General features: G+C 52.3%; 47 protein-coding genes and 4 pseudogenes. 21 read left to right on the top strand and 30 right to left on the bottom strand.

The features are described 5' to 3' along the window. The 6 genes from LH51_RS22385 to LH51_RS22380 all read right to left on the bottom strand — a co-directional run. The coding region (locus tag LH51_RS22385; protein ID WP_235263594.1) for a Sua5/YciO/YrdC/YwlC family protein at positions 1 to 167 on the bottom strand (167 nt) is incomplete at its 3' end. A 147-nt stretch (positions 168 to 314) separates the two neighbouring features. Continuing rightward, positions 315 to 1,445: a 5-(carboxyamino)imidazole ribonucleotide synthase gene (locus LH51_RS07260; RefSeq protein ID WP_036521051.1), complete on the bottom strand. Its 1,131-nt coding sequence runs from the start codon at positions 1,443 to 1,445 to the stop codon at positions 315 to 317. An 18-nt stretch (positions 1,446 to 1,463) separates the two neighbouring features. Beyond that, the gene (gene purE / locus LH51_RS07255) at positions 1,464 to 1,952 is read right to left on the bottom strand and encodes a 5-(carboxyamino)imidazole ribonucleotide mutase (protein WP_036521049.1); all 489 of its coding nucleotides are present in this window, start codon (positions 1,950 to 1,952) and stop codon (positions 1,464 to 1,466) included. Between the two features lie 112 nt (positions 1,953 to 2,064). Next, positions 2,065 to 3,171: a DNA-processing protein DprA gene (gene dprA / locus LH51_RS07250; RefSeq protein WP_036521047.1), complete on the bottom strand. Its 1,107-nt coding sequence runs from the start codon at positions 3,169 to 3,171 to the stop codon at positions 2,065 to 2,067. 12 nt (positions 3,172 to 3,183) lie between these two features. Beyond that, complete coding sequence (locus LH51_RS07245; RefSeq protein ID WP_235263592.1) at positions 3,184 to 3,894, bottom strand: hypothetical protein; 711 nt, start codon at positions 3,892 to 3,894, stop codon at positions 3,184 to 3,186. Next, entirely contained in the window at positions 3,849 to 4,217 is a 369-nt protein-coding gene (locus LH51_RS22380) for a LysM peptidoglycan-binding domain-containing protein (protein ID WP_235263591.1), read from the bottom strand. Before LH51_RS22380 ends, LH51_RS07245 begins: the two co-directional genes overlap by 46 nt. A gap of 175 nt (positions 4,218 to 4,392) precedes the next feature. Here LH51_RS22380 and def point away from each other — a divergent pair, with 175 nt between their 5' ends. The 5 genes and pseudogenes from def to LH51_RS07220 all read left to right on the top strand — a co-directional run bounded on the left by def (position 4,393) and on the right by LH51_RS07220 (position 10,044). Continuing rightward, positions 4,393 to 4,911, top strand: a complete 519-nt coding sequence (gene def / locus LH51_RS07240; protein WP_036521044.1) for a peptide deformylase — start codon at positions 4,393 to 4,395, stop codon at positions 4,909 to 4,911. Positions 4,912 to 4,935: 24 nt separating this feature from the next. After that, the gene (fmt, locus tag LH51_RS07235; RefSeq protein ID WP_036521041.1) at positions 4,936 to 5,883 is read left to right on the top strand and encodes a methionyl-tRNA formyltransferase; all 948 of its coding nucleotides are present in this window, start codon (positions 4,936 to 4,938) and stop codon (positions 5,881 to 5,883) included. Further along, positions 5,883 to 7,214, top strand: coding sequence for a 16S rRNA (cytosine(967)-C(5))-methyltransferase RsmB (gene rsmB, locus LH51_RS07230; RefSeq protein ID WP_036521038.1), 1,332 nt, complete (start codon positions 5,883 to 5,885; stop codon positions 7,212 to 7,214). The genes fmt and rsmB overlap by 1 nt, the downstream gene beginning before the upstream one ends. Then, positions 7,211 to 8,586 (top strand): annotated as a pseudogene (gene trkA / locus LH51_RS07225) (Trk system potassium transporter TrkA). Before rsmB ends, trkA begins: the two are co-directional and overlap by 4 nt. A gap of 10 nt (positions 8,587 to 8,596) precedes the next feature. Then, positions 8,597 to 10,044 (top strand): annotated as a pseudogene (locus tag LH51_RS07220) (TrkH family potassium uptake protein). Here the strand turns inward: LH51_RS07220 and LH51_RS07215 are convergent. After that, positions 10,045 to 10,938, bottom strand: a complete 894-nt coding sequence (locus LH51_RS07215) for a lysophospholipid acyltransferase family protein (protein WP_036521035.1) — start codon at positions 10,936 to 10,938, stop codon at positions 10,045 to 10,047. Between the two features lie 142 nt (positions 10,939 to 11,080). Between LH51_RS07215 and glyQ the strand changes: the two genes are divergently transcribed. Continuing rightward, positions 11,081 to 12,034 carry a glycine--tRNA ligase subunit alpha gene (glyQ, locus tag LH51_RS07210; RefSeq protein WP_052063550.1) on the top strand — a complete coding sequence of 318 codons (954 nt, stop codon included), beginning with the start codon at positions 11,081 to 11,083 and terminating at the stop codon, positions 12,032 to 12,034. Beyond that, entirely contained in the window at positions 12,034 to 14,082 is a 2,049-nt protein-coding gene (gene glyS, locus LH51_RS07205; RefSeq protein WP_036521029.1) for a glycine--tRNA ligase subunit beta, read from the top strand. Before glyQ ends, glyS begins: the two co-directional genes overlap by 1 nt. Positions 14,083 to 14,516: 434 nt before the next feature. Here the strand turns inward: glyS and gyrB are convergent, their stop codons facing one another. The 4 genes from gyrB to dnaA are packed head-to-tail and all read right to left on the bottom strand — an operon-like array spanning position 14,517 to position 20,762. Further along, positions 14,517 to 16,940: a DNA topoisomerase (ATP-hydrolyzing) subunit B gene (gene gyrB / locus LH51_RS07195; protein ID WP_036521024.1), complete on the bottom strand. Its 2,424-nt coding sequence runs from the start codon at positions 16,938 to 16,940 to the stop codon at positions 14,517 to 14,519. Between the two features lie 15 nt (positions 16,941 to 16,955). Next, entirely contained in the window at positions 16,956 to 18,044 is a 1,089-nt protein-coding gene (recF, locus tag LH51_RS07190; RefSeq protein WP_036521022.1) for a DNA replication/repair protein RecF, read from the bottom strand. 40 nt (positions 18,045 to 18,084) lie between these two features. Further along, positions 18,085 to 19,188 (bottom strand): DNA polymerase III subunit beta, encoded by a 1,104-nt coding sequence (gene dnaN / locus LH51_RS07185; protein WP_036521020.1) that lies wholly within the window; start codon positions 19,186 to 19,188, stop codon positions 18,085 to 18,087. A 29-nt stretch (positions 19,189 to 19,217) separates the two neighbouring features. Further along, entirely contained in the window at positions 19,218 to 20,762 is a 1,545-nt protein-coding gene (gene dnaA, locus LH51_RS07180) for a chromosomal replication initiator protein DnaA (RefSeq protein ID WP_036521018.1), read from the bottom strand. 236 nt (positions 20,763 to 20,998) lie between these two features. On the opposite strand from dnaA, the gene rpmH reads away from it, so the two are divergent. The 4 genes and pseudogenes from rpmH (at position 20,999) to mnmE (ending at position 24,702) form a co-directional block, all read left to right on the top strand. Further along, positions 20,999 to 21,133 (top strand): 50S ribosomal protein L34, encoded by a 135-nt coding sequence (rpmH, locus tag LH51_RS07175; protein WP_036521017.1) that lies wholly within the window; start codon positions 20,999 to 21,001, stop codon positions 21,131 to 21,133. Between the two features lie 24 nt (positions 21,134 to 21,157). Next, positions 21,158 to 21,532, top strand: a complete 375-nt coding sequence (rnpA, locus tag LH51_RS19945; RefSeq protein WP_081960718.1) for a ribonuclease P protein component — start codon at positions 21,158 to 21,160, stop codon at positions 21,530 to 21,532. 12 nt (positions 21,533 to 21,544) lie between these two features. Then, a pseudogene (gene yidC, locus LH51_RS07170) lies at positions 21,545 to 23,250 on the top strand (membrane protein insertase YidC). 91 nt (positions 23,251 to 23,341) lie between these two features. Then, positions 23,342 to 24,702 (top strand): annotated as a pseudogene (mnmE, locus tag LH51_RS07165) (tRNA uridine-5-carboxymethylaminomethyl(34) synthesis GTPase MnmE). Here the strand turns inward: mnmE and LH51_RS07160 are convergent. The 3 genes from LH51_RS07160 to LH51_RS07150 all read right to left on the bottom strand — a co-directional run bounded on the left by LH51_RS07160 (position 24,703) and on the right by LH51_RS07150 (position 27,223). Beyond that, a complete protein-coding gene (locus tag LH51_RS07160; RefSeq protein WP_036521014.1) occupies positions 24,703 to 25,680 on the bottom strand; it encodes a zinc-binding dehydrogenase in 978 nt (325 codons plus the stop codon). Positions 25,681 to 25,718: 38 nt separating this feature from the next. Beyond that, entirely contained in the window at positions 25,719 to 26,396 is a 678-nt protein-coding gene (locus LH51_RS07155; protein WP_036521012.1) for a type 1 glutamine amidotransferase domain-containing protein, read from the bottom strand. Between the two features lie 239 nt (positions 26,397 to 26,635). Further along, positions 26,636 to 27,223 carry a TetR/AcrR family transcriptional regulator gene (locus LH51_RS07150; protein ID WP_235263590.1) on the bottom strand — a complete coding sequence of 196 codons (588 nt, stop codon included), beginning with the start codon at positions 27,221 to 27,223 and terminating at the stop codon, positions 26,636 to 26,638. A gap of 155 nt (positions 27,224 to 27,378) precedes the next feature. Between LH51_RS07150 and LH51_RS07145 the strand changes: the two genes are divergently transcribed. After that, positions 27,379 to 28,104 (top strand): haloacid dehalogenase type II, encoded by a 726-nt coding sequence (locus LH51_RS07145; RefSeq protein ID WP_036521011.1) that lies wholly within the window; start codon positions 27,379 to 27,381, stop codon positions 28,102 to 28,104. 2 nt (positions 28,105 to 28,106) lie between these two features. On the opposite strand, the gene LH51_RS23520 is transcribed toward LH51_RS07145, so the two are convergent. The 16 genes from LH51_RS23520 to LH51_RS07090 form a co-directional block, all read right to left on the bottom strand. Then, positions 28,107 to 29,153 carry a helix-turn-helix domain-containing protein gene (locus tag LH51_RS23520; RefSeq protein ID WP_200881905.1) on the bottom strand — a complete coding sequence of 349 codons (1,047 nt, stop codon included), beginning with the start codon at positions 29,151 to 29,153 and terminating at the stop codon, positions 28,107 to 28,109. Further along, the gene (locus tag LH51_RS23515; protein WP_200881904.1) at positions 29,102 to 29,344 is read right to left on the bottom strand and encodes a PucR family transcriptional regulator ligand-binding domain-containing protein; all 243 of its coding nucleotides are present in this window, start codon (positions 29,342 to 29,344) and stop codon (positions 29,102 to 29,104) included. Before LH51_RS23515 ends, LH51_RS23520 begins: the two co-directional genes overlap by 52 nt. 11 nt (positions 29,345 to 29,355) lie before the next feature. Beyond that, positions 29,356 to 30,273, bottom strand: coding sequence for an ABC transporter permease (locus LH51_RS07135; protein ID WP_036521009.1), 918 nt, complete (start codon positions 30,271 to 30,273; stop codon positions 29,356 to 29,358). Next, positions 30,270 to 31,337 carry an ABC transporter permease gene (locus LH51_RS07130; protein WP_052063549.1) on the bottom strand — a complete coding sequence of 356 codons (1,068 nt, stop codon included), beginning with the start codon at positions 31,335 to 31,337 and terminating at the stop codon, positions 30,270 to 30,272. Before LH51_RS07130 ends, LH51_RS07135 begins: the two co-directional genes overlap by 4 nt. After that, positions 31,338 to 31,610 (bottom strand): hypothetical protein, encoded by a 273-nt coding sequence (locus LH51_RS18985; RefSeq protein ID WP_160173694.1) that lies wholly within the window; start codon positions 31,608 to 31,610, stop codon positions 31,338 to 31,340. It abuts the gene before it with no gap. Positions 31,611 to 31,645: 35 nt separating this feature from the next. Continuing rightward, positions 31,646 to 31,912: a hypothetical protein gene (locus LH51_RS18980; protein ID WP_144244205.1), complete on the bottom strand. Its 267-nt coding sequence runs from the start codon at positions 31,910 to 31,912 to the stop codon at positions 31,646 to 31,648. Positions 31,913 to 31,926: 14 nt separating this feature from the next. Further along, positions 31,927 to 32,415, bottom strand: coding sequence for a hypothetical protein (locus tag LH51_RS18975; protein WP_144244204.1), 489 nt, complete (start codon positions 32,413 to 32,415; stop codon positions 31,927 to 31,929). Continuing rightward, positions 32,355 to 32,849 carry an ATP-binding cassette domain-containing protein gene (locus LH51_RS18970; protein WP_052063545.1) on the bottom strand — a complete coding sequence of 165 codons (495 nt, stop codon included), beginning with the start codon at positions 32,847 to 32,849 and terminating at the stop codon, positions 32,355 to 32,357. The genes LH51_RS18975 and LH51_RS18970 overlap by 61 nt, the downstream gene beginning before the upstream one ends. Next, complete coding sequence (locus LH51_RS07120) at positions 32,849 to 33,949, bottom strand: BMP family ABC transporter substrate-binding protein (protein ID WP_036521007.1); 1,101 nt, start codon at positions 33,947 to 33,949, stop codon at positions 32,849 to 32,851. The genes LH51_RS18970 and LH51_RS07120 overlap by 1 nt, the downstream gene beginning before the upstream one ends. A gap of 17 nt (positions 33,950 to 33,966) precedes the next feature. After that, positions 33,967 to 34,368 carry a 2OG-Fe(II) oxygenase family protein gene (locus tag LH51_RS21295; RefSeq protein WP_200881903.1) on the bottom strand — a complete coding sequence of 134 codons (402 nt, stop codon included), beginning with the start codon at positions 34,366 to 34,368 and terminating at the stop codon, positions 33,967 to 33,969. Continuing rightward, positions 34,361 to 35,002 (bottom strand): isopenicillin N synthase family oxygenase, encoded by a 642-nt coding sequence (locus LH51_RS21290; RefSeq protein WP_200881902.1) that lies wholly within the window; start codon positions 35,000 to 35,002, stop codon positions 34,361 to 34,363. The genes LH51_RS21295 and LH51_RS21290 overlap by 8 nt, the downstream gene beginning before the upstream one ends. Positions 35,003 to 35,223: 221 nt before the next feature. Further along, positions 35,224 to 36,135 carry a bifunctional methylenetetrahydrofolate dehydrogenase/methenyltetrahydrofolate cyclohydrolase FolD gene (gene folD, locus LH51_RS07110; RefSeq protein WP_052063544.1) on the bottom strand — a complete coding sequence of 304 codons (912 nt, stop codon included), beginning with the start codon at positions 36,133 to 36,135 and terminating at the stop codon, positions 35,224 to 35,226. Further along, positions 36,132 to 36,998, bottom strand: coding sequence for a formyltetrahydrofolate deformylase (gene purU, locus LH51_RS07105; protein WP_036521006.1), 867 nt, complete (start codon positions 36,996 to 36,998; stop codon positions 36,132 to 36,134). Before purU ends, folD begins: the two co-directional genes overlap by 4 nt. A 34-nt stretch (positions 36,999 to 37,032) precedes the next feature. Further along, positions 37,033 to 37,833 (bottom strand): PAS domain-containing protein, encoded by an 801-nt coding sequence (locus tag LH51_RS07100; protein WP_052063543.1) that lies wholly within the window; start codon positions 37,831 to 37,833, stop codon positions 37,033 to 37,035. 2 nt (positions 37,834 to 37,835) lie between these two features. Further along, complete coding sequence (locus LH51_RS07095; protein WP_235263589.1) at positions 37,836 to 38,501, bottom strand: response regulator; 666 nt, start codon at positions 38,499 to 38,501, stop codon at positions 37,836 to 37,838. Next, positions 38,498 to 39,628, bottom strand: a complete 1,131-nt coding sequence (locus tag LH51_RS07090; protein WP_052063542.1) for a histidine kinase — start codon at positions 39,626 to 39,628, stop codon at positions 38,498 to 38,500. Before LH51_RS07090 ends, LH51_RS07095 begins: the two co-directional genes overlap by 4 nt. A 355-nt stretch (positions 39,629 to 39,983) precedes the next feature. Between LH51_RS07090 and LH51_RS07085 the strand changes: the two genes are divergently transcribed. From LH51_RS07085 to LH51_RS07055, 9 genes are all read left to right on the top strand, one after another. Further along, entirely contained in the window at positions 39,984 to 41,411 is a 1,428-nt protein-coding gene (locus tag LH51_RS07085) for a flavin-containing monooxygenase (protein ID WP_235263588.1), read from the top strand. Continuing rightward, the gene (locus tag LH51_RS21285; RefSeq protein ID WP_200881901.1) at positions 41,383 to 41,631 is read left to right on the top strand and encodes a hypothetical protein; all 249 of its coding nucleotides are present in this window, start codon (positions 41,383 to 41,385) and stop codon (positions 41,629 to 41,631) included. The genes LH51_RS07085 and LH51_RS21285 overlap by 29 nt, the downstream gene beginning before the upstream one ends. A 95-nt stretch (positions 41,632 to 41,726) precedes the next feature. Then, positions 41,727 to 43,664, top strand: a complete 1,938-nt coding sequence (locus LH51_RS07080; protein WP_200881900.1) for a DUF1989 domain-containing protein — start codon at positions 41,727 to 41,729, stop codon at positions 43,662 to 43,664. A 30-nt stretch (positions 43,665 to 43,694) separates the two neighbouring features. Continuing rightward, positions 43,695 to 44,192, top strand: a complete 498-nt coding sequence (locus tag LH51_RS07075) for a dimethylamine monooxygenase subunit DmmA family protein (protein ID WP_052063541.1) — start codon at positions 43,695 to 43,697, stop codon at positions 44,190 to 44,192. Position 44,193: 1 nt separating this feature from the next. Beyond that, complete coding sequence (locus LH51_RS07070; RefSeq protein WP_036521004.1) at positions 44,194 to 45,141, top strand: PDR/VanB family oxidoreductase; 948 nt, start codon at positions 44,194 to 44,196, stop codon at positions 45,139 to 45,141. Positions 45,142 to 45,150: 9 nt separating this feature from the next. Continuing rightward, complete coding sequence (locus LH51_RS24150; RefSeq protein ID WP_327124509.1) at positions 45,151 to 45,402, top strand: hypothetical protein; 252 nt, start codon at positions 45,151 to 45,153, stop codon at positions 45,400 to 45,402. Continuing rightward, positions 45,369 to 46,181 carry a heme-dependent oxidative N-demethylase family protein gene (locus LH51_RS07065; RefSeq protein WP_327124507.1) on the top strand — a complete coding sequence of 271 codons (813 nt, stop codon included), beginning with the start codon at positions 45,369 to 45,371 and terminating at the stop codon, positions 46,179 to 46,181. Before LH51_RS24150 ends, LH51_RS07065 begins: the two co-directional genes overlap by 34 nt. Before the next feature lie 68 nt (positions 46,182 to 46,249). Next, on the top strand, positions 46,250 to 47,368 hold the full coding sequence (locus LH51_RS07060; RefSeq protein ID WP_235263587.1) for an aminomethyltransferase family protein: 1,119 nt from the start codon (positions 46,250 to 46,252) through the stop codon (positions 47,366 to 47,368). Positions 47,369 to 47,835: 467 nt separating this feature from the next. Continuing rightward, positions 47,836 to 48,360: a hypothetical protein gene (locus tag LH51_RS07055; protein WP_052063540.1), complete on the top strand. Its 525-nt coding sequence runs from the start codon at positions 47,836 to 47,838 to the stop codon at positions 48,358 to 48,360. Positions 48,361 to 48,497 lie beyond the last annotated feature (137 nt).

Here is a 48,497-nt window from a genome sequence, read left to right as displayed (position 1 = left end):
GTGGGGTCGGGCAACAGCCAGGTATTCGGGCCAGGCCAGGTCTGATCCAGCCAGGTCTGCTGCTCAGCTGCTAAGCCCTTCAACAAAGGCGCAATCTGCGCCTGTGAAGCGGCGACGAGAATCAAACCCTTGTGTACAGGACGCCGCTTAAGTCTAAGCAGCCGCATCACGGCGGATTGGTCATAAGGATCGCAACCCAGCCCCCAAACAGCTTCAGTAGGTAGGCGATCACCCCTCCGGATTGCATTACACGCACAGTCTGTTGTAACTGCCAGGAATTCATAGATACACGCTACTATTTATTTGTCAGCTTATTAGTCAGCTACAAAGCTAAATACAGCTGGCGGTGAATCAGGTAATAATGCCGCAACCTGATTGACCCTTTGTAGCAGGGTTTCCATATCAGCCGCAACCAGATTAACATGGCCCAACTTTCGCCCGGCACGCTCTGATTTACCATAGAGGTGCAAATGCGCCCCTTCCACGGCCAAAATAGCAGCAGCATCACCCATACAACCGATAATATTGATCATACAGGTAGGCGCTATCGCCTGGGTCGAACCTAGCGGCAGCCCCTGGACAGCTCTCAGATGATTTTCAAACTGGCTGGTAATCGCACCATTTTGTGTCCAATGCCCCGAGTTATGCACACGGGGAGCCATCTCATTAGCCAGCAGCGTACCATCCGCTTGCTGAAACAGCTCCAGCGTCAGTACACCGACATAATCCAATGCATCTAATAGCTTGTGAATATAGTCTTCAGCCTGACGCTGCACGGCGTCACTCAGGTCAGGCAAAGGAGCGACTGAATAGCGCAGTATGCCATCTGCGTGGTTATTTTCCGCCAGCGGGTAGAACACCACCTCACCTTGCTGACCACGTACAGCAATGATCGATACTTCGCGAACAAAGGTGACGAAAGCCTCAACAATCAGACGTGCATGACCTATTTGCGCCCAGGCTTCATTCGCTTGAGCCGGGTCACGCAACACGGCCTGACCCTTACCGTCATAGCCTTCCGTAATCGACTTGGCCACGACGGCAGGCGCTCCTGCCTGCATCAACTCAGCACAGGCTTGCGCCAATTGTTCCGCTGAGCTGACCAGACGATAGTCAGCAACAGGGATAGATAACTGATCAAACAGCGCCTTCTCCGCCTCACGGTTCTGACACACTCGTAGCGCTTCGACGCCCGGATAAAGCGGCTTTTGCTGGGCCACTTGCTGTACCAGCGCCAAGGGCAGATGCTCAAATTCATAGGTGACCAGGTCAACCTGCGAAAGAAATTCGTCCAGTTTTTCGCCCGAACTGTCACTCAGCGTTGTACCTATATCGGCACTCGGACTACCGGTGGTATCAAAAAAAGCAAAACGATTGCCGAGCGGATAACCGGATAACGCCAACATCTGACCTAACTGTCCGGCACCAAGGACACCTATTCGCATGGATTTATTCACCTTTGTTCAACCTCTGGGATCAGGATTATCCATAACAGTCCGGGTCTGTTCATCCCGGAAGTTTTGCAAAGCACTCCTGACAGACACATCCTGCAATGCCACTATCTGAGCGGCGAGAATACCCGCATTGGTTGCCCCGGCTTTACCTATTGCCAGGGTACCTACAGGCACACCACCGGGCATCTGTACTATAGATAACAATGAGTCCATGCCACTGAGCGCCTTTGACTCAACCGGCACGCCCAACACTGGCAGAGCCGTCTGGGATGCCACCATACCAGGCAGATGGGCGGCCCCACCAGCGCCGGCTATGATGACCTGCAAACCTCTGTCGGCGGCACTCTTGGCATAGTCAAACAGCAGGTCAGGTGTACGGTGCGCCGAAACCACCCGTGTCTCATAGGCAACACCGAGCTTTTCCAGCATATTCACGGCATGCTCCATGGTCGGCCAGTCTGACCGGGAACCCATAATTACCCCAACTTTTGGCTGCATTGTCTAAATCCTGTAGCGCAACAAGGCACCGGAAAGGCACTTGTAAAAAATGAAAGCCCAGCAGGATACCCTTAAACGCTGGACGGGAAAAGTGAAACAGATTCATTTATTGTCAGGCAAAAGCACTATAGCGGTTGCCTACTAGCGCTATTTTACCGGCAAGTTCCAACTTTATCAGCTGTTGTTGTAATTCGCTCACAGTTAACCCGGTTTCAGAACGCAATGCATCTAATGTCCAGGACTCTTGTCGTAACAATGCCAACAGCGACTGTAGTTCCGGTGCAACAGGGTCAGGCAGCGGATTTACGACCATATCTACCGATGTACCATCCAAAAATCCCAGCAGGGGGGCCAGGGGTTCGCAAATATGCGCAGCCGTTTCCACCAGCACAGCCCCTTCACGTATCAATGCATGACAGCCCCTGGCCAAAGGATTGCTCAGTGCACCAGGCAAGGCAAATACTTCACGCCCTTGCTCCATGGCTAAACGGGCTGTAATCAAAGAGCCGCTTCGCAAAGCCGCTTCGACCACCAGCGTACCGACGCTCAAGCCACTAATAATGCGGTTTCGTCTTGGAAAATGTTCTGGACGAGGCCTGGTTCCCGGTGGAAACTCCGAAACTAACGCGCCGCCCTGTGCCAGAATAGCGTCAGCCAAACGGGTATTGCCGCGCGGATAGATAAGCTCCGGGCTGCTACCCAGAACCGCCAACGTCGGTCTTGCTGCATTGAGCGCCCCCTGATGAGCGGCAGCATCCACACCCTGCGCAAGACCGCTGGTAATAATGAAACCAGCACTAGCCAAAGAGCACGCAAGCTGCAGTGCCGACTGTAAACCACCAGGTGAAGGCTTGCGACTACCAACAACGGCAAGTTGCGGACAGACTAATAGCTTCACATCACCCCGTAGCCAGAGAACTGCTGGCGGATCATGGATCTGACGTAGTAAAGGAGGGTAGCCAGGGCAGTCGTAGCTGATGACCTGTAGATCAAGAGACTCAGCCATTCTGAGCAACTGATCAGCATGTTGAAAAAGCTTTACGGAGGAATTACGTGTGAAAAAATGCCGGGTATCTGCACGCAGTCGTACAGTATCCGGCAATTGCTGAGATAGAATATCAGCCGGTGTATAGCCTGCCGCTGTCAGTTGAGCCAAAGTGGCCGGACCCAGCCCGGGCACCTGACTGACAGCGATCCAGTCCCTTGGATCGCAGCGCATAAAAAACTCCTGTCAGTTGGGGTTGCGAATCTCATCCCCAACAGAAATGACATTGGTTGCTCGCATGATCAAAGCATAACTCACCTTATCGAATGACTTGAATACCATCAATATACCCGCATGTTCCGAGGGCAATTGCACTGTATCGTTAGCCACAGGGTCGCGTATCACTTCACCGGTGCGGTAGATTGAAAACACATGTCCTGGCTCGATCTGCTCCCGCTGACCGACATTCAACACCACCGCATCATACTGCCCGGCACTGGAAACACCTTTGAGCAATCCGATAATAAAACCTTCCTGGCCGTTTGGCGCTGGCTTTGGATAGAAGACAGACTGAATGCGAGTTTCTTCAGTTGGTAACACCCGGTAAGTTGCACGCACTTCTTCATTGGAGCTCTTCAAATCCAATGTAATAATATCTTCTTGCACCGCTGAAATAGCAGCGTCTGCGACCTTAAACAGCTCGTATCCCAGAAACTCGCCTGTGACTGGATCGATATACTCACGAGCGGGACGGTACACCGCCTGATTACGATCATTACGCAGCAACTCCCCACGTGCATAGGCTCTGTCGCCTGCGCCAGTGATCAGCCGACGATTATCACCGCCAACCACGTAAGGCGCCTGCTGCAGCAGATCGTCCTGAACCACCAGATTATCACTAATGAAGCTGTTTATATCACGGAGCGGAATGGCTGGTATGGCCTGTTCCAGCGGCATGTCGCGAACCTGAGGCTCAAGCGACCATCGCCAGGGCGCAAGCCAAGCCTTGGCTGCCCATCTACCCAGGTCAGGTATATAACATCGCCAGGGTAAATCAGATGGGGGTTATCAATCTGCGGATTCACCCCCCAGATTTCCGGCCAGCGCCAAGGCCGGTTGAGAAAATGCCCGGAAATATCCCAGAGGGTATCACCCTTGATAACGACATACTCTGTTGGATGATTCTGTTTCAGCTGTAACTGATCTTGGCTGGCCTGAGCTGCAGCCACGCTGGTGAAAAGCAGGCCTGCTGTCAGCAGCCCACATAGCAGTTTTTTCATATCCGCTTCCCTTTGATCAGATACCATCACCACTTCCAACCTCCGATTTTTCGGGAATTAAAAGCACTTCCAGGCATCATAACAATGCATTCAGTTTAGTATTCAGTATAATAGGCCTAATAGATTAAAACGTCACCTATCTTGCTATTCTAGCCTCTTAATATGATGCAGACCTATGTCCAAGCTCAATATTCTTGAATTTCCTGATCCACGTTTACGCACAATTGCGGAACCAGTCACCATCGTCGACGACGAGATTATTCAACTTATCGATGATATGTTTGAAACCATGTACGCTGCCAACGGCATAGGCCTGGCAGCAACACAAGTCAATGTTCACAAGCAGGTGGTGGTTATGGACTTATCTGAAGATGAGTCTGAGCCGTTAGTGTTAATTAATCCAAGCTTCAGCGTTATCCAGAAAGAGCTGGATGAGATGCAAGAAGGTTGTCTATCTGTGCCCGGGTTTTATGAAACCGTGACCCGGCCAAAGCACATCAAAGTGGAATTTTTGGGTCGCGATGGCAAGCCACAGAGTTTTGAAGCGGAAGGCCTGTTGGCTGTCTGCATTCAACACGAACTGGATCATCTTAATGGCAAGCTGTTTGTTGACTACCTATCCAAACTGAAGCGCAGCCGTATCCGTAGCAAACTGGAAAAACAACACAAACTCGATCAGCAGCCTCAACACTGATCATAGGTAACCGGAGCCCTGTGCATGAAGTCGCCGCTACGTATTGTTTTTGCCGGCACGCCGGAGTTTGCAGCCAGTAGCCTGGCCGCATTACTGCAGCACTCACATCATATTGTTGGTGTTTACACCCAACCAGACAGACCCGCTGGACGCGGTCGCAAGCTGATGCAAAGTCCGGTCAAGCAATTGGCACTACAGCACCACCTGCCGGTTTATCAGCCACAAAACTTTAAATCTGAACAGGACATTGCTGAACTTGCGGCCCTTCAACCTGACCTGATGATCGTTGCCGCGTATGGCTTGCTGCTGCCACAAAGCGTACTGAGTCTGCCCCCTCTGGGGTGTATTAATGTCCATGCGTCACTCTTGCCACGCTGGCGCGGTGCGGCGCCGATTCACCGAGCACTATTGGCTGGCGATCAACAAACCGGCATCACTATCATGCAAATGGACGCAGGGTTGGATACAGGTGCAATGCTATATAAACGCACGACTGAGATTCAGCCAGATGACACGGCTGGTAGTCTTCATGATCGCCTGGCGATGCTCGGAGCCGATACACTGATAGACAGCCTGGTTGCACTTACCCAAGGTCAACTCAGCGCTGCAAAGCAAGATGACGGCCTGGCCTGCTATGCCGCCAAGCTACTCAAGGAAGAGGGGCGTATTGACTGGTCTGCATCAGCCACACAATTGGCATTGCAGGTTCGTGGACTCAACCCCTGGCCCGTTGCTTTCTGTCAACTTGAAGACGAAACCTTACGTATATGGCAGGCTGAAGCAGATACAACTGTGGTAACGGCTAACCCACCAGGTACTCTGATTGCCATTCATCGGGACAGCCTTGAGGTTGCCACCGGTCAGGGCGTATTAAAGCTTACTAACATTCAATTACCCGGCAAACGGGCTCAGCCAGTCAGTGCCTTACTGAATGGCCAGCACCCGTTTACTATCGGCATGAGGTTTTCCTAGTGGCTGTTGATGTACGTCTGGTCGCCACTCGACTGCTCGAAGGATTACTGAGCCAACAGGGCTCCTTAGCTTCATTACTACCCAATGCTCAAGCACAGGTCAGCGAGCGCGATACAGCCCTGCTGCAACAACTGTGTTATGGCTGTACCCGCGAGTTCTTCCGTCTCGACGCCCTGGCACAACACCTGCTTAAAAAACCCTTTCAGTCCAAAGATTATGATCTATATGCTGTACTGCTACTGGGCTTATATCAGTTGCGTGAAATGCGTATACCTGAACACGCGGTTGTGCATGAAACCGTTGAGTTAACACGGCTACTGAATAAAGACTGGGCCAAAGGATTGATCAATGCCGTGCTGCGACGCTACCAACGTGAAGCTATCACCCTTGACCAGACCCTCTCACAGCACTCTGATGCCTACCACTGGAATCACCCACAGTGGATGCTGGACAAACTACAGCACAACTGGCCAGATCAGTGGCAATCTATTCTGGTTCAAAATGATATAAAAGGGCCCTTGTCACTCAGAGTTAATAAGCACTTACTATCCAGGGATGACTATCTAGACAAGCTACAACAGGAAGGTATTAGTGCTAAAGCCGGGAGTATGTGCGAACAAGCTATTATTCTGGATGAAGCCATGGATGTTCACCATCTTCCAGGCTTTGACCAAGGCTGGTGCAGCGTTCAGGACGAAGCGGCACAACTCAGTGGCTACCTGCTCGATGCCAAAGCTGATGAGCATATACTTGATGCGTGTGCGGCACCCGGAGGTAAACTGGGGCAGTTGCTGGAACTCCTGCCGGACAGCGCATGCGTTACCGCATTGGAACTCAGCGAGGCGCGCTCTCAACGCATTCGCGATAATCTGCAACGCCTGAACTTCAGTCACCGCTGTCAACTCATTAACGGCGATGCCGCTTCAAATAGCTGGTGGGATGGCAGTTTATATGACCGCATTCTCCTAGACGCACCTTGTAGCGGCAGTGGTGTTATCCGCCGCAATCCGGATATCAAGTTATTGCGCCAGAATGAAGACCTGCTAAAGCTGGCCAGCCTGCAAATGAGCATTCTGACTAACCTTTGGAGTCTGCTCAAACCGGGTGGCACACTACTCTATGCCACCTGCTCAGTATTTCCGCAGGAAAATGAGCGTATTATTGAACGCTTCTGTAAACAACAAGCGGACGCACTATTTCAGCCTCTGGCGTTGCCCTGGGGTATAGCATGCCCGATGGGGCTGCAGTTTTTCCCGAAACTACACAGCCATGATGGCTTTTTCTATGCCAAACTGATCAAGTCGACCGACAGCGGACAGAGTGGATTATGAACATAATCATCTTAGGGGCAGGGCAAGTAGGCGGCACACTGGCAGAAAACCTCGCCAGCGAAGCCAATGACATCACCATCATTGATACTGATGCCGCCAGATTACGTGAACTGGCCGATCGGCTGGATATACGCACATTGGATGGGCCAGCCTCCAATCCTTCGATGCTTGCCTTAGCCGGTGCACGTGATGCCGATATGCTGATTGCCGTGACTAATTCTGATGAGGTCAATATGATTGCCTGTCAGGTCGCACATACGATATTCAATATTCCCACCAAAATTGCCCGCATTCGTGAACATGACTACCTCTATAATAACAGAGCATTGTTTGGCTCAAAGGCCATGCCGGTTGATGTATTAATCAGCCCGGAAGAGTCCGTTACCCGCCACATCAAAAAAATGATTCAGCATCCTGGCGCATTACAGGTGCTGGATTTCGCAGAAGGTAAAGCGCAATTAGTTGCGGTACGTGCCTATTATGGCGGTCCGCTCGTTGGCCGGGAAATTTCTACCTGCGTGCACACATGCCTAATGTTGATACGCGAGTTGCCGCTATTTTTCGTCAGGACCGCCCTATAATTCCAAAGGGCGACACCATTATCGAGGCGGATGATGAGGTGTTTTTTATAGCGGCACAACGCGATATCCGTTCAGTCATGAGTGAGCTCAGGCGCCTGGATAAGCCCTATCGCCGCATTATTATTGCTGGAGGAGGGAATATTGGCGCCAGGCTGGCTGAAACCCTCGAGCAGAGCTTTCAAGTCAAAATCATTGAACGCTCCTTGCCACGCTGCCAACTATTGGCCAAAAAGCTTAATAACACCATCGTGCTACATGGCAGCGCTTCTGACCGTGATCTATTGATTGAAGAGAACATTGCAGACACCGATGTATTCTGTGCGCTGACCAATGATGACGAGGCCAACATCATGGCGTCGATGCTGGCAAAACGCCAGGGTGCACGTACGGTTATGACGCTGATCAACAATCCGGCTTACATAGACCTGGTACAGGGTGGGGTGATCGATATTGCCATTTCGCCACAACAAACCACCATTGGCTCCTTGTTAACTCATATCCGTCGCGGTGATGTGGTTGCAGTACACTCCTTACGACGTGGTGCAGCTGAGGCTATGGAGGCGATAGCACATGGTGATCGCAACTCATCCAAAGTTGTTGGACGCGCTATTGAAGACATCAATTTACCTCAAGGCACCACTATCGGCGCCATCATCCGTAACGACAAAGTATTAATCGCCCATGACGATATCGTGGTAGAAAATAATGACCACGTGATACTTTTTCTGGTTGATAAACGCCGGATTCCTGAAGTTGAGCGCCTGTTTCAGGTTGGCCTGACTTTCTTCTGAGGTTGCCATTATGCATTATCAGCTGACACTACGCGTACTGGGAATTCTTCTGATGCTGTTCAGTCTGGCTCAGCTTCCCCCGTCGCTGTGTCAATTTACTTTGTCGATGGCGCACACCAGGCTTTTATCTCAGCATTTTTTTATTCTGTTGGCCTGTGGCTTCTTATTATGGGTGCCTTTCTATCGCGTAAAAGGTGAGCTGCGTATCCGTGATGGCTTCCTGATCACGGTATTATTCTGGACAGTATTAGGCATATTCGGTGCCATACCGCTTTACCTGTCCCCAGAGCCTGATATGACGCTGGTGGATGCTGTATTTGAGTCAATTTCAGGGCTATCAACAACCGGGGCCACAGTGATTACCGGCCTGGATTACCTGCCTAAATCTATTCTCTATTACCGACAACAACTTCAATGGCTTGGTGGCATGGGTATCATCGTTCTTGCGGTGGCTATTCTGCCGATGCTGGGTATCGGGGGAATGCAGTTATTTCGTGCTGAAATCCCGGGACCAGTTAAAGACACTAAACTTACACCACGTATTACTGAAACAGCCAAAGCCCTATGGATCATCTACGCCATATTAACCATCTTCTGTGCCCTGGCATATTGGCTTGCTGGCATGACTCCCTTTGATGCGATATGCCATAGTTTTTCAACCGTTGCGCTGGGTGGGTTTTCAACCTATGACGCCAGCTTTGGGGCCTTTAACAGCCCAACAATTGAGCTTATTGGTATTTTCTTCATGGTTCTGTGCGGCATGAACTTTGCGCTGCATTTCTTTGCCTGGCGGCAACGCAGCCTGCTTCACTATTTTGGCGATTCTGAAGTACGCTTCTTTCTCAGCATACTCCTCTTGACCTTCATTATTACCTTTGCCGTGCTTCTTATTCACGAAACCTACCAACCCATCTATTCATTACGCAATGCGGCGTTTATGTCTGTGTCCATAGCAACGACGGCCGGCTTTTCTACAGGCAACTTTGCTTACTGGCCTGTTATGCTGCCGTTTATGTTATTTGTTACTGCCTTCGTAGGTGGCTGTGTCGGGTCAACTGGCGGCGGCATGAAAGTGATCCGTATCCTGCTAATCCTGAAACAGGGCTATAGGGAGTTACAACGCTTGGTTCATCCCAATGCTATATTTCCGGTTAAATTGGGACGACGCACGATTCCTGACAAGGTGCTTCAAGCTGTCTGGGGATTTTTCTCGGTTTACCTACTGATTTTATCATCATGATGATAGCGCTGATGGGTACAGGTCTGGATCAGGTCACGGCCTGGTCAGCCATAGGTGCAACCATAACCAACCTGGGTCCAGGTCTGGGTGATGTAGCCAACCATTATGGCGATATAAACAGTACCGCCAAGTGGATACTGTGCTTTTCAATGCTACTGGGGCGGCTCGAAGTCTTCACCCTGCTGGTTCTCTTTACCCCGGTATTCTGGCGCCGCTGATCAGTATACTCGTGCACCGCCTTCTGGGCGCGAATTAAAGCGTTTGTATTCCCACTGATACTGCGCTGGTAATTCACGCACGCAACGCTCTACAGAGCGGTTCATGGCCTCTGTGGCCAACTGGGCATCCTTGAGTGAAACATCGGCTTCGGCTTCACTGAAGTAAATTTCAAACCCGGCTGCGTTATCCAACCGCTTGGCATAGCCACAAATTACTTTAGCACCTGTCTGTGCAGCCAACTGCGGCAGCAGCGTCATAGTCAGGGCAGGGGTGCCAAAAAAGTCTGCAAACACACCGCTTCCCACATCGGGTTCCTGGTCCGGAAGTATGCCCACCATCTCGCTGCGTTTGAGCGCTTTCATCACTTTACGCACGCCCTGTACATTGGCTGGGGCCATATCCGTGCCTAGCCGTGCACGCATACGCTTGATCAGGTTGTCCAGCTGCTTCTGACGCGGGGGTTTGTACATAGCCGTAAAGGTATAACGGTTAGACAGATAGAGATTTAGCACCTCCCAGTTACCCAAATGTGGTGCCATCAAAATCACCCCCTTGCCAGCAGCAATGCCGTCGGTAATCAACGCTTCATTATGTACAGCATGGATGGTTTTCAATGTGCGTTTAACTGGCCATAACCAGGACATTCCCATTTCTGCAATGGACTGCCCGGTCTGTTCAAGGCTTTGCTGAATAATGATTTCACGCTGATCTTCTGACAGTTCCGGATAGCAGCTAGTTAGATTCGCACGGGTAGTGCGGTATATACGGCTGGTATCGCCCTGACGAAAAAAGTAGCGTCCCATGCGCTTTCCCAATCCTTGTGCCCACCGCAGTGGCAGCAAAGCAGTAAGACCCAAAGCCACAATGGCTAATATGCCTTTAATCTTTTTCATTCCAACCCCAGCATAATTTTCACTTATTATACCCATGAAGGCTCAAGACCTAGCAAGTTTCTCTGATGGAGTCACGCCCTATCGGCCTTGTTCATGTATAATTACGGGTTTATTTCGATCCCATTAACATAAGGTGATTCACGTGACTGACAAGGCTACTACAGACGTTAGCACATTTCAGGGTCTGATCCTCGCCCTGCAGCAGTATTGGGGCGACCAGGGTTGCGTTATCGTTCAGCCCCTTGATCTTGAGGTCGGGGCAGGGACCTTTCACCCTGCAACATTTTTACGCTCTATTGGCCCAGAGTCCTGGCGTTCGGCCTATGTACAGCCAAGTCGCCGCCCCACAGATGGCCGCTATGGAGAGAACCCCAACCGCCTGCAGCATTATTATCAATTTCAGGTAGTACTCAAACCATCACCGCCAAATCTGCAAGAGCTTTTTCTTGGCTCATTCAAGCATGTTGGTATTGATCCGTTGGTACATGATATCCGCTTTGTCGAAGATAACTGGGAGTCGCCCACACTGGGTGCCTGGGGGCTTGGCTGGGAGATATGGCTCAATGGTATGGAGGTGACTCAGTTCACCTATTTCCAACAGGCCGGTGGACTTGAGTGTTACCCGGTTACTGGTGAACTTACCTACGGGCTTGAGCGCATAGCCATGTACCTCCAGGGTGTCGACAGTGTCTACGACCTGGTCTGGGCCAAGCAACCTGACGGCAGCGTGGTGACCTACGGCGATGTGTTCCATCAGAATGAAGTCGAGATGTCGACCTATAATTTTGAACATGCCGACGTACCTACACTGTTTAGTAATTTTGATCATTATGAGCGCGAATGTAATAAGCTACTTGAAGCTTCACTGCCGCTACCCGCTTATGAAATGGTTCTGAAAGCTTCGCATACATTCAATCTGCTTGACTCACGCCATGCCATCTCAGTTACTGAACGTCAGCGCTTTATTCTTAGAGTAAGAACACTGGCTCGCCTGGTTGCTCATGCCTATTTCGACAAGCGCAAAGCCCTGGGCTTTCCACTTGCCCCGGAAGGCATTCGCCAGGAAGTTTTAGCCGCCAGCGAGGAGAAACACTAATGTCTGCACAGGATTTTCTGGTAGAGATCGGCACCGAAGAACTACCACCAACCTCCTTAAAAGCACTTGCCAGCGCATTTCTGAGTGGCATAGAGTCTGGGCTGCAACAGGCCGGTTTAACCTATACAAACGCCTGCTATTTTGCAGCTCCACGGCGTCTGGCTGTACAGATAACAGCTTTAGCTGAACGCCAGCCGGATCGTGAATTTGAAAAACGCGGACCTGCTACTCAAGCCCCGGCCAAGGCCGTTGAAGGCTTTGCCCGCTCGTGCGGCGTCACGGTTGATGAGCTGATTCAAACTGAAGTAGGTAAGGGGAGCTACTTTGTTCACCGCGGTATAGAGACAGGCAAATCATCTGAGGAACTCCTCCCCGCTATAGTGTCTGAATCGCTTAATCAGTTACCTATTCCAAAACGCATGCGCTGGGGTAGTAGCCGTACTGAGTTTGTCCGTCCCGTGCACTGGCTGGTAATGCTGTTGGGCGAAAGCGTCATCCCCTGTGAAATTCTAGGCCTCACGTCCGGTCGGAAAACCCGTGGTCACCGCTTCCATTATCCGCATGACATTGAGCTTTTATCTCCAGGTGATTACCAGCCTAAGCTACTATCACCCGGCAAGGTGATTGTTGATTTCGCTCAGCGCATGGAAAAAATTCGACAACAAGTATTGGCAGAAGCACAGAAAGTAAATGCAGAAGTCGTGATCGATGAAGACCTTCTTGAAGAAGTTTGTGCCCTTAATGAGTGGCCAGTAGCACTAACTGGTCGCTTTGAAGAGCGTTTTCTGGAGGTACCCTCTGAGGCATTGATCTCATCAATGAAGAGCAATCAGAAATACTTTCATCTAATTGATCAGCAGGGCAAGCTGCTACCTTACTTTATCACTGTGGCCAATATAGAATCGCTGGACCCTGCACAGATCATTTCAGGTAACGAGAAGGTAATTCGTCCACGTCTTGCTGATGCCGCCTTTTTCTTTGAGCAGGACCGCCAATCCCCCCTGGCTTCGCGTATTGATAAACTTAAAAGCATCGTTTTCCAACATGATCTGGGCACGCTGCATGACAAAACAGTGCGGGTCAGCAAGTTAGCAGGCAGCATTGCCCGCCTGATTGGTGGTAACACGGATTATGCCGAGCGTGCAGCAGCGCTGTCCAAATGCGACCTGATGACCGATATGGTTTTTGAGTTCACCGAGCTGCAAGGCTTAATGGGCTACTACTATGCGCGTCATGACGGCGAGGTTGACGAGGTTGCACTGGCGCTCAATGAACAGTACATGCCTCGTTTTTCTGGTGATGAACTCCCCACCACCAAAACCGGCATGGCCTTAGCGCTTGCGGATCGCATAGATACCATCACCGGTCTTTTTGCGATTAACCAACCACCCACCGGATCCAAAGATCCCTTTGCACTGCGTCGGCAGTCATTGGGTATTCTACGTATTATTATTGACCACCAGTTAGATTTAGACTTGGCGCAGCTGGTGCAACTCGCGGCATCAAACTATACAGATCTTCCCGGTAGTGCCGATGTAACTGAACGTGTTATTGATTTTATGCTGGAGCGCCTGCGGGCCTGGTATGAAGAGAAGGGCGTCTCTGTATCCGTTTACCAAGCGGTGCATGCACTTAGACCTACACGACCTCTCGATTTCAACAAGCGTGTTATTGCGGTGTCGGATTTTGCTCAACTACCTGAGGCTCAAGATCTTGCCGCAGCCAATAAGCGTGTTGCCAACATACTAGCCAAACAGTCTACAGCTGATGCGCCAAGTGTTGTTGACGCAAGCCTTCTGACTGAAGATGCCGAAAAAGAACTGGCGAATGCTGTTGCAACATTAACTGCACAAACCCGACCGCTATTTGCTCAGGGCCGGTATCCGGAAGCCATGACATTACTTGCAGCATTAAATCCGCAGGTAAACCGCTTTTTTGATGAGGTGATGGTTATGGCTGACGATGATGCCACAAGGCACAATCGCCTGGCATTACTTGCGCAACTTCGCGGGCTATTCCTTGGCACAGCGGATATCTCATTATTGTAATTGCAGACTTTCTTAATGCCCTTAAAAACCCTGCTAGCAGGGTTTTTTATTGCCCGAATGTTTCACGTGGAACACCGGTCCTACGCATCAAGGTATCCATAGAGTATCGCTTTATGGACACCGCCCATACAGAGTAGTTTTGTATTTACCATATATACAATTGTGCAGACAGCATATGCACTGCAATGTTTCACGTGAAACACCTCTCCTAGACGTCCATGCCAGCAGAATATAGCCTCAAGGATGGGGTCTATGCAGAAAACACAGGAGCAGCTTTCTGCCCGTACGTCCTGTACATGCACCGCTCCTGCGCATCCATGCGCACGCGGCAGGGCCTGCCCCACGATCAGAGCGAGTGTTTTGGGCATACCGTACATCCTGTACATAAAAAAGGAGGCCTAAGCCTCCTGGTGTTTATAGATGCTAGAAATCAATCACACATCAAGATTAGAAACATTCAGTGCATTCAACTCAATAAATGCCCTGCGCGGCTCAACATCGTCACCCATCAGGGTAGAGAAGAGTTTGTCAGCACCAATCACATCATCGATGTTAACCTGCAGCATACGACGCGCATCAGGATCCATAGTGGTTTCCCATAACTGATCCGGGTTCATCTCACCCAAACCTTTATAACGTTGCACGTTATTACCACGACGTGAAATATCCAGAAGCCAGGTAATGCCATCGCCAAGGTTACGCAATGGATAGACGCGTTCACCGCGCTGCAAATAGGCACCGTCTTCAAGCAGATCTTGCAACTCTTCACCTAGTTCAGCGATGGATTGATAATCACGCGAACGGAAGAAATCCTGATCAAAGCGATAGGTAACGTCATTACCATGCTGCGTAAACATAACCACCGGAATAAATTGACTGTGCTCTCGATCTTCAACAACAGAGCAGCTGTACCAGGCAGAAGAGGAACTGACATGATCGGAAAGATAGCTAGACAACAAATCAACCCAGGCTGCCACAGCTTCTCTATCGTATAGAGTTTCAACATCCAGTTTTTTCAGATACATCAATTGACCGAGGACTGAGCGCGGATAAACACGGCTGATACGGTCGATGAGTGACTCTACATGACGATAACGTGAGATGAGCTTTTCCAGTGCTTCACCGGAAATTGCTGGCGCATCAGCAGACGGAAACAGCTGTGTGCCATCCAGCGCACCCTGTAACAAGTACTGCTCTAAGGCAGGCTCATCTTTGAGGTACTGCTCTTGCTTGCCCTTACGCACTTTATACAGAGGTGGCTGAGCAATATAGATGTGGCCACGTTCAATCAACTCAGGCATTTGCCGATAGAAGAAAGTCAGCAGCAGGGTACGGATGTGCGAACCATCCACGTCGGCATCGGTCATGATGATAATGGAATGGTAACGTAGCTTATCCGGATTAAACTCATCACGACCAATACCACAACCCAATGCCGTAATCAGGGTGCCCACCTCAGCAGAGGTCAGCATCTTATCAAAGCGGGCTTTTTCAACGTTAAGGATTTTACCCTTAAGCGGCAAGATAGCCTGGGTACGACGATCACGACCCTGCTTGGCCGAACCACCCGCAGAATCACCCTCTACCAGGTAAATTTCAGACAGTGCGGGATCTTTTTCCTGACAATCGGCTAACTTACCTGGTAGACCGGCAACATCCAGCGCACCTTTACGGCGCGTCATCTCACGCGCTTTACGCGCCGCTTCACGCGCACGCGCCGCATCGATCATCTTGGAGACAATCGCCTTGGCGTCCTGAGGGTTCTCCAATAGATAATCCGACAGGTTTTGAGCCATCAGCTGTTCAACCGCCAATTTAACTTCAGAGGAAACCAGCTTATCTTTGGTCTGAGAAGAGAATTTTGGATCTGGAACTTTAACAGAAATGATGGCATTCAGACCCTCACGAGAGTCATCACCCGTCGTAGCAACTTTACCATTTTTATTCAGTTGTTCATTATCTATATAGCCATTCAGGCAGCGGGTGAGAGACGCACGAAAACCAGAAAGGTGGGTACCTCCATCGCGCTGGGGAATATTATTGGCAAAGCAATGAATGCTTTCCTGGTAACTATCATTCCACTGCATAGCCACTTCAACACCGACACCATTTTCATGCATGGCGTTAAAATGGAAAATCGAGTTAACCGTGGTTTTACTCTGATTCAGGTAGGCAACAAAGGAAGCCAAACCACCTTCATATTCAAAAACCTCTTCACGTCCCGCACGCTCATCTTTAAGGCGGATACGCACACCAGAGTTAAGGAAGGAGAGTTCACGCAAGCGCTTCGCCAACAGATCAAAATGGAAATGGATATTGGTGAAGGTTTCTTCAGATGGCTTGAAACGCACAATGGTACCGGTCGAGTCGGTTTCACCCACTATTTTCAGCGGAGCAACAGGAACACCATGACGGTAGACCTGTTCATGAACTTTACCATCTCGACGAATGGTAAGAGTCAGCTCACTGGAAAGAGCATTAACGACCGATACACCCACACCATGTAAACCACCGGAAACCTTGTAGGTGTTGTCATCGAACTTACCGCCGGCATGTAACACCGTCATGATCACTTCGGCCGCCGAAACACCTTCTTCTTCATGAATATCAGTAGGAACACCACGACCATTATCAAAAACTGTGACGCTTTCATCCGGATGGATAATAACCGCAACTTCCGTGCAATAGCCGGCCAGCGCTTCGTCAATACCGTTATCTACAAGCTCAAACACCATATGATGCAGACCACTGCCATCATCGGTGTCACCTATGTACATACCAGGACGTTTTCTGACGGCATCGAGTCCTTTTAGAACCTTGATACTCGATGAATCATAACTATGGTTTTCACCACTCATTTTACACTCCTAGCGTCACCGGCTAAGTAAGTGGCCGGCATCCAGATGAAAGAGCGCCAGATCCGTATCCGGCGACCAAAATTCAGTTAATGTGTCTGGCTCGACACAAGTGATGAAGCATTGATCCTGGCTGCGCTCAAGAAATTGGCAAAACAGCCTGGCATGCGGTTCATCCAGTTCAGAAGGCAGGTCATCGATCAGATAGATACAGGGCCTGTCAGCTTTTTGCCGAAACAACTGCCCCTGCGCCAGGCGCAATGCACTGACGACCAATTTCTTCTGACCCCGTGAGAGGCGGTCTGCTGCATTGACTCCACCACAACGAAAGCGCAAATCAGCACGTTGCGGTCCGGACAGCGTAAACCCTTGAGCGGCTTCTCTGGGAAATTGATCAGCCAAAACAGCCATCAACTCCCGCTTACTATCCCAGCCAGAGTGAAACTTAAGCTCAACTTCGACATCACCCAAGAGCACCGACAGAATGCGCTTGAACTCCGGTAACAACGCAGCAATATAGGCTTGCCGATGCTGAGTCAACAGCTCACCGTAGCTAACAAACTCACGATCCCAGACCTGCATCTGGAACCTGTCGATTTTACCATATTTCAATAAAGAATTTCTTTGTTTCAATGCACGCCTGAAACCCCGCCACAAGGTTATAAACGCAGGATCAGCATGAAAGCCACCCCAATCAATAAACTGCCGCCTAACCGAAGGCGAGCCGTCTAAAAGCTCAAAGGTACCACTATAAAGAACCTGTACGGGTAAAAGACTGGCAAGCTCAGCTGAATCCAGTGAACGCCCATCGAAACGTACCCTTACATCTCCGTCCAGTGTACGCTCTACACCAAGAGCTAGAGGGTGTGTGGATGAGGATGACTCAACGCGGGAAAAAACCAAGGCTGATTGTTCACCCTGTGATACCAGATGACGTAGCTCGGTAGTGCGGAAAGAACGGGTTGTGGATAAAAAATGAATCGCTTCCAGAATACTGGTTTTACCACTGCCATTCTGACCCGAGATAATATTGATCCGCGACGCCGGGGAAAAAACCGGAGTCTGAAGATTTCGAATTCTGGAAATCTGTAGTTCAGTGATAGGCATAAAGTAAAAGCAGGAGAGAGCCTAGCTCTCTCCGACCCGATTACATACGCATCGGCATGACGACATAGACCGCGTCATTTTCATCGTAGCCCTGCACTAATGCACTGGAATTGGCATCTGAAAGAATTAGACGCACGACATCGGAATTGAGAATGGACAGGACGTCCAGTAGATAGTTAACGTTAAAACCTATCTCCAGGTCCTGGCCTTCATAATCGATCGCCAGGGTCTCCTCAGCTTCTTCCTGCTCCGGATTGTTAGCAGTGACCTTCAACAGGCCATTTGACAGATTCAGACGCACGCCACGGTATTTTTCATTAGACAGTATGGCAATACGGGTAAATACCTGACGTAGCTCCTGACGGTCTCCCAGCAACACCTTATCACCATTGCGTGGTATAACCCGATTGTAATCAGGAAACTTGCCATCGACCAGCTTAGAGGTGAAGGTGAAGTCTCCAACCACGGCACGAATATGGCTTGAACCAATAACCAGCGTGACCGGTGCATCTCCACCCTGTAACAAACGTGCCAGTTCAAGAATACCTTTACGCGGCACAATGATCTGGTGATCAAGACCCGCTTCAGCATCTACCGGCGTCAGGCAGGTTGCCAGGCGGTGCCCATCAGTCGACACAGCGCGCAGACTCGCGTCACGCACCTCCATTAGCATACCATTCAGATAGTAACGCACATCCTGCTGCGCCATAGAGAAACCGGTTTTCTCAATCAACTGGCGTAAAGCAGACTGCGGTAAGGAGATCGTCATCGCTTCCGGGCTATCTTCCACATTGGGAAAATCAGCCGCAGGCAAAGTTGCCAATGAGAAGCGGCTGCGACCAGCCTTGATACGCGCTTTTTCGTCAGTCACACTGATCTCAACAAACGCATCATCTGAAAGTGATTTGCAAATATCCATTAACTTGCGGGCAGGCACAGTAATTGAGCCTGACTCAGACAGCTCTTGTAATGGAATCCTTGCTACCAGTTCGACTTCAAGATCAGTACCGGTCAGGGACAGCATGCCGTCCTCAGCAACCAGAAGAATATTAGAGAGTACCGGCATGGTCTGACGGCGTTCAACTACACCAGCCACCAACTGCAGGGGTCTGATCAGTGCTTCTCTGGAAATGACGAATCTCATGGCTTCATTCCTTGGTCAGGATCTGAGCGCTACGCCGTCAGATGACGCAGCAGGTTTTTATAATCTTCACTAATGTCGTTGTTGCTTTCGCGAAGCTCCTTAATTTTACGACACGCATGAAGAACCGTCGTATGATCTCGACCACCAAATGCGCTGCCAATTTCCGGCAAGCTATGGTTAGTCAGTTCCTTCGATAATGACATAGCCATCTGCCGTGGTCGAGCAATAGAACGACTGCGGCGCTTCGAGAGGAGATCATTGATCTTAATTTTATAGTAATCTGCGACAACTCGCTGAATATTATCAATACTTACCTGCTTATCCTGCAAGGCAAGCAGATCTTTCAGCGACTCTTTAATAAAAGGTGTATTGATCTCACTACCCGTGAAGTGAGCATTCGCTATCACTCGCTTTAGCGCACCCTCGAGTTCACGTACGTTGGAACGAATTTTCTGCGCCAGAAAGAAAGCGGAGTCATCGGGCAACTGGATGCGCGCTTCTTCGGCTTTTTTCATCAAAATGGCCACACGGGTTTCCAGTTCTGGCGGCTCAATCGGAACCGTTAGTCCCCAGCCAAAACGTGACTTCAGGCGCTCTTCAACGCCGGATATTTCTTTAGGATAGCGATCACTGGTCAAAATTAACTGCTGACCGCCTTCCAACAAGGCATTAAAGGTATGGAAAAACTCCTCCTGGGAGCGCTCCTTCCCCGCAAAAAACTGAATATCATCAATCAGCAAGGCATCAACAGAACGGTAGTAGCGCTTGAAATCATTGATGGCATTCAACTGCAACGCTTTAACCATATCGGCGACAAAGCGCTCTGAGTGCAGATAGACAATACGCGCATTAGGATTACGCTTAAGCATTTCGCAGCCTACCGCATGCATCAAATGCGTTTTACCCAGACCCACACCACCATAGATAAACAGGGGGTTGTAACCACCACCGGGGTTATCCGCTACCTGCTGGGCCGCTGCAAGAGCCAACTGGTTAGATTTACCCTGTACAAAAGCCTGAAAGGTAAACGCAGGATTCAGATTCGACTGATGCTTCACCCCTCCTTCGATATCTACCTTGCGTGATGCACGCCTGCGTGGCTCATCTACCGCGACAGATTGTTGCTCTCTGCGAGTGTCCTGTTGTGGTAACGGATTAGATTCAACCTCTAAGGCCGGCAAATAATTAGCCTCAGCCGTTTCAGGCTCCTCAGCAGGTACACCAGGTCGAATATCGGGTTGCAAGCGCAGAGACCGTTCAGGCTGAGACTGGGTAGCAGGAGGGGTTCGGGCCGTCAAAAAACCGCTATCACCATTTGCCGCCATCGGCTTAGCCATAATATCGATACTAACATCGGCACTGAGATTACCGCTGACATTTACAAATGTTTGACGAATGTGATTCAGATACTTGTCGGTAACCCAGTCTTTAACAAAGCGATTCGGTGCCGTTAGGATCAAACGATCAGCTGTACAATCAGCCAGACGCAGCGGACGTATCCATGTATTGAACTGCTGCGACGGGAACTCCTCCCTGAGACCGGATAAACACCGCTCCCATAACGCTTCTGACATGCACTAACCCCGGGCCGATTCTTCTTGCTGATAACTGAGTGGAATAGCAGCCATTCTATCCTTTTTAGAAGGAGTTATCCACAACCCGGCCAGCACAGCCAATAGTGATAAATTAGCAAAAAAACCAGAAAAGGTTTGCAAGCCAAAGCACCTGCAACTATAATTTCGCGTCTGATTTTTACATACATCGTGGATACTTGCCACGCACGCACCACAAACGTAAGCAGGACTGGGCAATGAAAAGAACATTTCAACCAAGCGTACTGAAACGCGCTCGTACGCACGGTTTCCGTGCACGCATGGCAACCAAAAACGGTAGTCAGGTACTGAACCGTCGTCGTGCCAAAGGTCGCAAAAGACTTGCTGTTTAAGCAGTCTTAGCCGCTACCGACTGAATGGCCGAATTCGGATACCCCCGGGCATCAAGACTTTTGACGCCCGGGGACTTCAAACGTGTATTCGACAGAGCCAGTTTTAAAGTCTCTGACCCCTCTCTGTTGATTCTCGCTCGAACAAACGAACTTGGTCACCCCCGACTCGGTTTTGTTATTTCCAAAAAAAATGTCCGTCGGGCTGTCAAACGTAGTCACATTCGACGTATCATTCGCGAATCTTTTCGTTTACGTCAGCACCAACTGCCGAGCGTTGATATAATTATTCTCGCTCGCAAGGGTCTAGATACCCTTGACAGCAGCCAACTGCGCACTCTGATTGAGCGTAGCTGGACGCGGCTGGAACGAAAATCTTCTAACGCCCAAAAAGACAACTGATGGTTTATCCCGATGGATGTACAGCGAGTCATATTACTTTCCGCACTGGCCCTGATTACCTACTTGGGCTTTCTACAGTGGAACCAGGATTATAATCAACCGACCTCTGCACCTCAGGAGGTCGTAAACCCTGCCGTGATCAATGGCGGTACTATTTCTAACAGAACTGGCTCTAACAGTCCTGGCTCTGACCTTCCCGGCAGTGCTCCGACGGCTGACGACATTCCGGCTGCTACTGATGACGCAGTAGCTGTCACCGGTCTTCAGCAAGAACAGCAAGAAGTGTCATCCAGCGACCTGGTTCGTGTTCAGACAGATGTATTTGATCTGGTTATCGACAGTCGCGGTGGTGATATCATCTATGCGGCCTTACTGGATCATAAAGATCGAATTACAGCCGATGATCCCTTTGTCCTTCTGGAAAAGAATGCCAAGCGTACCTATGTAGCTCAAAGCGGGCTGGTAGGTCGTGATGGACCAGATGCCAGTCCGGAAGGCCGCCCAGTTTTCCAGTCAGCGTCCAGTAGCTATTCACTGGATGACAATGAATTACTCTCGGTAGATCTGAAATACACCACGGAAGCGGGTGTTAACATCATCAAACGCTTTTCTTTCGAGCGCGGCAGCTACCGTATTGGCCTGGACTACCTGATTGATAATCAGAGTAATTCCCCCTTCCTCTCAACTCTATTTGGTCAACTGAAACGGGATCAGAGTGCTGACCCGACCAGTGGCACATCAGTTGGTATGCAATCCTACCTGGGTGCCGTTTTCTCTACTGATGAAAACAAGTACGAGAAAGTGACATTCAAGGATATGGATAAAGACAACTACAAACAGACCAGTCAAGATGGCTGGGTAGCGTTCAGTCAGCATTATTTTGTCAGTGCCTGGGTGCCCAAGCCTGGTGAAACGCACACCTATCAAACCCGTAAGGTCAATGATGAATTTATCGCTGGCTTTCTGTCGCCAGCTGTTGAAGTCCTCCCTGGCAGCACGGCAGAACTCAGCGCCAATCTGTTTGTTGGGCCCAAAGACCAGGAACAGCTGGAAGCCACGGCACCTAACCTGAAACTCACGGTAGATTACGGCTGGCTCTGGTGGATCGCTTATCCACTCTATTGGCTGCTGACCACTATCCAGAGCTTTGTGGGTAACTGGGGCCTGGCTATTATCGGCATTACTATTACTGTAAAAGCGGCCTTGTTCCAGCTTAATGCCAAAGCCTTCCGCTCCATGGCAAAAATGCGCAAATTTGGTCCGGAAATGATGCGCATGAAAGAGCTCTATGGTGATGACCGCCAGAAGATGTCTCAGGAGATGATGAAGCTCTACAAAAAAGAAAAGATCAATCCCCTGGGCGGCTGCTTGCCCATCGTAGCGCAGATGCCAGTGTTCATTGCACTTTACTGGTACTGATGGAGTCGGTTGAGCTGCGTCACGCGCCGTTCTTCCTGTACATTCAGGACTTGTCAGTGATGGATCCCTATTTCATCCTGCCGATTCTGATGGGCATCACTATGTTCCTGCAGCAGAAGCTTAACCCGACACCGCCAGATCCAATGCAGGCGAAGATCATGAAAATGCTACCGATCATTTTCACCTTCTTCTTCCTGTGGTTCCCGGCAGGCCTGGTACTTTACTGGCTGGTAAACAACATTCTATCGATCGCACAGCAGTGGTATATCACCCGCCAGATTGAAAAAGAAGGCACCTGATAGCTCACTTGCAGTAGATAAAAAGACTCCTTCAGGAGTCTTTTTTCGTTATAGTGACGCACAACACCACCCAATACCCTGAGGAGCACAGATGCACAGCCAAGACACTATCGCAGCACAGGCCACCGCTCCCGGGCGTGGCGGCGTTGGTATCATTCGTGTATCGGGCCCTCTGGCACTGGCTATTGCAAAACAGGTGCTGCAGCGTGAACCGGCGCCGCGCTACGCTCACTACGGTGACTTTTATGCCGCCGATGGACAGAGTATCGATCAGGGAATCGGCCTGTATTTCCCCGGTCCTAATTCCTTCACCGGTGAAGATGTGCTGGAGCTACAGGCGCATGGCGGCCCAGTGGTGATGGACTTCATCCTACAACGGGTAATCAGTCTGGGCGCTCGGCCCGCTCGACCCGGCGAGTTTTCTGAACGTGCCTTTCTGAATGACAAGCTGGACCTGGCACAGGCCGAAGCCATCGCCGACCTGATCAACAGCACTTCTGAACAAGCCGCACGCTGTGCACTGCGTTCACTACAAGGTGCATTTTCAGCGCGTATCCACGCCCTGGTTGAACGACTAATCCAGCTGCGTATCTATGTGGAAGCCGCCATAGACTTCCCTGAGGAGGAGATCGACTTTCTCGCCGATGGTAAGGTACAGCAGGATTTGCTCGCCATCATGGCCGATCTTGAAGCGGTACAGCGCGAAGCCCATCAGGGCAGTTTAATGCGCGAAGGCATGCATGTGGTCATAGCCGGTAAACCCAATGCCGGTAAATCCAGCCTGCTAAATGCGCTGGCAGGACGGGAAACGGCGATTGTCACCGATATCGCCGGCACCACCCGCGACGTGCTGAGAGAGCATATTCACATCGACGGCATGCCCTTGCATATTATCGACACCGCTGGCTTACGTGATGCCCCGGATCAGGTTGAAAAAATCGGCATCGACCGCGCCTGGCAGGAGATACACAAGGCGGACCGCATTCTTATGGTGGTAGACAGCAGCGAAACCCATGCCGCAACCCCCGAGAAGATCTGGCCAGAATTTGTAGCTCAATTGGCTGATGCCAGTAACATCACCGTTATCCGCAATAAGATCGATCTACAGGCAGAAGAACCGCAGCTTATTCAGGAAAGTGAATACTCACTTATCTCCCTGTCGGCCAAACAAGGCAGGGGGTTGAGTTACTGCGTGAACACCTGAAAGCCTGCATAGGCTTCAGCAACACCACTGAAGGCGGATTTATGGCACGTAGACGCCACCTGGATGCGCTGGATCAATGCCATCAACAACTGCAAGCTGGCCTGGCACAACTGCAGGGTTACAGCGCCGGTGAGCTATTAGCGGAAGATCTGCGCATGGCCCAGCAAAGCCTGGGAGAGATCACCGGGGAGTTCACCCCGGATGATCTGTTAGGAAGGATCTTTTCGAGCTTTTGTATCGGGAAGTGATCAGGGCTTAAGTAAAACCTTTCCTTTACGACCCGGCTGGAGCGTGGCACGCACGGCCTCAGCCGCTTCAGCCAGATCATAGATCGCATCGACAGGCAGCTGTAGTTCTCCACCACCTACACGTTGGAAGAGTTCGCCGACTAGCCTCTGCTTGTCTTCCTGGCTCATCTCCTGACTGACCTTACTACCCCAAAACCCCTTAACCGTAGCCTGCTTAAAAATCACGTCGCCGGAGCTGATACGCATCGGCTCGCCAGTCATAGAACCGAAGGCTACCAAGGTACCCCCTTCACCCAATAGCGATAGCAGCTCACCGCTAGCCTCACCACCCACAGAGTCAACCGCCGCACTGATCGGTGCGTCACCTACAATAGCGCGCACCTGATCCATCCAATCCGACTGAGCCGTAGACACCGCATGGGTGATACCCAACGCGGCCAGTTCGTCCACACCAGCATCACGGCGCACCAGATTAATCGTATGCACGCCACGGGCCGCTGCGAGCATCGCCAGGGTCTTACCAACCGTGCCATTGGCGGTGTTTTGCAATACCCATTGCCCAGACTCAACCTGGAGAAACTCCAACAGCATCAACGCACTCAACGGCATGGCAATCAACTGTGCCGCTGTTTCATCGCTGAGGGCATCGGGTACCGGAATTGTCATTCCAGCCGGGGCAGTGAAAAATTCGGCCCAAGTGCCGTGCGCACTGGCAACAGCAACGCGCTGACCGATAGAGAAGCCCACGACGCCTTCGCCAAGCGCATCAATCACGCCAACCGCTTCACTCCCGCCTATGGCGGGCAATACCGGTTTATAGCCGTATTCTCCACGTATGGTCCAGAGGTCATGGTGGTGAATGGCCGCCAGTAGCATTTTTACCCGTACCTCGCCGGGGCCAGGCTGTGGGATGGGACTTTCGCCCAGAGTCAGCACATCAGCAGGTTCGCCAAAGGTGTTGTGGATAGCACTACGCATAATAGATTCCTTAAGACATGTAAATTAGGAGAGGCTGATCACGCCAACAACTTAAGTAGCGCTTCGGCAGTCACTTCGGAACTGCCAGGGTTCTGACCCGTGACTAGCTTGCCATCAATCACTGCCAGTGGCTGCCAATCATCACCTTTTTCATAAATCCCGCCTAAGCGTTTGAATTCATCTTCAATCAGAAAAGGCACTACATCGGTCAGACCTACAGCGGCTTCTTCGCTGTTAGAAAAACCAGTCACCTTACGACCCGCGATCAACGGCTGACCAGCGTCATCCTGCACCTTGATAAGCGCACCAGGTGCGTGGCAAACCAATCCAAGGGGTTTATCGGCACGAGCAAACGCCTCGATCAACGCGATGGAGGTTGCATCATAGGCAAGATCCCATAGCGGACCGTGGCCACCGGGATAGAACACGGCATCGAAATCAGCGGCATCAATCTGAGTCAGTGGCAGAGTAGCGGCCAGTTGCTGTTTTGCATGCGTATCCTGGTAGAAGCGTTCAGTGGCTTCGGTTTGTGCTTCCGGCGCATCACTCTTTGGGTCAAGCGGTGGCTGACCACCAGCGGGTGAAGCCAGGGTGATCTTGGCACCGGCATCTTTAAATACGTAATAAGGCGCTGCAAATTCTTCCAGCCAGAAGCCAGTTTTATGACCTGTGTCGCCAAGGCGGTCATGTGAGGTTAAAACCATCAGTATATTCATTGGATTACTCCTTGCGTGTTCTTTTCAAAGTTGAAATGAGGCCGCTGGCTAGATTGAAGCCACCATGGACAGCATTCTAGTAAAGATTAGACCGGTCGTCTAGTAAATGGTAAAAAATAGACAGTCACGTTTTCCACTTGAATTCAGACTAGGCGCTCGAAGACCAGGACGCAAACGTGTGCAGTAACAATATCAGGATTAAAAATGCAGGCCAGGATGTGTTTCTCAGTTTAGCCCGTCTAGCCCAAGCATGCGCTTGGTGGCAACCATGGCTGACTCGAGGGGTTTACGGTCACGGGTAATTTTGGCGCGCAAACTTGCTCCCATCCACAGCTGATACAGATTAGCCGCCACTTCACGGCTTTCAGCCAGGGCAATAAAGAGCCGTCAGAAATACCTTCTTCAAGAATCTGAGCAATACGCGCAATGACACGATCGGTTCCCTGCTCCAGCACTTTACGCATCCCTTCGGACAAGTCGCTAACCTCTGCGGCCAGTTTAACGGCTAAACATTTACCCTTCGGGTCGCTGTCAGCCTCAATATCGATCCAGTATTGCCAATAGCGCATTAATCGCTGCGCAGCAGATTGACCTGGTTGAGTCAACACGGCTTCGAGCTGAATCGAGTATTCAGCGAAGTAGGTTTCCAGTAAGGCTTCACCAAAAGCCTCTTTCGACTTGAAATAGTGATAGAAGGAGCCTTTAGGTACACTGGATGCGAGTAGAATTTCGTTGAGGCCCACGGCAACAAAGCCTTTACCGCTAATTATCGGTTTGGCCGTGTCCAGGATGTGTTTGCGAACGTCAGTAGTGGCTGCTATTTTCATCCAAATATTCTATCCCCGAGTAGACCGGTTGTCTAGAAACCCGCAAAAAACAAAGCTCAATATGACCAATCTGCACCCATAGCCGATGTGCTAGACTTTCCGAGTTAGATGATGATCTTCATGAGCGCCATTACATACCCGAAAGGATAAATAAAATGCCTGATGCTTCCGACAAAAAGTCATCCAACCTAAACCACATCACCACACTGTTTTTTGATGTTAACGAAACGCTGTTGGATATTCAGCCTCTGAAAGCCGTGATCAGCAAAACGTTAGACAATCGACAAGAGCTTGCGGATCTGTGGTTTATTTCGCTCCTACACCACTCTCTGGTGGATACCGCCAGTGGTGGCTGGCACACCTTTGCTGAAATAGGTAATGCCGTACTCAATATGCTGGCAGCACAGCATAATATCCAGATGAGTGATGATGCACCGTCGATTGCTGAAGCGTTATCACAATTACCACCCCATGCAGATGTTATTCCTGCGCTTTCGGCACTCCAGCAGCAGGGCTTCAAGCTGGTAGCACTGACTAACTCGTCGCGAGCCCTGGCTGACAAGCAGCTAAATCACGCTGGCATTATGCACTTCTTCGATGCTGTGCTTAGCGTTGAGAGCATCAAGACCTATAAGCCCGACTTGAAAGTGTATTGCTGGGCCACTGAACAGATGGATGTTCCACGTGAAAACACCTTGATGATTGCAGCCCATAGCTGGGATGTCGGCGGAGCGAAGCGTGCTGGTATGCACACGGCGTTTATCGCACGCAAAGGTCAGACCCTGTCACCACTCTTACCCGAGCCTGATCTTGTTTGCTCGGATCTCAACGATCTTGCTGCATCCCTAGGGCCTACAAAAGTAAATGAAATGCAAAATTAATATTACTTTCGAAAGCGAACCCTGCGTTCTGGAGACAACCGCCAGATTTGCAGTGCCATGGCCAGGCTCAAGCGGTGATTGGGATCATCAAGACTGCCACCCAGCAAAGACTCTATACGTTGCAGGCGGGAGGTCATGGTGTTTCGATGCACCCCTAACCGAGCCGCGGCCAACACCAGGTTACCATTGACCTGAAACCAGGCTTCAAGGGTGGGAATCAATACCGGTTCAGGCCCTTTATCGGCATTCAATACAACACCCAGATTATCCGTCACAAAGCGATCCAGGATACTGCGGTCACGAATCCCCGCCAATAGCGCCAGCGTGCCCATTTCATCAAAACTACACAGCCCCAGTCGATCAGGAAAGGCTTGCGCGGCAACCAATGCCTGACGCGCCTGGTAGAGTCCAAGCGCCCATTCGGACACATCTTTTCCCGGACTGCCTAAGCCCAGACATAAGCGTAGCGGGGCCAGCGTCTGATTATGTTCGGCTAACCACTGCGCCAAGTGCTCACGGCGTAATTCTGGATTCTCCTCTGCTTCTGGCAACAGCACGATCCACTGATCCGCCTGCTGTAACACCGGCAGCACAGGATCAAGGCTGGCCTGCCAGGCAGCCAACGCCCGGGTCACCTGTGCCTGACTGGATTGTAATTGCCGCTCGGCTTCGGCACTACCATAACGCTCAATCAGGGCATCACTGCCATCCAGGCGAGCGACCAACACCTGTCGTGGGGAATCTATCGGTATACCCAAACGCTGCGCTCTCAGGCACAGGGTATCCATAGCCACCGGATCACCTTCGAGCAACTGCTCTAGCACCTGCAGTCGTGAGCGTCCACGCATCTGTGCTTCTACCAGTGCCACCCCGACAGCCTGGGTCACCACCACCATTTTTAACTGGTAGGGTTGCTCTATGAGCGGCAAACCCAAGGCATCGGCTCGCTGAACAACACTCTCAGGAATAGCGCGAATGTATTCTTGCCCCGTCAGAATCACCAAGCCAGCGATATGCCGCCGATGCCCTTGCTCCACAAGCTGGAGCAAATTGGCTCATCACGCACATGATTGATCCCCGTGACAAACACCAACTCACCGCCCATCACCCATTCAGCAATTGACTCATTTTCAGCCACATAGGGCCAACGCACCTGAGAATGTACCCCGGCTTGGCCCGCACGCAGTTTCATCGAATCCAAGCCAGGTAAATCAAACACTTCGGCAATAGTCAGCGCCATAAAATGGTTTCCTAGTGACGATCTTGGCGTAAGTAGGTAACCCCCAGTGCCGCAGGCTCATCGCGATAGCGTGAACGCGCCGCCAGCACCAACACCAGTATGGTCAGCAGATAGGGGAGCATACCCATCAAATAGACAGGTACAGGTAACCCTTGTGCCTGTAACCTGGGTAATAACATGTCTACCGCACCAAACAACAACGCACCAATCAAGGCTCGACCTGGGCGCCAACGCGCAAATACCACCAGGGCCAGCGCTATCCATCCTCGTCCGGCAACCATATTGTCAACCCAGACATGGGCGCTGGCAACGGATAGATAGGCGCCACCCAGTCCACACAAAGCACCACACAGCATACCCGCCAACACCTGCATACCGGGGACGGAAACACCGGCATTATCTGCGGCGGCGGGGTCTTCTCCAACAGCGGTGAAGCGCAGACCAAAGCGGGTATAGTGCAGCACCCAGGCGACCAGTATCACCAGCAAGATGGACACCCAGGCAAGCAACGGCTGTTTAAACAGCAATCCACCCAACAACGGCAGCTGTTGTAAGTCAGGTAGATCCAGCGCATTCATACCATTAAAAGGCTGATGTACCCAATGACGGCCAACAAAACCCGAAATTCCCAACCCGATTGCCATTACCGCCAAGCCACTGAGTATCTGATCCGCTTTAAGCACGGCCACAGAAAGGGCAAACAGCAACCCAAGGCAACCACCGGCCAGCAACCCTGCGCCTGCGCCCAACCAGGGCGATCCGGATAACAGCGTCACAACTGCACCGGTCATAGCCCCAACGGCCATATAACCTTCAGCCCCCAGGTTCACCACCCCCGTGCGCTCAGACAAAATCAGCCCCAGGCAAGCAAGTAACAGCGGTAAAGCGGAGACGGGAATACTAGCCAACCAAAATGCCAAAAAACTCATACAGTCACCTCTTTACGTCTGTCTATGCGAAATGCCGCCATAAACTGACACCACAATAGTGAAAGCAATACGATGCCTTGCATCAGCAACACCGTAGCTTCGGTCAAACCGTAAAACACCTTGAGTGAGGCTCCGGCGTTATACACACCGGCCAAGACCACCGCTACCGGCAACACCCAGAAAGGCCGGAAGCGGGCAATAAACGCAATCACGATTCCAGAAAAGGTCATGTTCCAACCCAGATGCTGAGTCAAACGGTATTCGGTACCCGCAACCAGGAGTCCTCCGGCTAAACCTGCCATAGCGCCTGACAGCAAGACCATCACCACCAGTGTCGTTCCAACAGCGATACCGCTGGCTTCGGCAACCCGTCTGTTAGCACCCAAAACACGCGACTGGAAGCCAAAACGACTACGCTCCATGACCCACATAACCAGCAATACCATGCCGATGGAGACAAATAATCCAGTGTGCAAATTGCCAAAGCCAAGCTTAGTTAAACGTTCTGAGGCGCTGATAGCGGGTGAAATTGGAAAGCTTTGCGTCGGATCTCGCCAGACCCCAAACAGCAAATGCTGCAACAACTGATAGGCCACGTTGGTCAACAGCAAGGTCACAACCAGTTCACTGGCGTGAAAACGCTCTTTCAACCACAAGGGGATTGCGATCCATATAGCACCGCCCGCCATCGCCGCCAGCAGCATCAGTACCCAGCGATAGCTATCGCTGCCAATCCCGTTGATCGATACCGCCATGGCGGCAATCGCACCTAACCAAAGCTGTCCTTCAATGCCGATATTCCAGAACTTCACTCGCAGAGCCAAGGCCGCAGACAAACCAGCCAGAATCAGAGGTATCGACAGGGTTAAGGTCTGAGCCAGACCATCTGTTTGAAAGAACACCTGCCAGACCAAATCTTCAAATAGCATGTCGGCAGGCACACCTGCCTGAACGAGTAGCGCAACACAGAGCACCCCACCCAACAACAACCCACCGGCAAAGGTCAGGGAGCTTCTTAAAAAGGATATGTCTACCCGACGCTGGAGAGCAAACTGCACAGCCATTCAGTGGTCTCCTATCATCAGCGCACCGATTTCGTTGGCACTGGCCGTACCAGGCAACTCTCCGGTGATGCGTCCAGCATTCATCACCAGAATACGATCAGACAAGGTCATGATTTCCTCCAGGTCTTCACTAATCAGCAAGACAGCACCGCCTCGCGAAGTTAATTCACGTAAGGCGGCATGTACCGTGCCGCAGGACTTCACATCCAACCCACGTGTGGGTGAGTGGGCAATGGCCACAACACAATCCTGATCCAGTTCCCGAGCCAGCACCAATTTTTGCGCATTGCCTCCTGAGAGCAGCCGAGTCACTCCATGAGGCTTGCACCGGTAATCCGATGGTCTGTAATGGCATTTTTCGCATCCTGAGACAGGCCTTTAGGTGAAATCCAAAAGCGTCCTTTGCGCCCTGAGGCCACCTTGGTCAGCGCCAGGTTATCGCTGACCGGCAACTCAAGCGCCAGCGCATTAGCGGCACGATCGGCGGGTATATAACGCAATCCGTAGGCACGTCGCTGCGACACTGAACTATGCGAAATGGAAAAGCCGTCCAACTGTAATGACCCGCTATCCACTGGCAGGAGTCCCATCAAGCTTCACAGAGCTGAGCCTGCCCGTGTCCACCCACACCAGCCACTCCAACAATTTCCCCACGACGTAGCCTGATAGCTATGTCAGAAATAGCCGTTGAGCCATCATTGCGAGAGGCACTCAAGCCAACGGCAACCAGTAAGTCAGGGCCATGGGCTTGCAGATTAGAGGGTTGTCGTTGGGGGGCCGCCACATCACCCATCATCAAATGTGCGATTTGTGCCTGGGTGAGAGACCCTGTGGATAAGTTCGAGGCCACTGTACGTCCCTGGCGCAAGATAGTCACTCGATCACTGTGGCCTACCACTTCCCTGAGCTTATGAGTAATCAGAATGACCCCTTTGCCGGCATTTGCCATACGCCGAATCGCTGTCAGCAGACTCGTTGATTCGGCGTCAGTGAGTACGGCAGTAGGCTCATCCAGAATCAGTATCCGTGCCCCCAACGCCAGGACCTTACAAATTTCCGCACGCTGACGTTCAGCCACCGAAAGATCGGCAACGCGTGCGTAAGGATCAAGGTTAACCCTAGCTGCTCAGCGGTTGCCTGCAGGGTTTTTGCGGCAACCGATAAACGTTGCAGCTCAGGAGAGCGGTCGGCCGCCAGTATCAGATTCTCGGCAACACTGAAACGCTCAACTAGCCGATAATGCTGATGCACCATCCCGATACCCTGTGCGGTAGCATCTGTTGGCTTGCGGATCGAGCAGGCTTGTCCATCCAAGACGATGTCGCCTTGGTCTGGCACATACACGCCCGTGAGCAGATTCATCAGTGTCGATTTACCGGCACCATTTTCGCCCAACAGGGCATGCACCTCACCTGAGTTGAGCTCAAAGCCAGCATTCTCCAACACAGTGCGTTCACCAAAGCGTTTGCACAAACCACGAAGATGCAGTGTCTGAAAATTGGCTTGGCTCATCAGCGCGTTGACCCGACAACACCCTTAACCAGGTAATCCATACCCCATACGTCTCCCGCATCCAGTTCAGCGCCTTCAGCCAGAATTTCAGTTCCATCCTGCTTTAACAGCGGCCCGGTGAAGGGCGAGAATTGGCCTTGCATCATCTCGGCTTTCACCGCTTCAATTTGAGCCAGCGCTTCGGCAGGTACATCGGCATGCAGTGGGGTGATATCCACAACCCCTTCAGCCAATCCAGGAAAAGCGCCATAGGGATTGGGCTCCCAGCTACCCTCAATGATATTCTGGATAGTTGGAATCAGGTATTTATCCCAGTTGAATACCACCGATGTCAGGTGGCCATTAGGGGCCGCGCCACTCATGTCCAACTGAAAACCAACACTGTAATGACCATTGCGTTCAGCGGCCGAAAAAGGTGCTGAAGAGGAGAGGTTATTGGCAATGACATCCGCACCCATTTCAATCAACGACTGGGCGGCCTGGCCTTCACGTACAGGGTCCCACCATGAGTTGGTATAGATGGCATTGACGCTGGCATCAGGCTGGCTCGCCTGAACACCCAGCGCAAATCCATTGATATCCCAGTTCACTACCGAAACCGGAAAACCGCCCAGCATGCCTAGCTTGTTGGTTTCACTCACCGACCCTGCCGCCATACCTGCCAGGTACCAGGCTTCGTAGGTTCTGGCGTAGAAACTCTCCAGATTCTCGGTGTTATGAATGCCTGATGCAGACAAAAAGGCAACATGTGGATACTTTTCAGCCGCCTGTTTAACGCCTTCAGAATAGCCATAGGTAGTGGCAACAATGATATTGGCACCGCGACGAACAAACAGGTCGATTGCATTCACCAGTGCGGAAGCTTCTTCAGGAATGCTTTCAGCCACCATCACTTTCACATCCAGTTCATCAGCAACCTTTTGACGGGCGTTATCAAGTGCCTCATTCCAACCCCCATCCTTGGCAGGAGAGGCATAGATAAATGCAACAACGGGATCACCTTCCAGGGTAAAGGGTTCAGCCTGGCTGAAGCACGCGACGGAAAACAACAACAATGCAGTAGCAATACGCGATACAGCAGGAACAGATAAGCGGTGCATAGGTCACCTCATTCAATTTAGAGTGTTGTGGGTTGACGAAGTTGGTAGGTTTGATCGAAACGGGAGCGGATATAGTCCCCAGATATGATTGGCGGGTATTGCGCAGGCCAATCAGGATTCTGGCAGGTCGGCAGTACCTCTATAAGACTTTGGGAGTTAGGCCCAAAGAAAAACGGAATAGAAAATCTTTCGCGTCCTGAGGCATTAATGACACGATGCAGGGTGGAGGCAAAATAATTATTCGTCCAACGTGCCATCAGGTCGCCGACATTGACAACGAAGGCCCCCGGAATCGGTGGCGCCTGTATCCAGTCACCCTGGCTATTGAGTACCTGCAGGGCAGGAACTTCATCGGTACGCAAAATAGTGAAGCACTCATAATCGGAATGAGGGCCTATGCCGATCTGCTGCTCATCCACCTGTCCCTCTTGGGAGGGATAAGAAAGTACCGCATATGTGCCATCGGTTGGTAATATAAGGCAGGAAATACTGCTCATCCAGCTCCAGCGCCAGCGCAAATGCACGAAAGATCATGCCGCCCAAATCCAGCATGGCCTGATGATAGGCCTGCAGTGCTTCACGAAAACTCGGCAGGTTTTCCGGCCACTGATTCGGTCCATAGCCAAACACACCGGCACGGACATCCTCATCATCCAGAGGCACATCCAAGGCGATATCAAAGCCTTCGTGCAGATCACCCTTACCTTCAACGTTGGTATTTTCATGCAATAACGGGGTATAGCCACGCATGTTCATTGAGCGATTAATGTCCAGTTTGATTTTTTCGCTCAGAGGGAGGGCAAAGAAGCTTTTAGCCGCCGAAAAAGTCGTATCTATAACACTTTGAGGTACCTGATGGCCGGTGACATAAAAAAACCCAACCAGCGTACAAGCATTACGCACAGCCTCTCCAACGCGTAAGCGCGCTTGTTGGTCAGAACCATACAGCGGCGAAATATCTATCTGCGGTATTTCTGAAAAATCGAGACTTCTGGCGTCCAGGCCAGAGGCTGTAACAGCGCGAGGCCCCAACCCCGTAATAACCGTATTCATGCAAGCATCTCCCGTTGAAAAGACTGTGCACTGGGCACATAGCAACTTTGTGTATTAGTTGTTAAAGCAAGAGGTGTGCCATGGCATTAAGGGAGGGTTTGTACAAAAAACAGGTCTGATTGCGAAGCATAAATTGTGCATAATGCACAGCAAATAAGAGATGCTAAGTAAAAACGCCCTCACATAGGGCGCTCAGCGCCCTATGTGAGGGCAAGAAAGGTTCATAGGCAAGTTTTACTACTGGCGTTGCTCAACTGCATCCTTGCCGCCTCCAGCGTATTCTGCATCAACATCGCAATCGTCATAGGGCCAACACCACCGGGTACCGGGGTAATTGCCGCGACCTGGTCGTAAACATCTTCATAGTCGACATCACCCACCAATCGGGTGCCATTGTCTGATGCGATACGGTTGATACCCACATCGATCACCACTGCGCCTGGTTTAACCCAGTCGCGCTTGATCATCTGCGGTCGACCAACCGCCGCGACGAGGATATCGGCGTCGCGACACAGGCGTTCTATATCGCGTGAACGGGAATGCACAAGGGTGACGCTGCAATTGGCTTGCAGCAACAGGGCGGCCATGGGTTTGCCGACGATATTGGAGCGTCCTACCACCACCGCATGCAAGCCGGTCAGGTCACCGCAGCTATCCTGCAGCAGGCGCATGCAGCCCGCCGGTGTGCAGGGAGTCAGCACCTTACGACCCTGACTAAGACCACCGACATTACTACTGTGAAAACCATCCACATCTTTTAATGGATTGATTGACTCCAGCACCTGAGTTTCATCCATACCGGCAGGTAAGGGCAGTTGCACCAGAATGCCATGTATTTTCGGATCCTTATTCAAAGCTTCGATCAACGCTAATAAATCTTCTTGCGTGGTATCGGCCGGTAGTTTGTGCTCCAGAGAGTAGATACCCACCTCTTCAGCACGCAACACTTTGTTGCGTACATAGACCTGACTGGCGGGATCTTCACCGATCAATACCACGGCCAGCCCTGGTTGAACGCCTTGCTGTTGCAGCCCCTTCACCTGTTCAGCCACCTCGGACAGCACCCGTGCTGAGGCGCGTTTACCATCGATGCGTTTAAAGGGCGCATCCTGCAATGCCAGCTGTGTATTCATCGGAAAATCACCGTTTTGTCCTGATTGAGAAATACGCGATGTTCGAGGTGGTATTTTACTGCTTTTGACAGTGCCACTGTTTCGGTATCGCGACCTATATTGACCAGATCTTCAGGTTTATAACCATGATCCACGCGTTGCACTTCCTGTTCGATGATCGGGCCTTCATCAAGATCTGAAGTCACATAATGCGCTGTGGCACCGATCAGTTTAACTCCCCGGTCAAACGCCTGGTGGTAAGGTTTAGCGCCTTTAAAACCAGGCAGAAAAGAGTGGTGGATATTGATCGCCCGACCGGCCAGTTGCTTACATAAATCATCTGACAATATTTGCATATAGCGCGCCAGCACCACCAAATCCGTATCGGTTTCTTCGACTATCTGAAGTAGCTGCTGTTCTTGCTGGAGCTTATTGTCTTTGGTCACCGGCAAATATACAAACCGGATACCCTCACGCTCAGCCATTGGGCGCAGATCCAGGTGGTTGGAGACGATAGCGGTAATCTGCATATCAATTTCACCTTTGTGATAGCGGTACAGCAGATCGGTCAAACAATGGTCGAATTTACTCACCATCAGCAACACACGCATCGGACGATCACTGCTGTGCAGTTCCCAGGTCATATCGAATCGGCTGGCAACCTCGTCAAATCCAGCCTGTATCGCCTGGATATCACCCTCATGTCCGGCATTGAAACGAAACACCGCACGCATGAAAAAGCGGCCACTGAACTCATCATCAAATTGCGACATTTCACTGATGTAACAGCTGTTGTCCGACAGGTAAGAGGACACGGCGGCGACGATACCCGAGGTTGCCGGGCAGCTGGTTTTAAGAATAAAGTGGTGTGTATCGTGTTGCATGTTGAGTCCTCTTAAGGTTCGCTATTAATGGCCATCAGTGCGGCATATGTGAAACAAATATAATCCCTTCAACTCCCAGTACATCGCCGTTGTCCGAGTAGATACCACTGGCGCGCTCATGCACGCTGCGGGTGCAGCCATCGGCGGTTATCAGCCGGTAATCCAGGCAGGCAGGGCTCCTGGCCTGTAAACTCTGTTGCACCTCGGCCCAGACCCTGTCCCGGTCATCCGGATGAATCAGGCTGTTGAAGGTCACCACCTGGCTGTTAATTAACTGGTCCGGGCGGTAACCGGTCAGGTCGGTACAGCCTTCACTGACATACTCCATGGTCCAGTGGCGGTTGTTGCGACAGCGGTACACCATCGCGGGCAAACTATCGAGTAAATTACACAGGCTGCGATGGCGGGCGGCCAGGGCCTGTTGCTTTTCCACCTGCAGGGTGGCATCGCCCAGGCTGACAATAAAACCCTGGCTATAATGTCTGAGGCGTACTTCCACCCAGCGCCGTTCACCATCAGGCGTCAGAAAACGCAGTTGCATCTGCTCCCAGGCCCCCAGAGGAGCCTTGCCCAAGCGTATCAGCGCCTGTTTCCACAGAGGTTGATCCTCGGGATGCATATAGCTGGCCTGGGCACGATACAGACATGCCTGTACCGGATAGCCGGTCAATTCCTCCCAGCCTTTGTTGAGTTGCTGGATAGCGCCCTGGTGATCCAGACGCGCCAGCGCCAGCGGCAGGCTTTCAAATTCTTGCCCTCGCTCACGACGAAGGCTTGCCAGCAGGCCGTACCACCAGCTACTGAGGGTTTTCTGATGTGCCAACAATGACTTCATTCCTATCTCCTGGATGCCTGCTGCATCCTTTGCAAAAAACCACCCCGGTGAGCCCAGGCCGCCAGCTCCAGCCGCGAGTGCAGCTGCAGTTTTGTCAGCAGGTGCTTCACATGGATCTTGACCGTTCCATCACTGATACCCAGCTCTCTGGCTATCAGCTTGTTACTCAGTCCGTCGGCTATCAACAGCAGGGTTTGCTGCTCCCGCTCTGTCAGTACCACCTGATTCAAATCAGGCGTTTCAACCTCAACAGGCTGGTGCAGGCCTTGCAGCATCAGCGGGTCCAGGGTGATGCTACCCTTGTGACAGCCGCGTAACTGCGCTACCAGCTGTTCCGGCTCGGTATGCTTGAGCACATAACCATTGGCACCGGCCGCCAGCGCCTGACGCAGATCCGCCTGATCATCCGAGGCCGTCAGAATAATCACCAGGCTCTCCGGCAACTGCTGCTTGAAGCGCTGCAAGGCTTCACTGCCTTGAATGCCGGGCAGATGCCAATCCAGCAACACGATATCCGGTGGATCGGCCAGCGCCAGTTGCAAGCCTTCATCAGCGCTTGCCGCTGTACCCAGAATATGAAATTCAGGCACAGCACCGAGCAACTCTGCCAGCCCCTGGCGTAACAGCGCATGGTCATCAATCAGCAGCAACGTCAACTGGCTATTCACTGGTCTCTCCAAAGCAGGCAAACCCGGGTGCCCTTAGGGCGTCGCGGCTCCACTGTCAGGCAGGCCGAGATACTGCGGGCCCGCTCCTGCATCATCTGCAAGCCATAGTGACCGCTTGGCTCCGCTACAGCGGGTAGACCGATACCGTCATCCTCGATACACACCTCTACACCCTGATCCCTGACCTCTTTTAAGCACACCAGCACTTGCCGGGCATGGGAGTGGCGCACCACATTGGCCAAGGCCTCACGCACAATATGCAATACCTGCAGTTCTGTTTCGGCACCCATTCGCTGCTCCGAAATGCGGTTATCCAGTTCAAACACACAACTGCTGCGCCGTGAAAACTCATCCACCGATGCCCGGATCGCCTCATTCAGGCTGCGCCCATCCATGGTCAGACGGGACAGCGAGATGAGTTCACGCACCTGACGGTTGGCGCGTTGCACATTACTTTTCAGATCCTGTAGCATCACGGCGGCTTCACCAGGCCGCTCCGGGTTGTCCAATACTGACGCCATACGGCTAACCCGTATTTGCAGATAACTCAGCTCCTGAGCCACGGAATCATGCAATTCACGCGACAGCATTGCCCGCTCTGCGGCCAGATCCCGTTGTCGACGCTGACGCTCATCCAGCACCAGAGCCAGGGTTTCACTCAAAACCTGTGCGACCTCGGACAGTTGCCGTTTCTGATGCGCGCGAGGTGGACGGGCAAACTCCAACATCAGAATACCCACGCTGCCATGCCCATCATTCACCCCGCACACCACGCGATGCCGACCCACTCGCATACACTGAATACAGGTATTCAGACGCCCCACGGCCGGACAACGATCAGCTCCGGCTACCCAGGGGCAGCTGTCATGCCGGGTACAAAGTCCCTCACGGCCAACCTTGTGCAACCCCTTTGGGGTATGCAGGATCAGCGTCGCACCACTGGAAAGCAGCTGCATTTCTAACCCAGTGAGCCAGTCACGCAGCGCCTCATCGAGGTTTGACTGGCGTAGCAGCACCAGCGGCAGCCCAACCAGCCATTGCTGTTGCACGGGTTCCTCTACAGGGCGGGACCAACCCACCCATCGCCAGAGCTGCAAACCCCCTTTAGCAAGCAAATGAAATGGCATCTGAACCTCATCCTGTTAGTCAATCAATAGACTCAACTCAGCAAGTTCTGTGCCTTTTCCACCCTGTACCCCGCATAAATTCACTAAAAGGTCATACCCACAACAATAAAACCTTTAAGAATATATATTTCCTTTCAGTAAATTTTATTGGCATCGCTTGTGCGGCGTCAACAGGCTGCACCATTTCAATGCATCCCGGTATCTGACTGCCGCTTGATAGTGCCACAGCCCCAATCCATCCGGGTATATCCCAATGGGGTATCCACAACAGGAGAGTTTCAGCCAGGGGTCTCTGCGCTAGCATCGGGTCATTACTGAATTGACCGATGGACACACGAACAAGGGAGAGACACAGATGAAAACACGCGTAGCAATCATTGGTGCAGGGCCTTGTGGGCTGGCACAACTACGTGCTTTCCAGTCAGCCGCCGCCAAGGGTGCCGAGATTCCAGAGCTGGTCTGCTTTGAAAAACAGAGTGACTGGGGCGGCATGTGGAACTATACCTGGCGTACCGGGCTGGATGAACACGGTGAGCCGGTACACGGCAGTATGTACCGCTACCTCTGGTCCAACGGGCCGAAAGAGTGCCTGGAGTTTGCCGACTACACGTTTGATGAGCACTTTGGCCGCCCGATTGGCTCCTACCCACCGCGAGAAGTGCTGTGGGACTATATTAAAGGCCGTGTTGAGAAGGCTGGTGTACGTGACTATATCCGCTTTAACACCGCGGTACGTCAGGTAAGCTTTGATGAAACTACGGGGCAGTTTAGCGTTGCGGTACAAGACCATACGCAAAACCGTGTCTATTCCGAAACCTTTGACTATGTCATCAATGCCTGTGGCCACTTTTCCACCCCGAATGTGCCCTATTTTGAGGGCTTTGAACGCTTCGGAGGCCGAGTACTACATGCGCATGATTTCCGCGATGCACTGGAATTCAAAGATAAGGATATTCTGGTGGTCGGCAGCAGCTACTCCGCTGAAGATATAGGTTCACAGTGCTACAAATACGGTGCCCGCTCCATTATCAGTTGTTATCGCTCCGCCCCCATGGGCTACAAATGGCCGGATAACTGGGAAGAAAAGCCCTTGTTGCAACGTGTTGAAGGCGATACAGCCTGGTTTGCCGATGGCAGCCATACACACATTGACGCCATCATTCTTTGCACCGGCTACAAGCATTTCTTCCCCTTCCTGCCTGAAGAGCTGTGCTTAAAAACCGATAACCGCCTCTGGCCGATGAAACTTTACAAAGGCATTTTCTGGGAAGATAACCCCAAATTTCTCTATCTGGGCATGCAGGATCAGTGGTACTCCTTCAACATGTTTGATGCCCAGGCCTGGTATGCACGTGATGTGATCCTCGGGCGTATCCCACTGCCAGACAAGGCCAGTATGCAGGCTGATAATCAGGCCTGGCGCGATCAGGAGGAAACACTGCAAACCGCTCAGGAGATGTTTGAGTTTCAGGGCAGCTATATCCAGCACCTTATCGATGCCACCGACTACCCCAGCTTCGACATTCAGGCGGTCAACGAAACCTTTCTCGCCTGGAAGCATGACAAGTACGAAGACATCATGGGCTATCGCGACAAATGCTACCGCTCATTAATGACTGGCACCCAGGCCACCCCTCACCACACCCCCTGGCTTGCTGCCTGGATGACTCACTGGAAGCTTATCTTCAGGAAACACCTCAGCTCAAGTCGGCTGTGTGACGCAACAGCATGGCTGCAGGAACAGGATCATGACAATGATGCCGAGCATATCTTCACCCGCTGAGCCAGCGCTGTTTTCACGCAACAGTGCACGTCAGCGCTATTCTGTCGCACCGGGCACTCTACTCAGGCTAGAGCTGGTAGCCGGTGATCAGCTGGAGGTCATCGATACCGAAGGCTGCCAACCCGCTGAGCTCATGGCTCTGGACAGTGAAGGAAAAGTGGCATTGGCGGCACTGGCGTTGGAAAGCGATCCGGAAGGGGGTTTATTGCACAGCAGCTAGACTACCCGATCGATTTCCCCAATGCCGCCCGACTGTGGACGGGCTCCACCCCGGCAGGCCATAGCCGTACCCTGATCTGCCACCAGCCGGTCACGGTGTTACTGGCGGCACCCGGCGGTCACACACCGGTGCATCAGCAACAGCGCGCCAGTGAGCTTTGCGTATGGCATACACCCGTCAACGCAACAGATCCCTCGACCCGCTTGCCGGAGCCCCTGGCTGAGGTGATCGACGAATTCACCCTGCAACCTGGCACCGCCAGAGCCTATTCGGTAAAAGCCGGTGACTATATTCAGGTGATTGATGTCGCCGGGCGTCAATGTTCCGATTTTGTCGCCTTCAGCCAACAGGCGCTGGCTCAGGGGCAGTGTATCGAGCTCGACCCGACGGTAACGCGTACCCTCAACAGCCTGGCCTACCCGGGTCCCGGCCTGTTCAGCAAATTTTATGATCAGCAAATGCAACCCATGCTGGAAGTGGTTCAGGACACCGTCGGGCGACATGACACCTTTGCGCTGGCCTGCACCGCGCGTTACTACGAAAGCCAGGGCTATTTCGGGCATGACAACTGCAGCGACAATATCAGCCGGGAACTGCAACCCTATGGCGTCGCCGCACGCCCCGGCTGGCCTGCGATCAACTTCTTTTTCAACACCAGTATTGATGCCCACCAGCAACTACAGGTTGACGAACCCTGGTCACGCCCTGGTGACTATGTACTGCTGCGCGCCCTGCAGGATCTGGTCTGTGTCAGCACCTCCTGTCCGGATGATATCGATCCGGCCAATGGCTGGCAGCCTACCGACATTCATATCCGCACCTACTCAGCCAAGGAGCATTTTAGTCACGCCATGACCACACGAATCACTGCTGATGCCGACCCGGTGTTCACCCGCCAGAGCGGCTTTTACCCGATGCTCTCCCAGATGACGCAACAGTTTACCGACTATCGCGGCTGGTGGTTGCCGACCCAATTTAATCATGCCGGGCGTACCCAGGAATACCTGGCTTGCCGTGAGAAGGTCGCGGTGATGGACCTGAGCGCACTGCGTAAATTCGAGGTTATCGGCCCGGATGCCGAAGCCCTGCTGGATTACTGCCTGACGCGGGATATCCACAAGCTGGCTGTGGGGCAGGTGGTCTACAGTGCGCTCTGTTATCCACATGGCGGCATGCTGGATGATGGCACGCTGTTGCGCCTGGGCCAGGACAATTTCCGCTGGATAGGCGGTGAAGACTACGCCGGTATCTGGCTGCGTGAACAGGCCGAGCGTCTGGGCATGAAGGTGTGGATTAAATCCGCATCCGATCAGATCCACAATATTGCCGTGCAGGGCCCGCTGAGTCGTGAACTGCTCAAACAACTTATCTGGACACCGGCCACCCAGCCCAGTCTGGAAACCCTGGGCTGGTTCCGCTTTACCCAGGGTCGCCTGGATGATTACAACGGCTGTCCACTGATGGTCTCTCGTACCGGCTATACCGGTGAGCTGGGCTATGAGATCTGGTGCCACCCGAATGATGCGGCACAACTCTGGCAGCGTCTCTGGAAGCTAGGTGAACCCATGGGGCTGACCCCGCTGGGACTGGATGCGCTGGATACCCTGCGTATTGAAGCCGGGTTGATTTTTGCCGGTTACGAATTCTGCGATCAAACCGACCCCTTCACCGCGGGTATCGGCTTCTGCGTGCCACTAAAGAGCAAGCAAGGCGATTTCATTGGCCGCGAGGCGTTGCTTGAACGCCGTGATCATCCACAGCAGAAGCTGGTGGGTTTACAGCTGCAGGGCAATGAACCGGCACATCATGGCGATCCAGTCTATCAGGGCAGGGCACAGGTCGGTGTCATCACCAGTGCCACACACTCACCCTTGCTGGGACGCTGTATCGCGCTGTGCCGGATCGATGTGCGCTATGCCGATCCAGGTCAGGCAGTGCAGATCGGCAAACTGGACGGACTGCAAAAACGCATCGATGCCGAGGTCTGTGCAGCGATTTTTTATGACCCGGACAAGAGCCGTGTACGGGCCTGAGTTAAATCAGGCACTCAATCAGGAGAAGTGATGATGAATGATCCACTAGCCAGCGCACCGCGCTACCTGTCATCCACCGAGATCCCCCAGGCTAAGCACTACCTGTTGGCGCTACAGCCGGGCCATCAGACAGCCAGCACGCCCTTGCTGCAGGGTTTGCCAGCCGGGACACAGGTGTGGCAACCCTCGGTTGATAGCCCGGATTTCAGTGCATTAAACACCTTGTTGCAAGCCTGCCATCCGGGCACGCACCTGTGTATCAGTGGGGATGAAACCTTTATCTGGAACTGTCGCAACCAGGCCCGGGCCGCCGGACTGCTGGATGCCGAGATGTCGCTGATAAAAGCGGACGAAGGGCGCCAGGTCTACTGTGTCCACTGTAGCCAGCTGCAACCGGTATCCCAGGACGATGAGGTGACCTGCCAGCACTGCGGTGTCCACCTCACCATCCGGGAGCATTTTTCAAAACGCCTCGGCGCCTATATGGGCGTGTGCCTGAATGCCGACCAACCCTATGGAGAGCGCTGAGATGAATCCATCCGCTATTCAGGTCACCGTCAGCCGGATTGAGTCGCTGACCCCGGTGATCAAAGAATTTACCCTGACACCCAGCGGCAGCGCACTGCCAGGCTTTTCGCCCGGTAGCCATATTCAGCTCCAGCTGCCAACCCCCAGCCGCACACTGAAAAACGCTTATTCGCTGTTGAGTGACCCCGCCGACCTGTCCTGCTACCGCATTGCCGTGCGCTTGCAGGAAAGCTCCCGCGGCGGTTCCCGTTACCTGCATGAAGCCGTCAGGGAAGGGGATAGCCTGCAGATCGCACTACCGGCCAACCTGTTCGCACCCAGCTCCCAGGCACAGCATCATATTCTTATCGCCGGGGGCATCGGCATCACACCGTTTATGGCCTATCGCACGGAAATGCTTCGCCAGGGCATCTCCCACGAACTCCACTATGCCTATACCGGTGGGCTGACCCACGCCTATGCCGAGTCACTGCAGCAAGCCCCCAACGGGCTGGTTTGCACCTACGACAGTCACCGTGGAGAGCGCCTGAATATTGAGCAGATTCTGAGCGGACAGCCGCTGGGAGCCCAAGTGTATGTCTGCGGACCTGAACGCTTGCTACAGGCGGTACAGCAAACAGCCGCGGCGATGGGATGGCCCGAAGCACGCCTGCACTGGGAAGCCTTTGCCGCACCTGAGCCAGGACAACCCTTTCAGGTTCATCTTGCCAAACAGGATAAAACCCTGGCGGTCGGCGCCGATGAGAGCCTGCTGGAAGCACTGGAAGCCGCTGAGATCGTCCTGCCCAACCTGTGCCGTGGTGGCGTGTGTGGTCAGTGTGCCACCGCTTATCTGTCCGGTCAGGTTGAACACCGTGACAGCTTCCTGCCGCCATCCGATCAATCTCACGCGCTGATGCCTTGTGTATCACGGGGTGCCTGTAACAGCACTCTGGTGCTGGACCTTTAGGAGAAACCTATGCCTACGACACTCAAACCGGTTGAGAGCTACCGCAACGACTTCAGCTTTCGCAACAGCCCTGAAGCGATCAAGCGCTTTCCGTTTCCCTTTCCGGAAGACCAGTACATGTATTCCGTGAATATTGAACCCGCCAACAAAGGGGCACCGGGTTCTGTCTATGAACACTGGTTCGATATCGATGAGCACTACCGCTCGGAAGTGGCTGAGCGCGCCAGGTGTTGTCGCGCGATCCGGATCGCTGTCTGGTAATGCCTCATATGCAACAGGCCGCCTGGGATACGCTGGAGATGCTGATGACACACCTGTCTCAGGATTATCCAGAGTGGTTTTCCCTGCAGCGAGACGGAGACCAATGGCTGTGGATAAACCGGGCACTGGATCTGCAACAGGCCTTTACCTTCGGTGATGCCAGCAGCCTGCCCTATGAACCACTGGAATATATCACCCGTCAGATTCAGGGGGACTTTGCCCTGCTGGATCAACGCGAAAACAACCTGTGGATGGACGCCGGTATGGTCACAGGTCCCGCCGACTGGTCGATAAAGTTTGATGCCGGCATGAGCTTTACCGAATGGCATGCCCCGGTGCCCATGGCGCACCAGATGGGGGTATTTGACCGGGCACTGAAATACCTGATGCACATCCAGGTCGACCGTCCGGTACGACGACTCAACTGGACCATGACCGTTAACCCGCGCCTGGATACCTCATCCGAAACCTTCCACGAATGGGGCCATGAGCGCAGCAGCGTCACAGCTGAAAACCTCGCCCAGTTAGTCCACCTGCGCGTGGAATTACAGTTTCTGGCCCGCTTGCCACGCAGTAATGCGCTGATGTTCAGCATCCGCACCTATCTGATCAGTCTGGAAGAACTGGTGACCCAACCCGAATGGGCCTGTCGCCTGCACCGGGTGCTGCGCGATCTGCCGGATGAACTGGCTGACTACAAGGGTCTCAGTCAATACCGCCCGCTGGTGGTGGAATGGCTGCGCCAGTTTGACCCGGAAGTGGCCACCTGTACCGCCTGACACACCGACTTATCACCCGCATAACCGGCTCCGCACGGAGCCACAGGAGAATAGACTATGGCAAACTCTTGGCGCAGACCGCTCTGGCAGAACGTCACCGGGCCCTGGGTTCAAACCTGGAAGACTGGAATGGTATGGGCACCGCCTGGACCTATGCGACAGACCTGGCCGATGCCCACGAAGCGATCCGCACCCGTGCCGGACTCATGGATGTCTCCGGACTGAAAAAAGTCCACTATGTCGGCCCCCATGCCGAATCCCTGCTCGACTATGCCACCTCCCGCGACATCTCCAAGGTCTATCCGGGCAAATCCGTTTATGCCACCTTCCTCAATGAAGCTGGCAAGTTTGTCGATGATTGCGTCATTTACCGCACCGGACCCAATGCCTTCATGGTGGTACACGGTGCCGGTAACGGCTATGAAATGCTGGTACGCTCCGCCCAAGGTCGCCAGGTCGCCATCCTCTTCGATGACGACCTGCACGACCTGTCACTGCAAGGACCGCTGGCGGTGAATTTTTTGGCAAAACACGTCGAAGGCATCCGCGAACTGGCCTATTTTCATCACCTGCAGACCAAACTCTTCGGCTGCCCGGTAATGATCTCCCGCACCGGCTACACCGGCGAGCGCGGCTACGAAATCTTCTGCAAAGCCGCTGATGCGCCACTCATCTGGGACAGCATCCTGGAGCAGGGCGCCGAGATGGGCATAGTACCCTGCGCCTTCACCACCCTCGACTGGCTCCGAGTGGAAAGCTACCTGTTGTTCTTCCCCTATGACAACTCAGAAAAATACCCCTTCGACAACGAACCCGCTGGCGACACCCTCTGGGAACTGGGCCTCGACTTCACCGTATCGCCCACCAAAGGTGAATTCCGCGGCGGCCTGGAGCATGCCCGCCTGCAAGGCAAACAGCGCTTCAAAATCTTCGGCGTACTGGTAGATGCCACAGAAGCTGCCGGTGAAGGCGACACCCTCTGGGCCGATGGCCGCCAGGTCGGCGTCATCACCTGCGCCATGTTCTCACGCCTCACCGGCAAATCCATGGCCATCGCCCGCCTGGAACCCGGCTACGCCGAACAAGGCACCCCACTGGAGGTGAAAGGCCAGCTCAACACCACCGCCATCGCCAACACCCTGCCATTTGATGACCCGGAAAAAACCAAACGTACCGCCAAGGGCTAACCCTAAACGCACGCCTCCCGGCATTCAGAGATTGAGTGGGGGAGGCGTAAGGCAGACGCCGAAATACCTCACCCACAGCACTTCACACGACTATTACCTTTTTCTCTTGGAGCGCGTTGGGTTGGTAACCTTTTTAGGGTGTATAGCGAATAGACATCGAGGAAATATCTTTTAATATCAATACACTAAAAATAATCATTGACCATGGACACGTTAAAAAGGTATACCTTTTTGTATATATTATGAGGTCGAAGCATCATTAATGGGCTGTTATAGCACTACCTAAAAAGGGAGTACTGAGTTGGATCTAAAAGATTTCGTTAAAATTACAATTGAGCAAATAGTTGAAGGTGCTGCTTTGGCTCAAGAAAGCAATAAAGAGCATGGGGTATCGTAAAACCCACTGGTATGGATTTTCTTAAAGATGGGCAGCGTAGTATCTACCGGCATGCCATACTGGTCGGAAAATGTTTGCCATCGATGGCTGCAAGCTACCCTCCAATGCCGCCAAAGAGTGGAGCGGTGCACGCGCTGAATTAAACCGTAAACAGGCCAAGATTGACCGTGCGGTTTCACGTATGCTGACCGCACATAAGCACGATGACCGTCAGGATCAACCGCCTGAAGTCCTCACCCGAGAACAAGCCCAGGTTGAGAAACTGGAAAAGGTCTCTGCCAAGAGAAAAAAGCACTTAGCGACCGCGCCTGAACGGCTCGGTCAGCGTGGTACTCCGGTAAAAGGAAATATCACTGATCCAGACAGTGCCAAGATGAAGACTTCATGGGGCGTGATACAGGGCTACAACGGCGTTGCTGCTGTTGATCACAAACACCAGATCATTGTCCATGCGCACGCCTATGGCGCCGGTCAGGAACAGAACACATTGGAACCCATGTTAATCGTCAGTTCCGGCAGTTACAACCGGACTCCTCGATTCTGCGCAAAGCCAAGATCACGGCTGATAGTGGCTTCCACAGTGACGCCAATATGAAGCTGATCTATCGCTTGGGTATCGATGGTTACATTGCCGATAACCAGTTCCGCAAACGCGATCCACGCTTTGCTGAATCCGTAACCTTCAATAAAGCCCAGGCACAGCGACGTAAAGAACGTGGTAGCCAGGTAGCA

This window comes from Nitrincola sp. A-D6 (genome assembly GCF_000764495.1).
Lineage (GTDB): Bacteria > Pseudomonadota > Gammaproteobacteria > Pseudomonadales > Balneatricaceae > Nitrincola.
Note: the sequence above shows the minus strand (reverse complement) of the source record. Positions and strands in the feature narration are given on the sequence as shown.

What these genes read in the sequence shown, in the direction of transcription:
- LH51_RS07260 (WP_036521051.1), bottom strand. Translation starts at nt 1,445, where the DNA reads ATGCGAATAGGTGTCCTTGGTGCCGGACAGTTAGGTCAGATGTTGGCG.
- purE (WP_036521049.1), bottom strand. Translation starts at nt 1,952, where the DNA reads ATGCAGCCAAAAGTTGGGGTAATTATGGGTTCCCGGTCAGACTGGCCG.
- dprA (WP_036521047.1), bottom strand. Translation starts at nt 3,171, where the DNA reads ATGCGCTGCGATCCAAGGGACTGGATCGCTGTCAGTCAGGTGCCCGGG.
- LH51_RS07245 (WP_235263592.1), bottom strand. Translation starts at nt 3,894, where the DNA reads ATGCCGCTGGAACAGGCCATACCAGCCATTCCGCTCCGTGATATAAAC.
- LH51_RS22380 (WP_235263591.1), bottom strand. Translation starts at nt 4,217, where the DNA reads ATGAAAAAACTGCTATGTGGGCTGCTGACAGCAGGCCTGCTTTTCACC.
- def (WP_036521044.1), top strand. Translation starts at nt 4,393, where the DNA reads ATGTCCAAGCTCAATATTCTTGAATTTCCTGATCCACGTTTACGCACA.
- fmt (WP_036521041.1), top strand. Translation starts at nt 4,936, where the DNA reads ATGAAGTCGCCGCTACGTATTGTTTTTGCCGGCACGCCGGAGTTTGCA.
- LH51_RS07215 (WP_036521035.1), bottom strand. Translation starts at nt 10,938, where the DNA reads ATGAAAAAGATTAAAGGCATATTAGCCATTGTGGCTTTGGGTCTTACT.
- glyS (WP_036521029.1), top strand. Translation starts at nt 12,034, where the DNA reads ATGTCTGCACAGGATTTTCTGGTAGAGATCGGCACCGAAGAACTACCA.
- gyrB (WP_036521024.1), bottom strand. Translation starts at nt 16,940, where the DNA reads ATGAGTGGTGAAAACCATAGTTATGATTCATCGAGTATCAAGGTTCTA.
- recF (WP_036521022.1), bottom strand. Translation starts at nt 18,044, where the DNA reads ATGCCTATCACTGAACTACAGATTTCCAGAATTCGAAATCTTCAGACT.
- dnaN (WP_036521020.1), bottom strand. Translation starts at nt 19,188, where the DNA reads ATGAGATTCGTCATTTCCAGAGAAGCACTGATCAGACCCCTGCAGTTG.
- dnaA (WP_036521018.1), bottom strand. Translation starts at nt 20,762, where the DNA reads ATGTCAGAAGCGTTATGGGAGCGGTGTTTATCCGGTCTCAGGGAGGAG.
- rpmH (WP_036521017.1), top strand. Translation starts at nt 20,999, where the DNA reads ATGAAAAGAACATTTCAACCAAGCGTACTGAAACGCGCTCGTACGCAC.
- rnpA (WP_081960718.1), top strand. Translation starts at nt 21,158, where the DNA reads ATGGCCGAATTCGGATACCCCCGGGCATCAAGACTTTTGACGCCCGGG.
- LH51_RS07160 (WP_036521014.1), bottom strand. Translation starts at nt 25,680, where the DNA reads ATGCGTAGTGCTATCCACAACACCTTTGGCGAACCTGCTGATGTGCTG.
- LH51_RS07155 (WP_036521012.1), bottom strand. Translation starts at nt 26,396, where the DNA reads ATGAATATACTGATGGTTTTAACCTCACATGACCGCCTTGGCGACACA.
- LH51_RS07150 (WP_235263590.1), bottom strand. Translation starts at nt 27,223, where the DNA reads ATGAAAATAGCAGCCACTACTGACGTTCGCAAACACATCCTGGACACG.
- LH51_RS07145 (WP_036521011.1), top strand. Translation starts at nt 27,379, where the DNA reads ATGCCTGATGCTTCCGACAAAAAGTCATCCAACCTAAACCACATCACC.
- LH51_RS23515 (WP_200881904.1), bottom strand. Translation starts at nt 29,344, where the DNA reads ATGGCGCTGACTATTGCCGAAGTGTTTGATTTACCTGGCTTGGATTCG.
- LH51_RS07135 (WP_036521009.1), bottom strand. Translation starts at nt 30,273, where the DNA reads ATGAGTTTTTTGGCATTTTGGTTGGCTAGTATTCCCGTCTCCGCTTTA.
- LH51_RS07130 (WP_052063549.1), bottom strand. Translation starts at nt 31,337, where the DNA reads ATGGCTGTGCAGTTTGCTCTCCAGCGTCGGGTAGACATATCCTTTTTA.
- LH51_RS18970 (WP_052063545.1), bottom strand. Translation starts at nt 32,849, where the DNA reads ATGAGCCAAGCCAATTTTCAGACACTGCATCTTCGTGGTTTGTGCAAA.
- LH51_RS07120 (WP_036521007.1), bottom strand. Translation starts at nt 33,949, where the DNA reads ATGCACCGCTTATCTGTTCCTGCTGTATCGCGTATTGCTACTGCATTG.
- LH51_RS21290 (WP_200881902.1), bottom strand. Translation starts at nt 35,002, where the DNA reads ATGAATACGGTTATTACGGGGTTGGGGCCTCGCGCTGTTACAGCCTCT.
- folD (WP_052063544.1), bottom strand. Translation starts at nt 36,135, where the DNA reads ATGAATACACAGCTGGCATTGCAGGATGCGCCCTTTAAACGCATCGAT.
- purU (WP_036521006.1), bottom strand. Translation starts at nt 36,998, where the DNA reads ATGCAACACGATACACACCACTTTATTCTTAAAACCAGCTGCCCGGCA.
- LH51_RS07100 (WP_052063543.1), bottom strand. Translation starts at nt 37,833, where the DNA reads ATGAAGTCATTGTTGGCACATCAGAAAACCCTCAGTAGCTGGTGGTAC.
- LH51_RS07090 (WP_052063542.1), bottom strand. Translation starts at nt 39,628, where the DNA reads ATGCCATTTCATTTGCTTGCTAAAGGGGGTTTGCAGCTCTGGCGATGG.
- LH51_RS07085 (WP_235263588.1), top strand. Translation starts at nt 39,984, where the DNA reads ATGAAAACACGCGTAGCAATCATTGGTGCAGGGCCTTGTGGGCTGGCA.
- LH51_RS21285 (WP_200881901.1), top strand. Translation starts at nt 41,383, where the DNA reads ATGATGCCGAGCATATCTTCACCCGCTGAGCCAGCGCTGTTTTCACGC.
- LH51_RS07075 (WP_052063541.1), top strand. Translation starts at nt 43,695, where the DNA reads ATGATGAATGATCCACTAGCCAGCGCACCGCGCTACCTGTCATCCACC.
- LH51_RS07070 (WP_036521004.1), top strand. Translation starts at nt 44,194, where the DNA reads ATGAATCCATCCGCTATTCAGGTCACCGTCAGCCGGATTGAGTCGCTG.
- LH51_RS24150 (WP_327124509.1), top strand. Translation starts at nt 45,151, where the DNA reads ATGCCTACGACACTCAAACCGGTTGAGAGCTACCGCAACGACTTCAGC.
- LH51_RS07055 (WP_052063540.1), top strand. Translation starts at nt 47,836, where the DNA reads ATGTTTGCCATCGATGGCTGCAAGCTACCCTCCAATGCCGCCAAAGAG.